The sequence below is a fragment of the Verrucosispora sp. NA02020 genome (assembly GCF_013364215.1).
In the GTDB taxonomy this organism is placed as follows: domain Bacteria; phylum Actinomycetota; class Actinomycetes; order Mycobacteriales; family Micromonosporaceae; genus Micromonospora.
The window spans coordinates 3,902,112-3,959,322 of the sequence record NZ_CP054923.1; the positions used below are offsets into that span (position 1 = coordinate 3,902,112).

54 protein-coding genes and 1 pseudogene (1 of these 55 running past the window's edge) are annotated in these 57,211 nt (G+C 72.1%); 28 read left to right on the top strand and 27 right to left on the bottom strand.

Going from position 1 to position 57,211, the window contains the following annotated elements; all coding sequences use genetic code 11:
- Positions 1 to 41 precede the first annotated feature (41 nt).
- Positions 42 to 1,229 carry a beta-1,3-glucanase family protein gene (locus HUT12_RS16830; protein WP_217706018.1) on the bottom strand — a complete coding sequence of 396 codons (1,188 nt, stop codon included), beginning with the start codon at positions 1,227 to 1,229 and terminating at the stop codon, positions 42 to 44.
- A 310-nt stretch (positions 1,230 to 1,539) separates the two neighbouring features.
- Between HUT12_RS16830 and HUT12_RS16835 the strand changes: the two genes are divergently transcribed.
- Positions 1,540 to 2,568: a DMT family transporter gene (locus tag HUT12_RS16835; protein ID WP_254876855.1), complete on the top strand. Its 1,029-nt coding sequence runs from the start codon at positions 1,540 to 1,542 to the stop codon at positions 2,566 to 2,568.
- Here HUT12_RS16835 and HUT12_RS16840 read toward each other — a convergent pair.
- The 3 genes from HUT12_RS16840 to HUT12_RS16850 form a co-directional block, all read right to left on the bottom strand.
- On the bottom strand, positions 2,477 to 3,523 hold the full coding sequence (locus HUT12_RS16840) for a zinc-dependent alcohol dehydrogenase family protein (RefSeq protein WP_176093988.1): 1,047 nt from the start codon (positions 3,521 to 3,523) through the stop codon (positions 2,477 to 2,479). The two genes, HUT12_RS16835 and HUT12_RS16840, sit on opposite strands and share 92 nt — an antisense overlap.
- A gap of 101 nt (positions 3,524 to 3,624) precedes the next feature.
- Positions 3,625 to 5,259 carry a bifunctional 3-(3-hydroxy-phenyl)propionate/3-hydroxycinnamic acid hydroxylase gene (locus HUT12_RS16845; protein ID WP_176093989.1) on the bottom strand — a complete coding sequence of 545 codons (1,635 nt, stop codon included), beginning with the start codon at positions 5,257 to 5,259 and terminating at the stop codon, positions 3,625 to 3,627.
- A 319-nt stretch (positions 5,260 to 5,578) separates the two neighbouring features.
- On the bottom strand, positions 5,579 to 8,731 hold the full coding sequence (locus tag HUT12_RS16850; protein WP_254876856.1) for a BTAD domain-containing putative transcriptional regulator: 3,153 nt from the start codon (positions 8,729 to 8,731) through the stop codon (positions 5,579 to 5,581).
- A gap of 142 nt (positions 8,732 to 8,873) precedes the next feature.
- Between HUT12_RS16850 and HUT12_RS16855 the strand changes: the two genes are divergently transcribed.
- Entirely contained in the window at positions 8,874 to 9,350 is a 477-nt protein-coding gene (locus HUT12_RS16855) for an SRPBCC family protein (RefSeq protein ID WP_176093991.1), read from the top strand.
- Between the two features lie 34 nt (positions 9,351 to 9,384).
- Here the strand turns inward: HUT12_RS16855 and HUT12_RS16860 are convergent, their stop codons facing one another.
- The 7 genes and pseudogenes from HUT12_RS16860 to HUT12_RS16890 all read right to left on the bottom strand — a co-directional run.
- Positions 9,385 to 10,254, bottom strand: coding sequence for an STM4011 family radical SAM protein (locus tag HUT12_RS16860; RefSeq protein ID WP_131052896.1), 870 nt, complete (start codon positions 10,252 to 10,254; stop codon positions 9,385 to 9,387).
- On the bottom strand, positions 10,251 to 11,576 hold the full coding sequence (locus HUT12_RS16865) for an STM4012 family radical SAM protein (RefSeq protein WP_254876857.1): 1,326 nt from the start codon (positions 11,574 to 11,576) through the stop codon (positions 10,251 to 10,253). Before HUT12_RS16865 ends, HUT12_RS16860 begins: the two co-directional genes overlap by 4 nt.
- Positions 11,573 to 12,376, bottom strand: coding sequence for an STM4013/SEN3800 family hydrolase (locus tag HUT12_RS16870; RefSeq protein ID WP_176093993.1), 804 nt, complete (start codon positions 12,374 to 12,376; stop codon positions 11,573 to 11,575). Before HUT12_RS16870 ends, HUT12_RS16865 begins: the two co-directional genes overlap by 4 nt.
- Entirely contained in the window at positions 12,364 to 13,458 is a 1,095-nt protein-coding gene (locus HUT12_RS16875; protein ID WP_176093994.1) for an STM4014 family protein, read from the bottom strand. The genes HUT12_RS16870 and HUT12_RS16875 overlap by 13 nt, the downstream gene beginning before the upstream one ends.
- 1 nt (position 13,459) lies before the next feature.
- Positions 13,460 to 14,407 carry an STM4015 family protein gene (locus tag HUT12_RS16880; protein ID WP_176093995.1) on the bottom strand — a complete coding sequence of 316 codons (948 nt, stop codon included), beginning with the start codon at positions 14,405 to 14,407 and terminating at the stop codon, positions 13,460 to 13,462.
- A gap of 6 nt (positions 14,408 to 14,413) precedes the next feature.
- The gene (locus tag HUT12_RS16885) at positions 14,414 to 15,352 is read right to left on the bottom strand and encodes an STM4015 family protein (protein ID WP_217706019.1); all 939 of its coding nucleotides are present in this window, start codon (positions 15,350 to 15,352) and stop codon (positions 14,414 to 14,416) included.
- Between the two features lie 440 nt (positions 15,353 to 15,792).
- Positions 15,793 to 17,184 (bottom strand): annotated as a pseudogene (locus HUT12_RS16890) (LVIVD repeat-containing protein); the annotation flags it as partial.
- A 234-nt stretch (positions 17,185 to 17,418) separates the two neighbouring features.
- Here HUT12_RS16890 and HUT12_RS16895 point away from each other — a divergent pair.
- Positions 17,419 to 18,138, top strand: coding sequence for a DUF305 domain-containing protein (locus HUT12_RS16895; RefSeq protein ID WP_176093997.1), 720 nt, complete (start codon positions 17,419 to 17,421; stop codon positions 18,136 to 18,138).
- 87 nt (positions 18,139 to 18,225) lie between these two features.
- Positions 18,226 to 18,744: a DinB family protein gene (locus HUT12_RS16900; RefSeq protein WP_131052888.1), complete on the top strand. Its 519-nt coding sequence runs from the start codon at positions 18,226 to 18,228 to the stop codon at positions 18,742 to 18,744.
- Between the two features lie 165 nt (positions 18,745 to 18,909).
- On the opposite strand, the gene HUT12_RS16905 is transcribed toward HUT12_RS16900, so the two are convergent.
- From HUT12_RS16905 to HUT12_RS16915, 3 genes are all read right to left on the bottom strand, one after another.
- A complete protein-coding gene (locus HUT12_RS16905; protein ID WP_131052887.1) occupies positions 18,910 to 19,635 on the bottom strand; it encodes a DUF2306 domain-containing protein in 726 nt (241 codons plus the stop codon).
- Between the two features lie 124 nt (positions 19,636 to 19,759).
- Entirely contained in the window at positions 19,760 to 20,470 is a 711-nt protein-coding gene (locus tag HUT12_RS16910; protein WP_255446607.1) for a response regulator transcription factor, read from the bottom strand.
- A complete protein-coding gene (locus HUT12_RS16915) occupies positions 20,467 to 21,603 on the bottom strand; it encodes a sensor histidine kinase (protein ID WP_176093998.1) in 1,137 nt (378 codons plus the stop codon). Before HUT12_RS16915 ends, HUT12_RS16910 begins: the two co-directional genes overlap by 4 nt.
- 91 nt (positions 21,604 to 21,694) lie before the next feature.
- Between HUT12_RS16915 and HUT12_RS16920 the strand changes: the two genes are divergently transcribed.
- The 4 genes from HUT12_RS16920 to HUT12_RS16935 all read left to right on the top strand — a co-directional run bounded on the left by HUT12_RS16920 (position 21,695) and on the right by HUT12_RS16935 (position 25,142).
- Positions 21,695 to 22,165 carry a molybdenum cofactor biosysynthesis protein gene (locus HUT12_RS16920; protein WP_176093999.1) on the top strand — a complete coding sequence of 157 codons (471 nt, stop codon included), beginning with the start codon at positions 21,695 to 21,697 and terminating at the stop codon, positions 22,163 to 22,165.
- A 158-nt stretch (positions 22,166 to 22,323) separates the two neighbouring features.
- Entirely contained in the window at positions 22,324 to 23,421 is a 1,098-nt protein-coding gene (locus tag HUT12_RS16925; protein WP_176094000.1) for a calcium:proton antiporter, read from the top strand.
- Between the two features lie 210 nt (positions 23,422 to 23,631).
- Positions 23,632 to 24,369: a neutral zinc metallopeptidase gene (locus tag HUT12_RS16930; protein WP_176094001.1), complete on the top strand. Its 738-nt coding sequence runs from the start codon at positions 23,632 to 23,634 to the stop codon at positions 24,367 to 24,369.
- 110 nt (positions 24,370 to 24,479) lie between these two features.
- Positions 24,480 to 25,142, top strand: coding sequence for an HAD family phosphatase (locus tag HUT12_RS16935; RefSeq protein ID WP_176095827.1), 663 nt, complete (start codon positions 24,480 to 24,482; stop codon positions 25,140 to 25,142).
- A 66-nt stretch (positions 25,143 to 25,208) separates the two neighbouring features.
- Here HUT12_RS16935 and HUT12_RS16940 read toward each other — a convergent pair whose 3' ends face one another.
- The 5 genes from HUT12_RS16940 to HUT12_RS16960 form a co-directional block, all read right to left on the bottom strand.
- On the bottom strand, positions 25,209 to 27,764 hold the full coding sequence (locus HUT12_RS16940) for an ABC transporter permease (protein WP_176094002.1): 2,556 nt from the start codon (positions 27,762 to 27,764) through the stop codon (positions 25,209 to 25,211).
- Positions 27,764 to 28,531 (bottom strand): ABC transporter ATP-binding protein, encoded by a 768-nt coding sequence (locus HUT12_RS16945; protein ID WP_131054533.1) that lies wholly within the window; start codon positions 28,529 to 28,531, stop codon positions 27,764 to 27,766. Before HUT12_RS16945 ends, HUT12_RS16940 begins: the two co-directional genes overlap by 1 nt.
- Positions 28,532 to 28,813: 282 nt before the next feature.
- Positions 28,814 to 29,500, bottom strand: coding sequence for a response regulator transcription factor (locus HUT12_RS16950; RefSeq protein WP_131054532.1), 687 nt, complete (start codon positions 29,498 to 29,500; stop codon positions 28,814 to 28,816).
- A gap of 20 nt (positions 29,501 to 29,520) precedes the next feature.
- Positions 29,521 to 30,720, bottom strand: a complete 1,200-nt coding sequence (locus HUT12_RS16955; RefSeq protein ID WP_176094003.1) for a sensor histidine kinase — start codon at positions 30,718 to 30,720, stop codon at positions 29,521 to 29,523.
- Positions 30,721 to 30,799: 79 nt separating this feature from the next.
- Entirely contained in the window at positions 30,800 to 31,714 is a 915-nt protein-coding gene (locus HUT12_RS16960) for a PD-(D/E)XK nuclease family protein (protein WP_131054530.1), read from the bottom strand.
- A gap of 124 nt (positions 31,715 to 31,838) precedes the next feature.
- Between HUT12_RS16960 and HUT12_RS16965 the strand changes: the two genes are divergently transcribed.
- The 3 genes from HUT12_RS16965 (at position 31,839) to HUT12_RS16975 (ending at position 34,626) form a co-directional block, all read left to right on the top strand.
- Complete coding sequence (locus HUT12_RS16965; protein ID WP_176095828.1) at positions 31,839 to 32,948, top strand: site-2 protease family protein; 1,110 nt, start codon at positions 31,839 to 31,841, stop codon at positions 32,946 to 32,948.
- Positions 32,949 to 33,016: 68 nt separating this feature from the next.
- A complete protein-coding gene (locus HUT12_RS16970; protein ID WP_176095829.1) occupies positions 33,017 to 33,955 on the top strand; it encodes a tRNA (adenine-N1)-methyltransferase in 939 nt (312 codons plus the stop codon).
- A 98-nt stretch (positions 33,956 to 34,053) separates the two neighbouring features.
- On the top strand, positions 34,054 to 34,626 hold the full coding sequence (locus HUT12_RS16975) for a hypothetical protein (protein WP_117227855.1): 573 nt from the start codon (positions 34,054 to 34,056) through the stop codon (positions 34,624 to 34,626).
- Positions 34,627 to 34,748: 122 nt separating this feature from the next.
- Here the strand turns inward: HUT12_RS16975 and HUT12_RS16980 are convergent, their stop codons facing one another.
- Positions 34,749 to 35,042, bottom strand: a complete 294-nt coding sequence (locus HUT12_RS16980; protein WP_131053287.1) for a ferredoxin — start codon at positions 35,040 to 35,042, stop codon at positions 34,749 to 34,751.
- Positions 35,043 to 35,220: 178 nt separating this feature from the next.
- Here HUT12_RS16980 and arc point away from each other — a divergent pair, with 178 nt between their 5' ends.
- The 7 genes from arc to prcA all read left to right on the top strand — a co-directional run bounded on the left by arc (position 35,221) and on the right by prcA (position 42,978).
- Complete coding sequence (arc, locus tag HUT12_RS16985) at positions 35,221 to 37,002, top strand: proteasome ATPase (protein WP_131053282.1); 1,782 nt, start codon at positions 35,221 to 35,223, stop codon at positions 37,000 to 37,002.
- 154 nt (positions 37,003 to 37,156) lie between these two features.
- Positions 37,157 to 39,124, top strand: a complete 1,968-nt coding sequence (locus HUT12_RS16990; RefSeq protein ID WP_176094004.1) for a hypothetical protein — start codon at positions 37,157 to 37,159, stop codon at positions 39,122 to 39,124.
- Between the two features lie 110 nt (positions 39,125 to 39,234).
- Positions 39,235 to 40,752 carry a depupylase/deamidase Dop gene (dop, locus tag HUT12_RS16995; RefSeq protein ID WP_131053280.1) on the top strand — a complete coding sequence of 506 codons (1,518 nt, stop codon included), beginning with the start codon at positions 39,235 to 39,237 and terminating at the stop codon, positions 40,750 to 40,752.
- Positions 40,753 to 40,830: 78 nt separating this feature from the next.
- Positions 40,831 to 41,046 (top strand): ubiquitin-like protein Pup, encoded by a 216-nt coding sequence (locus HUT12_RS17000; RefSeq protein WP_131053279.1) that lies wholly within the window; start codon positions 40,831 to 40,833, stop codon positions 41,044 to 41,046.
- Between the two features lie 96 nt (positions 41,047 to 41,142).
- Complete coding sequence (locus tag HUT12_RS17005) at positions 41,143 to 41,325, top strand: endonuclease domain-containing protein (RefSeq protein WP_236145739.1); 183 nt, start codon at positions 41,143 to 41,145, stop codon at positions 41,323 to 41,325.
- Complete coding sequence (gene prcB, locus HUT12_RS17010; RefSeq protein WP_131053278.1) at positions 41,244 to 42,083, top strand: proteasome subunit beta; 840 nt, start codon at positions 41,244 to 41,246, stop codon at positions 42,081 to 42,083. The genes HUT12_RS17005 and prcB overlap by 82 nt, the downstream gene beginning before the upstream one ends.
- 64 nt (positions 42,084 to 42,147) lie before the next feature.
- Positions 42,148 to 42,978 carry a proteasome subunit alpha gene (gene prcA / locus HUT12_RS17015; protein ID WP_176094005.1) on the top strand — a complete coding sequence of 277 codons (831 nt, stop codon included), beginning with the start codon at positions 42,148 to 42,150 and terminating at the stop codon, positions 42,976 to 42,978.
- Between the two features lie 103 nt (positions 42,979 to 43,081).
- Here prcA and HUT12_RS17020 read toward each other — a convergent pair whose 3' ends face one another.
- From HUT12_RS17020 to rfbB, 6 genes are read right to left on the bottom strand one after another with little or no spacing between them, the layout of a single operon-like run.
- Positions 43,082 to 44,110 carry a glycosyltransferase family 2 protein gene (locus tag HUT12_RS17020; protein WP_176094006.1) on the bottom strand — a complete coding sequence of 343 codons (1,029 nt, stop codon included), beginning with the start codon at positions 44,108 to 44,110 and terminating at the stop codon, positions 43,082 to 43,084.
- Positions 44,107 to 45,408, bottom strand: coding sequence for a lipopolysaccharide biosynthesis protein (locus HUT12_RS17025; RefSeq protein ID WP_176094007.1), 1,302 nt, complete (start codon positions 45,406 to 45,408; stop codon positions 44,107 to 44,109). The genes HUT12_RS17020 and HUT12_RS17025 overlap by 4 nt, the downstream gene beginning before the upstream one ends.
- Positions 45,405 to 46,106 (bottom strand): glycosyltransferase family 2 protein, encoded by a 702-nt coding sequence (locus HUT12_RS17030; protein WP_176094008.1) that lies wholly within the window; start codon positions 46,104 to 46,106, stop codon positions 45,405 to 45,407. Before HUT12_RS17030 ends, HUT12_RS17025 begins: the two co-directional genes overlap by 4 nt.
- Entirely contained in the window at positions 46,099 to 46,470 is a 372-nt protein-coding gene (locus HUT12_RS17035) for a DUF2304 domain-containing protein (RefSeq protein ID WP_131052319.1), read from the bottom strand. Before HUT12_RS17035 ends, HUT12_RS17030 begins: the two co-directional genes overlap by 8 nt.
- Positions 46,467 to 47,345, bottom strand: coding sequence for a dTDP-4-dehydrorhamnose reductase (gene rfbD / locus HUT12_RS17040; protein ID WP_176094009.1), 879 nt, complete (start codon positions 47,343 to 47,345; stop codon positions 46,467 to 46,469). The genes HUT12_RS17035 and rfbD overlap by 4 nt, the downstream gene beginning before the upstream one ends.
- The gene (gene rfbB, locus HUT12_RS17045) at positions 47,342 to 48,343 is read right to left on the bottom strand and encodes a dTDP-glucose 4,6-dehydratase (protein ID WP_176094010.1); all 1,002 of its coding nucleotides are present in this window, start codon (positions 48,341 to 48,343) and stop codon (positions 47,342 to 47,344) included. Before rfbB ends, rfbD begins: the two co-directional genes overlap by 4 nt.
- An 84-nt stretch (positions 48,344 to 48,427) precedes the next feature.
- On the opposite strand from rfbB, the gene rfbA reads away from it, so the two are divergent.
- The 4 genes from rfbA to HUT12_RS17065 all read left to right on the top strand — a co-directional run bounded on the left by rfbA (position 48,428) and on the right by HUT12_RS17065 (position 51,624).
- A complete protein-coding gene (gene rfbA, locus HUT12_RS17050; protein ID WP_176094011.1) occupies positions 48,428 to 49,339 on the top strand; it encodes a glucose-1-phosphate thymidylyltransferase RfbA in 912 nt (303 codons plus the stop codon).
- Positions 49,336 to 49,953 carry a dTDP-4-dehydrorhamnose 3,5-epimerase family protein gene (locus HUT12_RS17055; RefSeq protein WP_176094012.1) on the top strand — a complete coding sequence of 206 codons (618 nt, stop codon included), beginning with the start codon at positions 49,336 to 49,338 and terminating at the stop codon, positions 49,951 to 49,953. The genes rfbA and HUT12_RS17055 overlap by 4 nt, the downstream gene beginning before the upstream one ends.
- 69 nt (positions 49,954 to 50,022) lie before the next feature.
- Complete coding sequence (gene pafA, locus HUT12_RS17060) at positions 50,023 to 51,381, top strand: Pup--protein ligase (protein WP_131052323.1); 1,359 nt, start codon at positions 50,023 to 50,025, stop codon at positions 51,379 to 51,381.
- A gap of 57 nt (positions 51,382 to 51,438) precedes the next feature.
- A complete protein-coding gene (locus HUT12_RS17065) occupies positions 51,439 to 51,624 on the top strand; it encodes a hypothetical protein (RefSeq protein ID WP_131052324.1) in 186 nt (61 codons plus the stop codon).
- Positions 51,625 to 51,724: 100 nt separating this feature from the next.
- Here HUT12_RS17065 and HUT12_RS17070 read toward each other — a convergent pair whose 3' ends face one another.
- Positions 51,725 to 52,837, bottom strand: coding sequence for a DUF3866 family protein (locus HUT12_RS17070; protein ID WP_131052325.1), 1,113 nt, complete (start codon positions 52,835 to 52,837; stop codon positions 51,725 to 51,727).
- A gap of 159 nt (positions 52,838 to 52,996) precedes the next feature.
- On the opposite strand from HUT12_RS17070, the gene HUT12_RS17075 reads away from it, so the two are divergent.
- The 6 genes from HUT12_RS17075 to HUT12_RS17100 all read left to right on the top strand — a co-directional run.
- Positions 52,997 to 53,986, top strand: a complete 990-nt coding sequence (locus HUT12_RS17075) for a YafY family protein (RefSeq protein ID WP_176094013.1) — start codon at positions 52,997 to 52,999, stop codon at positions 53,984 to 53,986.
- Between the two features lie 99 nt (positions 53,987 to 54,085).
- Entirely contained in the window at positions 54,086 to 55,090 is a 1,005-nt protein-coding gene (locus tag HUT12_RS17080) for a YafY family protein (RefSeq protein ID WP_176094014.1), read from the top strand.
- A 9-nt stretch (positions 55,091 to 55,099) separates the two neighbouring features.
- A complete protein-coding gene (locus HUT12_RS17085) occupies positions 55,100 to 55,348 on the top strand; it encodes a hypothetical protein (protein ID WP_131052328.1) in 249 nt (82 codons plus the stop codon).
- A gap of 179 nt (positions 55,349 to 55,527) precedes the next feature.
- The gene (tatA, locus tag HUT12_RS17090; RefSeq protein WP_176094015.1) at positions 55,528 to 55,824 is read left to right on the top strand and encodes a Sec-independent protein translocase subunit TatA; all 297 of its coding nucleotides are present in this window, start codon (positions 55,528 to 55,530) and stop codon (positions 55,822 to 55,824) included.
- An 18-nt stretch (positions 55,825 to 55,842) separates the two neighbouring features.
- Entirely contained in the window at positions 55,843 to 56,793 is a 951-nt protein-coding gene (gene tatC, locus HUT12_RS17095) for a twin-arginine translocase subunit TatC (RefSeq protein ID WP_176094016.1), read from the top strand.
- Positions 56,794 to 56,890: 97 nt separating this feature from the next.
- On the top strand, positions 56,891 to 57,211 hold the 5' portion of the coding sequence (locus HUT12_RS17100; RefSeq protein ID WP_176094017.1) for a diacylglycerol kinase. The gene runs 624 nt beyond the window's last position; only the first 321 of its 945 coding nucleotides appear in the window; the start codon lies at positions 56,891 to 56,893; the stop codon falls past the right edge of the window.

A 57,211-nucleotide genomic window follows, 5' to 3' on the forward strand; every position in this document is an offset into this window, starting at 1 on the left:
TCCAGCGACAACAAATCCACCCACGTGAGGGTCGGTCGGGATCAGAACGGGCTGAGGACCAGGCCGGCGGCGCGCGGGTCGCCGTCGTGCACGAGCGACTCGAAGGCGCCGACGTCGTCGAAGGCGAAGGCGTACGCCTTACCGTCGCGCATGTTGGCGTGGATGATCCGGGCGTACTGGTTGGTCGGGTTGCTGCGGTAGAACTCGGCGGCGTTGGTGCTGGGCTGGGTGTGGATGGTGCCGAGGGTGCCCCGGTTCAGCGCGGCGCATAGCGTCCGGGAGATCGGCCCGACCACCTGGTCGTTGGGGGCGGGCAGGTCGCCGTCACAGCCCCACACACTCGCCGACGAGGGGCGGTTGAACGAGGCGACGACCTGTCCGGCGCTGTTGGTGAAGGTCATCACCCGGCCCGAGGTACGCCCGAAGTAACGGACGTCGGGCCGGTCGCCGAAGGGCACCACGGTCAGCGTGCGGCTGGTGTACGCGTTCCACGCCGACGCGATGTAGGAGTCCAGGTAGGTGCTGCTGAACAGGCCCGCCCCGGCAGCCTTGCCCGGTGCCAGGACCCGCAGCACGGTGCCGTCGGAGCGGGTGTACACGGTGTTCGCCCAGCCGGACTGGGACCGTACGCCGTTGATGATCGCGGTGCGGCCGTTGGCGACGACGTCGCCGGTCCGTTTGGTGACGCCGTTGGCGCCGGTCACGGTGACCGCGTGCGGCACCGCGAACATGTCCACCTGGGAGCTGTTGAGCCAGAGCCCGGCGTCGTTGTAGGTGAACTCGCTCCAGTCGAACAGGATGTCGCGGTTGGCGTCGCCGGCCGCCCACGGGGCGGGCTGCACCAGGCCGGTCGGGGTGAGGAAGAACTTGAGCTTCTCGCCGAAGGAGAAGTAGACCCGGCCGGAGAAGCCGCGCGGGAAGCGGACGGTGGTGTTGGCGCCGTTGGTCGGACCGGGGATCGAGGCGTCGGGCGCGGGCGACGGTGGGATCTGTCCGCCGGACCAGGGGATGAACGTGCCGGCCTGGTTGACGTAGCCGAGTCGGCCGGAGGAGAGCTGCACGCCGATGACGTACACGTGGACGGCTCCGGACCGGCCGGTGTTGTTGGTGACGGTGACGGGCAGCAACGCCGGGCCGACGGCCTGGGCGGGTGCGGTGGCGACGAGCGCGGTCGGGACAGCGGTGATCAGGGCGGCGGCGACCGCCAGCAGTCTTCTTCGGACAACCACGGGTACTCCTCCGTTCGGTGGTGACACGGTGTGAGAGAGCGCTCTCTCAGACTCTGACTGTTAACTACGTTTGTCAATAGATGTGCGGCGATGCCGCGCGGTCGGAGGCGGATCCCTCACCGCCGGTAGCGGCCCGTGTGCGGACCGGGCGGTACGCTGCGCCGGTGACCTTCTCCGTCGTGTCGCCACCACCCACCCGGTAACGGCGTTCTCGCCGACCCGGCTCTGACGATTCGAGCCCGGGGGCGACCGTGCTGCCCGGGCGGTGACGACAACGGAGAATCCTGTGCACACCACCATGCCCCCGTCCGTGGGACGGGGAGTCTCGTACATCCTCATCGCGGCGGTCGCCTGGGGGACCGGCGGAGCGGTCGCCGCGATCCTCTACGACATCAGCGGAATGGGGCCCGTCGCGGTCTCCTTCTGGCGGTTCGCGGGCGGCGTCCTGCTGCTCGCCGCCGGGCATCTGGTGCTCCGCCGGCGGCATCCGGGCCGACCGGTCGGCACGCCCGCGCGGGCCGCCGGTCGCCGACCGGGCGATCGCTGGCGCACGCTGGTGACCACCGGCATCGGTCTGGCCGTCTACCAGACCGCCTACTTCGCCGCCGTCGGGTACGCCGGACTGGCGGTCGCCACCGTGGTGACCCTCGGCTCCGGGCCGGTGCTGATCGCCGTCGGATCCCGGCTGACGATGGGGGAGCGGTTGGGGCGAACTGGTGCCCTCACCGTGGCCTCCGCGCTGATCGGACTGCTGCTCCTCGTCGGCGGCGGCGGCGCGGGTACGGCATCCGCCCCGCTGCGCGGTCTGGCCTACGCGTTGCTCTCCGCCACCGGGTACGCCATGGTCACCCTGCTGCACCGCAAGCGTGGCCGGGACGGCATCGGGGCAGCCGCCGGCACGACCGCGTTGGGCGGCTTCACGGTGGGGATGCTCTGCCTGCTGCCCCTGGCGTTGATCGAGGGGATCCTGCCCACGGCGGGCGACGTCGGCCGGGTGCTGGGTCTGCTCGCCTACCTCGGTGCGGTGCCCACCGCGCTGGCGTACGCGCTGTTCTTCGCCGGCCTGGTCTCGATCCGGGCGACCACCGCGTCGGTGATCGCCCTGGTCGAGCCGGTCACCGCCGCGGTCATCGCGGTGCTGTTCCTCGACGAACGGCTCACCCCGGCGGCCACCGTCGGATCGGCGGTGCTGCTCGGTGCCGTCGTCGCGCTGACCCTGGGCGAACGGCGGGCGGCGTCGGCCGGTGTCAGGGTCGGATCAGGCACATCCCGCCACCGGTCGGACCGTCCATGGTGGCCAGTGCGTGCGGTACGTCGGCGAGACCGATCGTGCGGGTGACCAACGCGGCCGGACGCAGCACCCCGGCGGTCACGAGCCGGAGCAACTCCGGATAGGCGTGCGCCGGCATGCCGTGACTGCCACGCAGCTCCAACTCGTACGCGATCACGAGGTCCATCGGCACGACCGGGTGTCCCTGGGCGGCGGGCAGCAGCCCCACCTGCACGTGCCGCCCCCGGCGACGCAGGCTCCGGACCGAGGCGGTGCAGGTGGCGTGGCTGCCGAGCGCGTCCAGGGACAGGTGCGCGCCGCCGCCGGTCGCCTCCCGGACCGCCTCGGCCACCGCGTCCGGCCCGTCCAGGGTGCGCCCGTCCAGACAGACCGCCGCACCGAGGCGCCGGGCGAGGTCGAGCGCACCGGGGGCGACGTCGACCGCCACCACCCGGGCCCCGCACGCCAGCGCGATCATCACCGCCGACAGCCCCACCCCGCCGCAGCCGTGCACGGCCACCCACTCGCCGGCCGCGACCCGTCCCTGCCCGACCACGGCCCGGAACGCGGTGGCGAAGCGGCAGCCGAGCGCGGCGGCGGCCGGGAAGTCCAGCTCGTCGGGGAGCCGGACCAGGTTGACGTCGGCGTCGCGCACGGTCACGTACTCGGCGAACGAGCCCCAGTGCGTGAAACCGGGCTGGCTCTGCCGCTCGCAGACCTGCTGGTCGCCCGCCTGGCACGACGGGCACCGCCCGCAGGCGCAGACGAAGGGCGCGGTCACCCGGTCACCCGGTCGCCAGCCCCGCACGCCGTCGCCGACGGCGGTGACGACACCGGCGAACTCGTGCCCGGGTACGTGCGGCACGACGACGTCCGGATCGTGTCCCTGCCAGCCGTGCCAGTCGCTGCGGCACAACCCGGTCGCCTCGACCCGCACGACCGCGCCACCGGCCGGTGGCGTCGGGTCCGGCACGTCGCGGACCTGCGGCGGGGCACCGAACTCGTCGAAGATCACGGCACGCATGGCCGCATCCTGGCACGTCACCGGCCCGTCCCGGAACACCGACCGGCAGGAGCGAGCGGGGGACGGATCCGCGCCGCCCGCGTCCGGTGCCGCCGTGCGGTCTAGCCGGTGGGCTGGCGGGAGGCGGTCGCACCCAGGTCGACCGCGAGCGTGCGGGTCACCTCGTCCAGGCCGTCGCTCCCGGCGACGGCGAAGACGAACCGGTCCGGCCGCAGCACCACGACGTCCGCCCGGTGCCGCCGCAGCCAGGCGTCGACCGTTCCGTCCAGATCGACGACGTGGACCCGGGCGTCGTCGCCCGCCGGCAGGCGCGCCGGATCGGTGCCGGCCGGATGCGTCACGACGGACCGCGCCGGCCCCGGCAGGCGGGGCGGTTCCGCCGGCAGGGTACGCCCGACCAGCGCGAAGCCGTCGCCGAGCAGATCGTCGAGCAGGCGGGGCGTCGGATCGCCGCCGACAGCCACCCGGGGCTGCGGGAACATCGTCCCGACGGCACCGTCGCGCCGGCCGCCGGCGAACAGCCCACGCGCGTACGCGGGCAGCGGCTTGAACTCGAAGTGCCGCACGAAACGGCGTACCCGGGGCACGGTCTGCACGGCCCGCAGCACGCTGTCGCGTACCCACGCGGCCCGGCGACTACTGGCCAGGAACACCCGACCCAGGCGGACGCTCGTCTCCGCCATCGCCGCCGTGTGCGGCCGACGTTCCGTCTCGTACGTGTCGAGCAGCGCCGGGTCGGCCTCGCCGGCCAGCACCAGCGCCAGTTTCCAGGTCAGGTTCGCCGCGTCCCGCAGTCCGCTGCACAGCCCCTGCCCGAGGAACGGCGGCATCTGGTGCGCGGCGTCGCCCAGCAGGAACACCCGTCCCTCCCGCCACCGGGTGGCGATGAGATGGTGGAACGTGTACACCACGGCGCGGGTGACGGTGAAGCGGTCCGGGTCCACGTACGGCGACACCAGCTCGGCGATCTTCGCCGGTTGCCGCATGTCGTCCTCGGTCTCGCCCGGCTGGAGCATGAACTCCGCCCGGTAACTGCCCCGCGACCCGGGTGAGACGAACGCCGGACGCCGCCAGTCGCAGACGAAGGTGGTGTGCGGCGCCCGGATCCCGTCCGACGCCACGTCCCCGGAGACCGCCAGCCACGGCTCGGCGTAACTCGCGCCGGCGAGCGGGATCCGCACCGCCGTGCGGGTGGTGCTCCGGGCACCGTCGCAGCCGAGCACGAACCGGGCCCGCACCGGGTACGACCGGTCGGCGACCACGTCCCGCAACACCAGGTCGGCCCCGCCCTCGTCCTGCCGCAGGTCGACCAGTTCCGTGCCGAGACGCAGCGTCACGTGGTCGAACCGCTCCAGCCCGGTACGCAGAGCCTGCTCCAGCAACGGCTGGTCGAAGAAGTTCAGCGGCGCGTGCCCGAACCCGAAGTCCACCTCGTCGAAGGCGATGGTGGCGAACCGCCGGCCGGCGGCGTTGACGTAGTCGGCGCGTACCGGTTGGTGCAGGTCGCCGACGATCCGGTCGAGCAGACCGGCCTGCTGATAGATGCGCAGCGCCTCGTCGTCGCAGGAGAACGCGCGCGGCTGGCCGTGCGGTGCGGTGCTCCGCTCGACGACGAGCGTGCGGACGCCCCGCATCCCGAGCAGGTTCGCGGCCAGCGCACCGACCGGACCACACCCGACGATGACGACATCGACCTCCTGGACCTCGCCGGGCGACGACGACTGGGCCGGGTTCATCTCGTTCCTCCACACCTGGCCGCCCGGAACGTTCGGGCGGGGACCGTTGTATGGGTCCAGCAGAGCGGGGGCGCGTGGAGGTTCTGTGGATTTCCGGTGGGGTTTTCGGCAGGTTCTGGTGCCGCGTGGGTGGGGTTTCCGGCAGGCCCGACCCGCTCCGGGCGGTCAGGCTTGATCCCTGCGCGGGTCGGGCCTGCCGGAAACCCGACCTGGTTTGCCTGACTGGGTCGGGTTGGCCTGGTGGGGATCTGGCGTGGTGGTCTGGGTGGGGCGGGTTGGCCTGGTGGGGATCTGGCGTGGTCGGAGTGGGTGGGGTGGGTCAGGGGTGGGGGAAGCGGGAGCGGAGGAGGGTGCTGCCCTGGGTGGTGGCCAGGTGGGCGCCGGTGGTGAGTGCGGTGGGGTCGCGGCGGGCGATGCCACGGATGCGGAGCAGCTCCGGCGCGAGGACCGACTCGCCCAGGCGGTCCGCCACCGACAGGCCCTCGTCGGCCAGCTCCGCCGCCGTCGACGCGTCACCCGCCGCCAGGTACGCCTCGGCCATCGCGCTGTACGTGACGGTGCGGGTGGCCCGCAGTCCGGGCCGGTAGATGCCCTCCGCAGCGGCCCGCATCGCCGGCAGCCGGTCGTGTTCGCCGCCCCGCGCCGCCGCCCACTCCAGGAAGAAGCCGCCTGTGGTCACGAAGTGCGGCATCCCGTTGGCGGCACCGATCTCGCGGCACCGGTGCGCCGCCGCGCGGACCGTCGCCACGTCCCGTTCCTGCATGCCCATCCAGGCCGCGAAGAGTGCCGCGTTCGCCCGCCCGTACGGGTCGGCGAGCCGCTCGGCCAACCGCTCCGCCTCGGCGATGTCCCGCCGGGCGTCCTCGGCCGCCCCGCGCAACGAGCGGACCAGAGCCCGGAAGTTGTACGCGGCCAACACCGGCAGCCGGCCGACCTGGCGGCCCAGCAGATCCGGGTCGACCGAGCACAGCCGATCGACGGCGGCGGTGAGTCGCCGGTCGGCCTCGACCAGCGCGCCGGTGAAGTAGCCGACCACCCCGCGCAGGTACTCGCCGGCAGCGGCGATCAGCCCCGTGCCGTCGTCGGCCCGGACCAGCCGCTCGGCCAGCTCGACGCAGCCGGGGTAGTCGGCCTGGTTGGCGGCCAGCTCGCCCAGCGCCCACAACGCCGGGCGCACGTCGGTCTCCGGATCGACCAGAGCCAGCAACTCCCGGGCGCGGGCACAGACCTCGTCGACGGCGTCGGCACCGACGCCGACCGTCATCTGCAACAGGGCGGCCCGGTGCAACTGGACGGCGAGTTCGGTGGCCGCCGCCGACGGCGAGGTGCCCGCGAGCGGCGACAGGCGCCGGGCCGCCCGGTCCAGGTGCCCCAGCGCGTCCTCGTACGCGAACCGCCGCGTCGCGTCGTCGGCCGCCGCCAGCGACCAGCGCAGATGGTCCTCGCCGTGCCCGAGTCCGATCGCCTGCCCGAAGTGGTGGGCCAGCTCGGCCGGGGCCACACCGCCGACCCGCTGGTACGCCAGGGCCAGCCGGGCGTGCAGGGCGGCACGTCGTGGCGGCGGCACCTGCGCGTACGCCACCTCGGCGAAGAGCGGATGCCTGAACCGCACCGCGCCCGGCCCCGCCTCGGCGACCAGCGCCGCCGCGTACGCCGCCGTCAGCCCCTCGGCGATCCGCGTCGCCGACACCTCCAGGACCGTCGCCATCGTCTGCGTGTCCAGGTCGTGCCCGGCCACGCCGAGCAGCTCCAGGCAGTCGCGGGCCGCGTCGGGCAGGTCACCGAGACGTAGTCGGACGGTGTCCCGGACACTCGGCGGCAGGTCCGCGTCGGTCGGGTCGGTGCCGGCGCGCAGCAGCTCGGTGATGAAGAACGGGTTGCCTCCGGTCCGGGTGGCCAGGCGCGCCGCCACCTGCCGGTGCGGGGGCGTGCCGGTGCGTCGGCGGACCAGGGTGGCCACGTCGGTGTCGGTCAGCCCGGCCAGCCGCAGGTGACGGAAGTCCGCGCCACGAGCCAGGTCGGCCACCGTCGCCACCAGCGCCGGGTGGTGCTCGTAGGGGCGCATCGTCGCCAGCACGAGGACCCGGGTGTCGGCCACGGTCGTGGCGAGGAACCGCAACAACAGCAGCGAGTCCGGGTCGGCGGCGTGCAGGTCGTCCAGCACCACCAGCAGTCCGGCCGCTGCGGCGACCGTCTGGACCAGGTCCGCCACCGCCTCGTACGCGCGAAACCGCGCAGTCGGGTCGGGTGCCGCGTCGCCGGTCGACCCCTGCGCCGGTCCGGCCGCGAAGCCGTCCAGTCGGCGCGCCGACCCGGTCGCGCCCGCCTGCGGCATCGCGGCGAGTGTCCGCACCACCTGGTTCCACAGCCAGAACGGCGGTGCCTGCCCGACGTCGGGGCAGCGACCCCACACCACCGGTACGCCCCGCGCCCCGGCGTGCGCGTCGAGCGCGGCGGCGAGCGTGGTCTTGCCGATTCCCGGCTCACCCACCACGACGGCGACCCGGCCACCACCGCCGGTCGCGTCCGTCAGCGCCGCCAGCAGCCCGGTCAGCTCGACGTCCCGGCCGACCAGGGAGTCCGTCAGCGTCGCCGGAGCCGGGCCGCCCCCGCCGGTCACCGGGTGAGCCGGTCCGGGCCGGTCGGCCGGAGCGGACATGGTCGGGTCGGTCCCCACGGTCACTGGGCGGTCCTGCGCGACATTGGTGACCGGCGTGGCCGTCGGCGGCGGCACGGACTGGGTCAGGATCCGGCCGTGCAGCCCGCGTAGCTCCGCGCCAGGGTCGATCCCGTACTCGCCGGCCAGCACCCGGCGGCCCTCGTCGAAGGCGGCCAGCGCCTCGGTCTGCCGTCCGGACCGGTAGAGCGCGAGCATCAACTGGGCGCGGGCGGTCTCGCGGACCGGGTTCGCGGCCACGAAGTGTCGCAACTCGGCGAGTACGGCGCCATGGCGTCCCGCCGCCACCGCGGCGGTGAACCGTCCCTCCTCGGCACCGAGGCGTGCCTCGGTCAGGCGGGCGGCCTCGGGACGCACCGCCGTCAGCTCGGCCGCACCGGTCAACGGCTCACCCCGCCAGAGTGCCAGTGCCTCGGTGTAGCCCCGTTCGGCCGAGACGGCGTCGCCCGCCGCGAGCGCCTGCCCCGCGTACGCCGCCAGACGGTGGAACCGGACCGCGTCGATCTCCTCCGGCTCGACGCGCAGCTCGTACCCTCTGGGGTGGCTGCGCAGGATGCGGGCCGGCTCGCGGTGGCTGCGCTGGGGCTCGACCGCACGGCGTAGCCCGGCCACATAGGTCCGGAGCGTCATCTCGCCGCTGGCCGGCGGTCGGCCGTCCCAGAGCGCGTCGACCAGCCAGTCGGCGGCGACGAACCGGTTCGGGCGCAGCAGGAAGAGCGCGAGCAGCGCCCGCTGCTTCGGCCCTCCGAGCGGCACGGTGTGCCCGTCCCGGACGGCCTCCAGCGGTCCCAACATGCGGAACTGCACCTGACCACCACACTGTCCGGTCCCCACCCTGGCCGGGTCGAGTATGCCAGTCGTCCGCACCTCGACCGGTCCGTGCTTCCCGACCGGATCCTGCGCCACGGCAGCCGGTGAGGACGTGGCAGGATGAGGCGTGCCCGGTGATCGGACAGCGTCGATTGCGTTCGAGACGGTCGGCGTCGTCGCGTCGTCGCCGGACGAGGTCTACCGCCACCTGACCGACCCGCACAGCTATGTCGGCCTGTCGCCGCTGATCGTGGCGGTCACGGACGTGCGCACCGGCCAGGACGCCGACGGCCGCCCGGTCACCGACTACGTCGCCGTCGAACGGTTCCGGATGGTCGGTCCGCTGCGCTGGGACAACCCCATCCGGGTACGGATGGTGGCGACCCGTCCCGGACGCCAGATCATCAGCGACGTGCGGAGCCCGGGGTGGGTCCGCCTGCGCGCGGTGGTCGACCTGACGCCCGAGGCCGGCGGTACGCGGATCCGGGAGTCGGTCACCGCCGACGCCCCACTGCCGCTACGGCGTTTCGTGGCGGGGCAGGCACGTCGGGTCGCGGCGTACCGGGCGGCCGAGCTGGCCCGCCGCATGGCGTCCCGGCCCTGACCGCAGGTCCACCGCCGACCCGGGTCGCTCCTGGTCAGAGCGCCCCGACCCGCCTTCCCGGCCAGCCTGCCGGAATGCGTTCCAGCACCCCGCCCGCGAAGACGTCCCGCAACCCCAACGGCTTGAGGTGGACGTAGCCGATGTGGCAGTCGCAGATCGCGTTGCTGCACGGCCGGGGCGTCAACGCGGCCCGCCAGGATCCGTCGTACAGGTTGCCGATCGGCGTGTCGATGAAGTGGCAGCGGCGGACCGTGCCGTCGCCGAGCACGGAGACGGCGGTCTCCCCGGCGTGGCAGGGCCGGTCCAGGGACACGTGCGGGCGCACGCTGTAGCCGAAGTGCGGGTCCACCTCCGTCCACGTCGCCTCCTCGGCGGCGTCGTAGCGCCGCCCCTCGGCGGCGTTGACCCAGAGGTAGACCTCGTCGGGCAGCAGGGCCCGCAGCGCCCGCGCCTCGGCCAGGTGCTCGGGTAGGCCGACCACCCCGACCGAGTACCGGACACCCAGCTCGGCCAGGCGGGCACACCGTCTCAGGAACCGCTCCCGGGTGACCTGCCCGGGATGGTACGTGGTCCAGAGCGCGGCGGCGCGCGGATCGGCGTCGGCGAGCCAGTCCACCCGGGCCGCCAGGTTGGTCTGGATGACCACCCGCTCCACGTGCGGCAGATGGGACAGCGACACCATCGCGTCCCGGTACCAGCGTCGGGTCAGCCCCTCGCCCCAGGGCGTGAACAGCACCGACAGCCGTACGTCGGTGGTCGCGGTCACCCAGTCGGTGAACCGCGCCAACGCCTCCCGATCGGCGCGGAGCAGCTCCGGCGGGTCCCGACGCTTGGCGAAGGGGCAGTACGGACAGTCGTAGTTGCAGCTCGCCAGCGGGCCACGGTAGAGGATCGCCAGGTTCATCGCGGCACGTACCCGGCCATCGCGTGCTGCACCTCGGCGGAGGTCAACCAGGGGCCGACGGCGTCCGACCGGGCCAGGCCCGAGGGGGTGAGCCAGAGCCCGCCGTCGGTGGCCCAGCCCCGCTCGACCAGCCGGTCGAGCTGCGGGAAGTCCTCGCCCGGCAGGCGACCGAACCGGGCCAGGTAGGCGTCCGGGTCGACCCCGTCGACCCGCAGCAGCGACTTCAGCAGCCACCGACGGCGCTGCTCGGTGCCGTCGAGGTGGTACCCGAACTCGGCGTACCGGAAGTCGTCGGCCGGTCGGGCCAGGTAGTCGTCGAGCACCGCACGCACCTGCGAGACGCTCACCGCGTAGTCGAAGGAGTAGTGCAACGCGGTGGTGTACGAGCGGGCACCGCAGCCCAGGCCGACCATCCCGTCGTCCTGGCAGCAGTAGTCGGGGCCGTCCGGAGCCGGCACGTCGGCCCGACGGAACTGGCGCATTGACTCCTGCCGGTAGCCGGCCGCGCCGAGCGTCTCCACGGCCTGCCGGTAGAGCGCGAGGCGCTGCGCGTCCCAGTCCGCGCGGGCGTGCGTGCGTCGGCCCAGCCCGGTGAGCGGCCGGACGTAGAGCGGGTAGAGGTACAACTCCTCGGGACGCCACGCCAGCGCCGCGTCGAGGCTCTCCCGCCAGGTGTCGGCCGTCTGCCCGTCGATGCCGTAGATCAGGTCGATGTTGAGCACCGGGACGCGGGCGTCGCGGATCGCCGCCAGCGCCGCCTCCACCTCCTCGCGCCGCTGCGGTCGACCGGCGGCACGGGCCTCGACGTCGAGGAAGCTCTGCACCCCGATGCTGACCCGGGTGGTGCCGAACGCGGCCAGCACCGCGAGCCGGTCCGGCGTCGCGGTGGCCGGCGAGGTCTCCACCGACAGCGGTACGCCGGGCAGCCGCGCCCCGAGGATCGTGGTGGCGATGCCGAACAGCTCGGTCAGCTCGTCGGCGGTCAGATAGGTGGGGGTCCCGCCGCCGAAGGCCGCACGGGCGTACCCGGTCGAGCCGCCGAGCGCCTCGGCGGTCTGCTCGGCCTGCCGACGAAGCTGCCGCAGGTAGGCGGTGACCTGCTCGGCGGGCGCGTTGGCCCGGGTGAACAGGTTGCAGAACCCGCAGCGCATCTCGCAGAACGGCACGTGCAGATAGAGGAAGAGGGCGTCGCGTGCCTGTTCCCGCCACACGTCGGTCAACGACGGACGGGGGCGCAACGCGCGGTACGAGGTCTTGTGCGGGTAGGCGTAGAGGTACTGCTGGTACGGCGAACCGTCCAGGCCCACGTCGGTGCTGGTCACCATTCTCCAGGGTGCAGGGTGAAGTGCGCGTACGGGACGGTCCACACCACGTCGTGGCCGAACCGGTGGCCGGTGTGCCCGTCCTCGCCGTACGCGGTGCCGTGGTCGGAGCAGATGATCGTGAAAACCGGCCGCCCTCGGCCGCTGACCAGGCCGAACAGCCGCTCCATCCGGCCGTCCACGTACTCCAGGGCGGCGGCGTGGCTGGACAGGTCGTCGTCCTGCGCGCCGGGCAGGTGGTGCCGGTTCGGCTGGTGCAGGGCGGCCACGTTGAGGAAGGTGAACAGCGGCCGGGTCGGCGGCACGTCGGCCACCACCGCCGCCAGCCGGTCGAGTTGGGCGTCCACGCAGGTGGGCGACGTGACGCCGAACTCCGGCTCCCAGTGCGCCTCGCGGAACAACCCCGGCAGGACCGCCCCGAGCGGGCTCCGCAGGTTGAAGAAGCCGACGCCGCCCAGGCAGAGTGTGTGGTAGCCGACGTCGGCGAGGGCGGTCGGCAGGTCCGGGGCGTCGAACACCCACGTGTCGGCACCGGAGGTCTCGCTGCCCGGGAAGGCCGCCGCGTACAGCCGTTCGTGTCGACCCGGGGGCACCGGCGTGGGCAGGAACCCGGCGAAGAAGGCGTGGTGCGCGGCGTAGGTGAAGCTGGCCGGGGAGTGCCGGCGTTCCCACCGGCCGCCCGGCAGCGCCCGCGTCAGGTGCGGTGTCCGGCCCGCCGCCGCCAGCTCGGACGCCACGTCGTAGCGCAGCGTGTCGAGGGTGACCAGCAGCAGGTCGTGGCTTCCGATCAGGCTCCGCACCCGACCACCTCCGGCGGGACCGTGCGTGTCTGCCCGGGACGCCATCCGCCCTCGGTCAGGGCGTGCACCTGGGCGGCGTAGCTGTCCCGCCCGTCGACCAGCACCCCGGGCAGCAGGTCACCGAAGGCGTTGACCTCGGCCACCGCGTGCCGCCGCCATCCCAGCAGGAACATCAGGTCCACGCCGACGTGCAGCGAGTCGGGGAAGCAGGCGGCGACCCGCTCGCACGTCTCCATCGCCGCCGACCACTGCCGGGCACCGGCCGCCCGCCGCACCTCGTCGAGATCACCGCGTGCGTTGCCGAGATGCAGGTTGGTCAGCGGCCCCCGCGCCGACCGCACCACCACCTGGTGTGGTCGACCGGCGATCACCAGCACCCGCAGGTCGACCACCCGGTCACCGATCCCGGTCTTGGGCAGCCACCGCTCCACGTGCAGACCCTCCGGCGCGAGCCGGTCGACGATGGCGGCGACCTCCGCCTCGTCGGTGTAGCGGCGCAGCCGCAACGAGTTGAACAGCGCCTCGGGCGTGTGCTCGATCGTGGTCACCGCCTGCACCCGACCGGTGCCGACCGCCAACGCGATGACCCCGGCGGCCGAGGAGCCGTGCGCCGGCTTGACGAACACCCGACCCCAACCGGCCTGCGCCATCGCCGACCGCAGCTCGGCGTAGCCGCCGACCTGCGGCAGCGCGTCCGGCACCGGCACACCGGCCGCCGCCAGGCGCGCGTGGCAGCGCCGCTTGTCACAGAGCACGGCGACGTCCTCCGGCGGGTTGAGCAGGGTCGCGCCACCGGCGGCCACCCGGGCCATGCCGTCCACCAGACCGGCGTACGCGTCGGCGAGGCCGACCAGTTCGCCGTGCCGGGCGACGGTGGCCGACCGGCGCAGCAACCGGTCGACCCGGGCGTCCTCCCCGGGCGAGTCCACCCGCACGAGCGTGCCGGCCGGTGGCGGTGCCGCCCCGGTCAGCACGTCGCACCAGGGCAGCACCTCGGGGCGGGGCAGGCCGGCGGCCAGCACCGCGTCGCTGAACATCGACACCCGACGGTTGCCGGGATTACCGACCACGGTCAACCGCATGTCACTCCGCCACCGCGACGTAGCGGTAGCTCTCGCCGTCGTCCTCCTCCGCCTCCTGCACGTCGGAGATGTCCACCCGGACGTCCGGCAGAGCGGCTATCACGGAACCGGCGACCTCCTCGGAGAGGTAGTGGTGGTGCAGGTCCAGCACCGTCAGGTGGGTCAGGGGCTGACCGGCGAGCAGCGCCGCCGCCCCCTCGTCGCTCAGCGTGCCGTTGGACAGGTCCAGCACCTCCAGGCGGCGCACCACGGGCGCGGTCGCCAGGGCCTTCGCGACGTCGTCGGTGATCATCGCGTTGCACAGACCCAGCCGGCGCAGCGCCGGAAAGAGCTCGCCGGCCAGAAGCGGGGCGAGGTCCCCCATCTCGGTGGTGCCGCCGTAGTCGTCGGTGCCGAGCCACAGTTCGAGGTCGGCCAGCTCGGGCAGGTCGGAGTCGAGCACGGCGCCGACGAACTCGCGGGACAGCCCGCCGCTCTGCACCACCAACTCGCGCAGGTTGGCGTGCTGGACGGGGGAGAAGTCGAACTCCTCGCCGCCGCGTACCCAGAGCACCTCCAACTCCGGGTACGCGGTCAGCAGCGGACTGACGTCACCGACCTTCATCCAGGAGACCTCGCACTCCTCGAAGGTCATGTCCCCGAGGAACAGGGCCCGCAGGGCTGGCAGTCGATCGGCTGCCGCGCAGATCTGTGCGATCGGCGCGGGGTTGAAGGCCGCGTACCCCCAGGCGCCGATGACCAGCGACTCCACCGTCTCGCCGAGCTGCGCGACGAACCGCTCGAAGGTGGCGGCGAACTCCTCGGAGAGCGCGTCTTCCTGGTCGTCGTCGAACTCCGGACGGGTGACGCGCCACGAGACCGGGCCGGTCACGGTCGGCAGCGGCCCCTCCAGCGGAAACTCGACCACCGGACGGTCGGCGAACTCAGCGAGGTGCGAAGAGAACGTCATGCCCGATCACTCCCCGACCGCGGTGAAGCGGTAGGTCCGGCCGCTGTACACGTCCGGGGTCCGCCCCTCGGACACGTCCACGCGCACGCCGGGCAGGGCCGCCACGGCACGTTGCTGTGCCTGCTCGGACAGATAGTGGTGGTGCAGGTCGAGCTCGGCCAGGTGGGTCAGCGACTGCCCGGCCAGGAGCGCCGCGAGCCCGTCGTCGGTGAGGTTGCCCATCGACAGGTCGAGCACCGAGAGCCGGGGCACCACCGGTGCGGTGGCGACCGCCCCGGCGACCACGTCGGCGATGTCGGCGTTGCGCAGGCCGAGCCGTCGCAGTGCCGGCAGTCCGGCGCCGGCGAGCAGCGGGGCGAGGTCGTCGACGGTCGCGTCCCCGCCGTAGTCCGATCGACCCAGCCACATCTCCAGCAGCTCCAGATTCGGCAGGTCGCACTCACCGACCGCCCGCACCACCGTGCCGGGCAGGCCACCGGACTCGAACCGCAGCTCCCGCAGGCCGACGTGGCGAATGGCGTCGAGCCGCAGGCCCTCGCCGCCGCGCACCCACAGCGTCTCCAGCTGCGGGTAGGCCGTGAGCAGTGCGGTGATGTCGTCATGGGTCAGCCAGGAGAGCTCGCACTGCTCGGAGACCAGGTCGGCGAGGAAGATCGCCCGGAGCCCGGTCCACTGCGACGCCGCGTTCACCAGGAGGTCGACCGGAAGCGGCCGTTCGTACGCCATGCCCCACTCGCCGATCACGACGGCGCGGACCGAATCGGCCGGAACCTCCTTGAGCATCGCCTCGACCAGCGCGACGAACTCCTCGGGCTCCGGCTCGTCGTCGAGATCCCCCACCTCGAGCCGCCAGGCCACCGCCGACGGATCGGCCGGCACCTCCATCCCCGGCGTGAACGGGATCACCGGAAGACCGGCGAACGACGACGCGTGCGTTCTGAACACTCTGAGACCTCCGACCTGACCGCGATAGCGGCGAGACCGTAACAGGCCGCTCCGACAGCCACGTCCCGGCAGGTCACCCGACGTCCCCGGGGTGGGACGGGCTCCGGCCCGGCGGGGACCGCCGGGCCGGAGGTGGTGCTGTCTACGGGGTGTGCGGATCAGCTCGTCCGCACCGACCCGTTGACCTTGGTGTCACGGATGGTCGCGCCGACGGCGTTCACCGAACCGTTGACCCGGCTCTCCACGATCGAGACCACCGAGGCGTTGTGCGCGTGGATCGCGCCGTTCAGGTTCGAGTTGAACACGATCAGACCGGCACCCGGGTTGACCTTGATGGCGCCGTTCTGGGTGACCCCGTCCATGCAGGTGATGCCGGAGGAGATGGTCATGCTGCCGTTGTGCCGACCGCGCAGGACGGTGGTGCACTCCGGGTAGCTGGGCTGGGTCTGCACGTTCAGCTCGTCGAAGGCCACGACCGCGCGGGCGTTGTTCGTCAGCGGGTCGTCCAGCTTGAGGACGTCGAGTCCCTTCTGGATGTCGTTGGAGTAGATGTAACCGTTGTGGTAATACGTCGACCAGGATCCGCCGAGGATCCGGCGGGTGTCCGACAGCGGGCCCCGCTCCCAGAAGGCGATCTCGACCGGGTTGGCCGAGTCGGTGAAGTCGATGACCGAGATGCCGCCCTGGTACCACGCCTGGACCATGATGTCGCGGCCCATCGCCGGGATCAGCGAGCCGTTGTGCGCCACGCAGTTCTCGAGGGCGCTGTTCTCCCTCGGGATCTTGAAGTAGCTCTTGAAGACCAGTCGACGGTCGGCGCCGGAGCCGACGATGTCGTACAGCGCGTTCGCACCCTGGTTGGCCCGGTAGGCCGGGGTGCAGATGGCGCCGCTGCCGCCGCCGAGCTCGTCGGTGAAGACGACCTTGGTGCCGGCGTTGTTGAACGTGGCCGAGTGCCAGAACGCGAAGTTGGTGTCGCGCACCTGGCTCAGGACCACCGGGTTCACCGGGTCGGAGATGTCCATCAGGACGCCGTCACCCATGCAGGCGCCGGCGGCCAGGTCCAGGTCCGGGTAGGCGGTGATGTCGTGGCAGCCGCTGGTGTTGGTGTTGCCGCCGTCCGGGAAGAGGACCGGGGTGGCGACCACGGAGGCGCTGGTGGGGTTCGCCAGCGGCACGTCGATGATGGAGATCTTGTCGTGCGGCGGCTTGCAGTAGAACGCGTTGTTCGACGGGCTGTACGACTGGACGTACACGTAGACGCTCGTGTCGTCCTTGCTCGGCACCAGCGTCAGGGTGTGCGAACCGCAGTCGGTGCGGACCGACTTGATGTAGCGCGGGTTCGCCTTGTCGCTGATGTCGAAGATCCGGACGCCTTCCCAGGCGCTCTCCTGGGCCACCGAACCGGCGCTGCTGCTGCACGAGTCGTCGCTGCGGGGCGAGTCGACCGCAAGGAACAGCAGGTTCCCGTAGACCGACGGGTCACCCTGCGCTCCGACGCAGACGACCTGGCTGACCACCTGCGGTGAGGCCGGGTTGCTGACGTCGAAGATGCTGAACCCGTTGTAGTTGCCGGCGATGACGTGGTTGTCCTGGAACGCCAGGTCCGAGTTGTACGCGGCCTCGCTGGCGAACCCGCCGAACTTCGGGACGTTGGCGATCTGGGTGAGGTTGGGGCTGCTGACGATCTCGTCGACGGCCGGGATGGTGTTCGCGGCGGTCTCGGCGGCGCTGCTCGACGGCGCCACCGCGACACCCGCGACGAGAAGGGCACCTGTGGCGGCCAGGCTGATCGCCAGCCTCCGGTTCCCTCGTGGGGTCGGTTTGAACATGTAGGAACACCCTTCGTCAAGGATGAGCAGGGTTAGCGGAGGTTAACCCTGTGGTGGTGCTCGATCGTCGGCCATGTGGTCACGGTTTAGCAACACGACCGCCGATGTCTCGACGCAAACTGGCGCAGGTGGGGCTAAACGATCGTTCTGTCGATCGTGGGCCTCCCGTCGCAGCTCAGGCCCGCGCTACCATCCCGGCCAACGGTGAACGGCGGGAGTCGAGTTGTGCTAGGTGTGCGGATTCGTGGGCTGCTGCGACAGTCCCGCAAGCTTGTGCTGATCGAGTTGGCCGTACTCGCGGTGCTGGCCGTCGGGATCGCGGTGGCGGTGTCGTGGCCGGACAGTGGGCCCGCGCCGACGGCGCAGACGAACGAGCCCGCGCCGCTCGACCTGCCCGGCATCCCGGACGCCACCGCTCCGGTGCTGATGCCGGGCGGACCCGGTGAACCGGCGAAGACCCTGGCGGCGAACGAGATGTCACCGATGGCCCGGCCGCCGCACAACAACGCCGACACCCGCTTCGTCACGATGATGATCCCGCACCACGAGCAGGCCCTGGTGATGGCCAAACTGGTCGGTGACCGGGCCGAGAACCCGAACTTGAAGATCATCGCGGACCGGATCCTGGCCGCTCAAGACCCGGAGATCAAGACCCTGGAGAGCTGGTTGACCGACCGTGGCCTGGACCGCAACTCGGGCGACGGGCACCGGCACGAGATGGCCGGCATGCAGACGGCGGATGCGCTGAACCGCCTGACCGCGGCCCGGGGCGCCGACTTCGACCGGATGTTCGTGGCGATGATGACCGACCATCACCAGGGCGCCATCGCGATGGCGAACGAGGTCCTCACACTCGGCACCGACATCATCATCAACGAGTTCGCCAGCGGCGTCGTCGTCGAACAGGGCGTCGAGATCAACCGGATGCGCGAGGTGTTGACCGGCAGCCGGTAGCCGGGTCGTGGTCCCGCCCGTGCGACGTCCCGGGAGTTGTCGGTGGTCACCGATAGCGTCGGGTGGACGCCGACGAAGGGACCAGCCATGACCGAGAGCAGCCTGTCACCCGAGCGCGCGGATCTGCTGCAGGCGCTGCGTCAGCAACGCTTCTTCCTGCGCAGCGCCGCGCGGGAGTTGACCGACGAACAGGCGACGACGTGCAGCACGGTCAGCGCGCTCTGCGTCGGCGGTCTGATCAAGCACGTCGCGGAGGTCGAACGAGGCTGGGCCGACTTCATCGTCGACGGTCCGGCCGAGACACCGGACCACGACGACCCCGCCGCCCAGGAGCGCCACGCGCAGTCGTTCCGGCTGCTGCCGGGCGAGACCCTGGCCGGGGTGCTCAGCACGTACGACGAGGTCGCGGCCCGCACCGACGAGCTGATCCGGAGCCTGCCCGACCTGGATGCGAGCCAGCCGCTGCCCGAGGCGCCCTGGTTCGAGCCGGGTGCCCGCTGGTCGGCCCGACGGGTGCTGCTGCACGTCATCGCCGAGACGTCGCAGCACGCCGGGCACGCCGACATCATCCGGGAGGCGATCGACGGCGTGAAGTCCATGGCCTGACCCGGCGGCTCGACCTCAGCAGCGGTCTCCGCCCGCCACCCGTTCGCGCCCGGCCCGTCCAGGTCCGGCCCGTCGGCGTTTGGCCTGTCCGCGTTTGGCCTGTCCGCGTTTGGCCTGTCCGTGTCTCGCCCGTCCGCGTCTCGCCCGTCCGGCGGGCCGGTCCGCTCACGTTCGGCCCGTCTCCGCTCGGCCCCGGCGCGTCTCGCCCGTTCGCGTCCGGCCCTGGCGCGAGACGGTCGGCGCGGGTAACAGCGGTCCCGCCGCTCCGGCGCGGATGATCCGTTCGGCCACCGCCAGGTTGATCAACCAGCCGGCGGCGTGCAGCAACGCCCGGGTCAGCTCGCCCGGTGGTTCGGCGGCCACGAGCCACGGCAGGTGGGTCAGGAACTGGGTGCCGGCCCCCTGACCGATGGCGTACCCACGGATCATCCACGCCCGGTGCCGGCTGACGTCGCGCCGCAGGATCGCGCGGAGACCGAGGACGACGCACCCGGCCATCGCCCCGCCGAACAGGAGCCGCAGGCCGATGAGGAACGCACCGTCGATGGGCAGGAGGGGATAGAACGCGGCCATCCACATGCCGGAGAGCGCGGCGAGGAGACCGGCCGGCACCAGCAGCCGACCCGCGACGCGGTGCCATCCCGGTCTCCGACGTCGGAAGCCGGGCATGAACTGGAAGGCGCCCAGCAGGCAGTACAGGCTCGCCGTGACGATGTGCACCAGCACCGGCGCGGGGTCGGCGACGAAGCGGGCGTTGGCCGGCGTCACGGTCGGATGGCTCGACAGCTCGACGGTCCGGACGACCCCGGCGACCACCGGGACGAGGGCGAGCAGGATCAGGCCGGTGGGTATCGCCCACTCGTGTCTGCGGAGGAAGCGGTTCGTGGACATGACCCGATGCTCGGCGCGCGACGGTGTGCACTCATCGGTGCATGGGCTCGGGCCCCGTCGGTCCTCGGAGGGAGCCCCGGCTCGTCCTAACGGCGGTCGTGTGTCGGCGGGAGGAGCCAGGGAGCTACCGGCCGCGTACCCGGTGCGTCTCGTACGCCCAGATGGCGATCTCGACCCGGTTCCGGGCGCCGAGCTTGGCCATCAGGCTCGCCACGTGCGTCTTCACCGTGCTGAGACTGACGTGGAACTCGCCCGCGATCTCGCTGTTGGTCCGTCCCCGGGCCACCGCCGTGAGGATCTGCTCCTCCCGTTCGGTGAGCCGGTCCACCGGTTGTCGGGGTGGCGCGGCCGGTCCGGCGTCGGCGAAGGCGCGCAACAGGCGGGTGGTGACGCTGGGCGCGATGAGCGCGTCACCGTCGGCCGCGGCGCGCACCGCCTGGGCCAGCAGCGCCGTGCCGGCGTCCTTGAGCAGGAAGCCCCGGGCTCCGGCGCGCAGCGCGGCGTAGACGTACTCGTCGAGGTCGAAGGTGGTGATGACGACGACGGCGAGTGGATCTGCGACTCGGGGCCCGGCGAGCCGGCGGGTCGCCTCGATGCCGTCCACACCGGGCATCCGGATGTCGAACAGGCACACGTCGGGACGCATCCGCCGGGCCATCTCGACGGCGTGGTGACCGTCGGCGGCCGTGCCGACGACCTCGATGCCCGGCTGGGCGTCGAGGATCATCGTGAGTCCACTCCGGATGATCTCCTGATCGTCGGCGACGACCACCCTGATCCGCCGGTGGCCGTCGGCGGCGGACGGGTCCGGTCCTCCGGCCGCCGGCCGGGTCACGCGGGTACCCCGGCCCGAGGCAGGACCGCGTCGACGATCCACCCCTGCTCGGGACCGGGTCCGGCGGCACAACTGCCACCGAGCAGCGCCGCGCGTTCGACCATCCCGGCGAGCCCGTACCCGGATCCGGACGGTGGTCCGGCGGGGCTCTCGCCGTCGTCGCTGACACGCAGTCGTACCGAGGCGTCGTCCACCTCGACGCGTACCCGGATGCGGGTCGCGTGCCGTGCGTGCCGGCGGGCGTTGGTGACCGACTCCTGGACGAGCCGGTAGACCGTGCGGTCCACGGACGGGGTGATGCCGTCGGCGTCTCCGACTATCTGCACCTCCACCGCCGGGCCGTCCGGTGCCTCCGCTGCGAACCGGGCCAGGTCGGCGATGCGTGGCGCGGGCGACAGCGCGGCCGGTTCGTCGGTCCGCAGCACCCGGACGAGGCCGCGCATCTCGGCCAGTGCCCGCGACGCCTCGGCCTCGATGAGGTGCAACGCCTCGATCGCCGCCTGCGGACGGGTGGCCGCCACGGCGAGCCCGGCCTGGGCCCGGATCGCCATCGCCGACACGTGGTGCGCGACGGTGTCGTGCAGGTCGCGGGCGAGTCGTTCCCGTTCGAGCAGCGTGACCTGGTCCAGCTCGCGCTGCCGGGCCCGCGCCCGGTACCGTACGCTGCTGCCCAGCGTGGCGGCCGCGAACAGCACGACGAAGGCGGCGACCGTGTCCGCGGGACCGGCCTGACCGGCGGCAACCCACAGACCCAGCTTGCCGAGAACGATCACGCCGCCGATCACGGCCGCCCGTCCGGAACCCCATCGGAACAGCGCGTACACCAGCAGCAGGACGAAGACCAGGACATCCTGCTGAAGAGCCTGCCGGTCGGTCAGCAGGGGAATCACCGCGCAGGTGCCGAAGGCGAGCGCGACCATCGGTAGCGGTCGGGTCCGGCGCCACAGCACCGTGGCCGTCAGCGCCACCGCCACGGCCACCGACAGCGGTCGCCAGGCCAGCTCGGGCCGGACGAGCCCCTCGACGAGCGCCACCGGCACGAGGACCGCGAGCAGCAGCCAGTCCCGCCACACGCGCCTCGGCGCGTCGGGCGGGGCGGGCTCCTCCCACACCGAACGCAACAGACCCGACACGACTCCATCGTAGGAACGGGGCGGACCCGTCGGATCGGCCCAAAGTACGAGCGGCCGGAGCGGTCACGTCGCTCGCCCGTACAGTCGTGCCATGCCGGAGATCGTCGAGCTGCTGGCCTCGCCCACGCACCGCTACGTGGGGCGGCCCTCGGACGGGCCGGCGCCCGCGCCCGGCGGCGAGTTGGTCGACGAGATCCGGATCCGCGCGGAGCTGGGCATCGTAGGCGACCGGTACTTCGGCAAGCCGGCGCACCGTGGGGCGAGCGTGACGGTCATCGCGGTCGAGTCGCTGCCGCCCGGCGCGGGGCTGGCGCAGGTCCGGCGCAACGTGCTGATCCGTGATGTCGACGTGGACGGCCTGGTCGGCTCGGTGCTGGTGCTGGACTCGGGGCAGGGGCCGGTGCGGCTGCGGGTCAACCGGCCGGCGCACCCGTGCGCCTGGATGGACGTGACGATCGGGCCCGGCGCGTGGCGCGGACTGCGCGGCAAGGGCGGTGTGCGCTGCACGCCGCTGACCGACGGGGTGCTGCGGGTCGGCCCCGTCGACGCGCGGGTCGAGTGAGGGCTGCGTGCAGGCGCGGCGGCCTGTGTGAAAGGAAGGGCCCCCTGCTAACGCCTCCGGTATAGGAAGGGTCCCCTCCTTACATCCGGGCGGGCGCGGTCGGGGGAGTCTTCGCCGCTTCGCCGCTCATGATCATTATTGCTGGCAGGATCCAGATCATGCTCGCGTTGCGTCGCGCCATGACCACCTGGACCGTCTCGGTGCCCGTCGCCGCGCTGCTGGTGCTGGGGCTGACCTGGGACCGCAGGCTCACCGGCGTGATGGTCATCGTGGTGGCGCTCTTCCTGGCCGGCGCGGTGCTGGCGGCCGTGCACCACGCCGAGGTGGTCGCGCACAAGGTCGGTGAGCCGTACGGGTCGCTGGTGCTGGCGGTGGCGGTCACCGTCATCGAGGTGGCGCTGATCGTGACGCTGATGATCAGTGGCGGGGAGAAGACCGAGTCGCTGGCCCGGGACACCGTCTTCGCCGCCGTGATGATCACCTGCAACGGCATCCTCGGCCTGTCGCTGCTCATCGGCGCGTTGCGCCGTCGGCTGGCCGTGTTCAACCCGGAGGGGACCGGTGGTGCGCTGGCCACCGTGGCCACCCTCGCCACGCTGTGCCTGGTGGTGCCGACGTTCACCATCGGTCGTCCCGGCCCACAGTTCAGCCCCGCCCAGCTCACCTTCGCGGCGGTCGTGTCGCTCGCGCTCTACGCGCTGTTCGTGATGGTGCAGACCGGTCGGCACCGGGACTACTTCCTGCCCGTCGGCAGCGAGGGGGAGGTGCTGCCGGAGGAGGCGCACGCCGATCCGCCGTCGACCCGGCAGGCCATGGTGAGCCTGGGGCTGCTGCTGGTCGCCCTGGTGGCCGTGGTCGGCGACGCCAAGTCGGTCTCGCCGGCGATCGAGGCCGGCGTGGCCGCGGTGAACCTGCCCCCGGCGTTCGTCGGCGTCATCATCGCGTTGCTGGTGCTGCTGCCGGAGACGCTCGCCGCCGCCCGCGCGGCCCGCAGGGACCGCGTACAGATCAGCCTGAACCTCGCGCTCGGCTCGGCGATGGCCAGCATCGGGCTGACCATCCCGGCGATCGCGATCGCCTCGATCTGGCTGGAGGGGCCGCTGCTGCTCGGCCTAGGCGGGACCCAGGTGACGCTGCTTGCGCTGACCGTGGTCACCGGCGTGCTGACCGTGGTGCCGGGACGGGCCACCCTGCTCCAGGGCGGGGTACACCTGGTGCTCCTGGCCGCCTTCGTCTTCCTCGCCGCGAGCCCCTGAGGCCACGCCGCCAACCCTGAGGCCACGCCGGCCGGCCCCTGCGGCCACGCGGCCACGCCGGCCGGTCCCGGGGTCTCGCCGCGCCCGGCACCGAAGCATCTGGACGGTGTGCCGGTGAACCGGACCGGCCGGTACGGCGTACCAGACGGTGACGGGCGTGACGGTCCTACCGTCGGGGTACTGGTCCGGCGTCGAGGCGGGAGGCACAGGGTGCGGGTAGGTGCGGGGCAGCGTAGCCGGGGGAGGCTCGCCGGTCTGGCGGTGGCGCTGGTGGCGGCCACCGCGTGCATGGTGGAGCCGGTGGGCGCGCCGACCGGGCCCGCCGAGCCACCGGCCCCGGCGTCGCCGAGCACCGAGGTGACGCGCGCCGACGGCACCGACACCGTCGAGGAGTTCGAGCGGGACATGGCCGACGCCACGCGCCTGGCGGAACGGTACTGGGCCGAGTACTTCCGCGCCTCCGGCCGCTCGTTCCAGCCGATCCGGCGCATCATCCCGTACGAGCGGGACGGCGAGATCTCCTGCGGCGGGCAGGAGGTGCCCCGCAACAACGCGGTCTACTGCACCGTCAGCGACTACATCGCCTACGACGTCAACTGGTCGTTCCGGGCGTTCCGGCAGATCGGCGACGCGTTCGTGTTCTACCTGCTCGGGCACGAGTACGCGCACGGCGTCCAGACCCGCCTCGGCATCCGCTACACCTTCACCATCCAGCAGGAGTTGCAGGCCGACTGCATGGCCGGGGCGTACCTCGGCGACTCGGTACGCGCCGGCACGCTGACTCTCGACGAGGGGGACCTCGACGAGTTCACCGAGGGCCTGCTGGCCGTCGGCGACGATCCCGGCCAGCCGTGGTTCGCCGAGGGGTCGCACGGCACCCCGGAGCAGCGCTCCGAGATGTTCTTCCGGGGGTACGAACGCTCCCTGGCCGCCTGCGACATCGGTTGACGAAGGTCACCGTGCCGGGCGGCGCGCGGCAGACGGCTCCGGCGGGCTGGAAGGATCGACCGGGTACCCGACCCGAGGAGGATCCGGTGAGTAGCGCCCGACCGGCCGCAGTGCTCTTCGACATGGACGGCACGCTGGTCGACAGCGAGCGGTTGTGGGACGTCGCCCTGCAGGAGCTCGCGGAGAGCTACGGAGGCACCCTCTCCGCCGACGCCCGTCGCGCGATCGTCGGCACCGGGATGGCCGACTCGATGCGTATCCTGCACGACGACCTGCGCCAGCCGCACCGGGATCCGCAGGCGAGCGCCGAGTGGATCAACACCCGCATCCTGGAGCTGTTCCGCACCGGCCTGCAGTGGCGCCCCGGCGCGCTGGCGCTGCTCGGGGCCGTCCGGGAGGCCCGGATCCCGACCGCGCTGGTCACCTCCAGTGGCCGGGCCCTGGTCGAGATCGCCCTGGACACCCTCGGCCGGGACAGCTTCGACGTGGTGGTCTGCGGTGACGAGGTCGACTCCACCAAGCCGCATCCGGAGCCGTACCTGACGGCGGCGCGGCTGCTCGGCGTACCGATCGACGAGTGTGTGGCGATCGAGGACTCGGCGACCGGAGTGGCCAGCGCGGTCGCCGCCGGGGCGGCGGTGCTGGCCGTGCCGGCGGAGGTGCCCCTGAGCCCTCGCGACGGCGTACACCAACTGGAGAGCCTGGTCGCTGCGGACCTGGACCTGCTCGCCGCGCTGCTGAGGCGGGTGCCGCAAGGGCCGTCGCGGGCCTGACGCCCCGGACCACGGACGAACGACCGGGCCCCGGCACCATGTGGTGCCGGGGCCCGGTCGTCGTGCTCAGTCGTGGGCGATCGCACCCAGGACGTTGATCCGGGCGGCCCGGATCGCCGGCAGCACGGCGGCGATCACGCCGATGATCGCGGCCAGGCCGAGGAAGAGTCCCATCTGGCCCCAGGGCAGCACCAGCTTGTTGATCCCCTCGCTGCGCAGCGCCTCGACCACCGCGGCACCGAGACCGGCGCCGACCACCACCCCGAGCAGCGCGCCGAAGACCGAGATCACCACTGCCTCGACGGTGATCATGCCCATGGTCTGCGAACGCCGCAGGCCGATGGCACGCAGCAGGCCCAGCTCTCGGGTCCGCTCCAGCACCGACAGGGCCAGGGTGTTGATGATGCCGAGTACGGCGATCACGATGGCCAGCGCCAGCAGGATCTGGATCATCGTGAGCAACGTGTCGAGCTGACCGGCCTGCTGCTCCACGAAGGCGTTCAGGTCGACCACCGACACCTCGGGGCTGTCCGCCAGCAGCGTCTCGATGCGCGGCTGGACGTCGGCGACCGACGTGCCCGGTTCGAGCTGGATGAAGCCCTGGCTCGGCTGCGGCACGGTGAAGTTGCGGGCGACCTCCGTCGGCAGCACCATCTGCACGCCGGTGAACAGGGGAGTGTCCTCGAAGATGCCCGTCACGGTGTACGTGGCCGGCTCGCCCCGGGCAAGCTGCACCGTCGTCGTCGACCCGACCGACAGGTTGCGCGCCTTCGCGGTCTCCTCGCTGACCAGCATCTGCCCCGCGTCGATCCGGTCGATGTCACCGGCGGCGGCGGTGAGGCTGTAGACCTGGCGCAGCGCGGCCGGCTCGGTCACCGCGCCGACGAAGGTGCGCTCGTCACCGACCAGGGCCAGGTCGCCGTAGAGACCGTCGGCGACGCGTACGCCGGGGATCGTCTTGGCCTCTTCCAGCACCGCCGGGTCGAAGGTGGGCGGACGGGGACCGCTCTGCACCCCGGCGATCACCAGCTCGGCCTTGATGCTGTCCCGGGCCAGACCGCTGATGCTGCTCTTGGCCGAGTCCAGGATCACCGTGATGCCGGTGACCAGGGCGATGCCGACCATCAGCGCGGCGGCCGTGATCGCGGTGCGGCGCGGGTTGCGACCCGAGTTGAGCCGGCCCAGCTTGCCCGGCACCCAGCCGGCGAAGACCGAGCCGAGTGCCGATACCACCGGCTTGCTGATCAGCGGCGTCAGCAGGGCCACTCCGATGAACGTGAACAGCACGCCGCCGAGGATGGTGGCCAGGGTGTTGCCGCCCGCGTGACCACCCAGCCCGAGGAAGAGCAGGACGGCACCGATCGCGGTCACCAGCGCCCCGGCAACGGTGATCTTGGTAAGCGGACGGTCCGGGGTGGCCACGTCCTGCATCGCCGCGATCGGCGGGATCCGGGCGGCCCGCAGCGCCGGCAACAACGCCGCCAGCACCGTGATCACCAGACCGACCGAGAAGGCGCCGATCACCGCCGACGCGGGCATGCTCAACCCGGTCAGCTCCAGGCCGCCGGAGATGGAGCTGAACACGTACGCCAGCAACGCGCCGACACCGAAGCCGGCCGCCAGGCCGAGCACCGAGGCGATCAGGCCCACGGCGATCGCCTCCAGCACCACCGAGCCGATGATCTGCTTACCGCTGGCGCCCACGGCCCGCAGCAACGCCAACTCGCGGGTGCGCTGCGCCACGATGATCGAGAACGTGTTCAGGATGAGGAACGTACCGACCAGCAGCGCCACCGCGGCGAAGCCGAGCAGGATCCGGTTGAAGAAGGTCAGTCCCTCCTTCAGCCCGGCGGCGGCGTCGGCGGAGAGCTGCTCCCCGGTCTTGACCACGTAGTCGTCGCCGAGCGCCGCGGCCACGCTGTCGCGCAGCGCGTCGTCGGAGACGCCCGACGAGGCGGTGACCGTGATGTTGTTGAACACGTCCGGCTCGCCGAGCATCAGTCGCTGGGCCGTCGGGGTGGTGAACATGACCTCGTTGACGCCGCCGAGGGAGTCCCGGTCACCGCTGTAACCGAAGATGCCGACGATGGTGAAGTCCTGTCGGGGGCTGAGCGTGAGCACGCCCACCCGGTCGCCGACGGCGACCTTGCCCGCGTTCGCCAACGACTTGTTGATCACGATCTCGTCGTCGGCCCGGGGCTCGCGTCCCTCGCGCAACTGCACCAGATCGCTCTCGCCGACCCAGTTGCCACCGAGCTGCGGTGGCCCGAACGAGGCGACGACCTTGCCGTCGCCGCCGATCATCCGCGCGCCGTCGGAGACCACCACACCGGTGGCGTCGGCCACGCCCGGCACCGCCCGCACGGTCTCCACCGTGTCGGCCGGGAAGGGCGCCTGGACCTGTTCGCCCTCCATCTCGTTGACCGCGAGCTTCGGCTTCGCCGACACGCTGACGTCGACCTCCTCGTACGCCTCGGCGAAGAGTTGGTCGAAGGTGCGGCCGAGCGTGTCGGTGAGCACGAAGGCACCGGAGACGAACATGACGCCGAGCACCACGGCCAGGCCGGACAGGACCAGCCGGACCTTCCGCGCAAGGAGGCTCTTCAGAGTCGCCCGGAACATCAGCCGGCCACCTCGGCGGGCGTGTCCAGCTTCTTCATCGTGTCCAGCACCGTGTCGGCCGTGGGCTCGATCAGCTCGGAGACGATCTGGCCGTCGGCGAGGAACACCACCCGGTCGGCGTACGCGGCGGCGGTCGGGTCGTGGGTCACCATGACGATGGTCTGGCCGTGCTCACGCACCGAGTTCCGGAGGAAGTTGAGCACCTCCGCCCCGGCCCGCGAGTCGAGGTTGCCGGTCGGCTCGTCCGCGAAGATCACCTCGGGGCGGGCCACCAGCGCCCGGGCGCACGCCACCCGCTGCTGCTGACCGCCGGAGAGCTGTGCCGGCCGGTGGTCCAGCCGGTCCCGCAGACCGACCGTGTCGATCACGACGTCATACCACGCCGTGTCCGGCTTGCGGCCGGCGATCGACAACGGCAGCAGGATGTTCTCCTTGGCGGTCAACGTGGGCAGCAGGTTGAACTGCTGGAAGATGAAGCCGATCTTGTCTCGGCGCAGCTTCGTCAGGCCCGCGTCACCGAGACCGGTGACCGTCGTGTCGCCGACGTGCACCGTGCCCCTGGTCACCGTGTCCAGCCCCGCGAGGCAGTGCATCAGCGTCGACTTGCCGGACCCGGACGGGCCCATGATGGCCGTGAACCGGCCACGCTCGAAATCGGCGCTGACCCCCCGTAGCGCGACGACCTGGGCCTCGCCGCTGCCGTACACCTTCCACACATCGCTCGCCCGCGCTGCGGCCGGTGCCGACTGGCCTGTCGTAGCGGTCACGTCTCGTACCTCTCCGTCGGTGTCGAATCGCGCCGCCCCCGCTGGTCCGGCACGAGTCCATCTTCTGTGCTGCCCGACGCGGTTCCGTCCGACTCCGGGCGGAGACGAGGCGGATTTCCGGGTGCGGGTACCCCCTAAGCGCCGTCAGGGTTGCCCCCGATCCCGCGCCGGTCGGCCTCCCCCTCACGACCGGACGGGATCATCGTGCACCGTGCCGTCACGTGAGGGTCAACCGGTTTCCGTCACCGGCGGTCACTGTAGGTGACCAATGCAACGCGGACGTTACGCCCCGGGCCGGACCAGGCCCGACTCGTACGCCAGCACCACCGCCTGCACCCGGTCGCGCAGCCCGAGCTTGGTCAACACGTGCCCGACGTGGGTCTTGACGGTGGTCTCGCTCACCGACAGCGCGCGGGCGATCTCGGCGTTGGACAGCCCCCGGGCGACCTGCACCAGCACCTCCCGCTCCCGTTCGGTCAGCGTGCTGAGGCCCTTCGGGGGCGACGCCGCCGGATCGGGCAGGGACTCGGCGAAGCGGTCCAGCAGCCGACGCAGGATGCGCGGGGCCACCACCGCGTCGCCCGCGGCGACCGTGCGGATCGCGGTGACCAGGTCCTCGGCCGGTACGTCCTTGGCCAGGAAGCCGCTCGCCCCCGCCCGCAGCGAGCCCACCACGTACTCGTCGAGGTCGAAGGTGGTCAGGATCAGCACCCGGACCGGCAGCCGCGCGTCGACGATGGCCCGGGTCGCGGTCACCCCGTCCATCCGGGGCATCCGGATGTCCATCAGCACCACGTCGGGCAGCAGCCGGCGGGACAGATCCACCGCCTCGGCGCCGTCACCGGCCTCGGCCACGATGTCCAGGTCGGTCTCCGCGCCGAGCACCATCCGGAAGCCGGTACGCAGCAGCGGCTGGTCGTCGGCGAGCAGGATCCGGATCGGTCGGCGCGACGGCGTCGCTTCGGTCATGTCGTCCTCCACGTCAGCCGTCACCCGGACGCCCCGGCGTCCAGCAGGGTCTCCACCGGGATCCTCGCGTGCACCCGGTAGCCGCCGCCGGGCCGCGCGCCGGTGCGCAGGACACCACCGTAGAGGGCGACCCGCTCCCGCATCCCGACCAGTCCGTGCCCGACCCGGTCGGTGTCCGGGGACGGTCCCCGACCGGTGTCGGTGACCTCGACCTCCACCGCGTCGTCGGCGAAGCTGACCCGGACCTGCGCGGTGGCCGTGCCGGCGTGCTTGAGCGCGTTCGTCAGCGCCTCCTGCACGATCCGGTACACGGTCAGCGCCTCGCCCTCGGCCAGCGCGGCGGGTGCTCCCCGCACCGTCAGCGTCACCGGCAGCCCGGCCTCGCGCACCTGCTCGGCCAGCGCCTCGATGCCGGCGATGCCCGGTTGCGGGGCCAGGTCGGCCGCCGGCTCCGCCTCGGTACGCAGCACGTCGAGGAGCCGGCGCAGCTCCCGCAGGGTGGCCCGGCTGGTCTCCTCGATGGTGCCGATCGCCTCCTCGGCGGCGTTCGGGTCCCGCCGCAGCACCCGCCGGACCCCGGTCGCCAGCACCCCCATCACGCTGACATGGTGGGCCACCACGTCGTGCAGTTCCCGGGCGATGCGTCGTCGCTCGTCGGCGACCGCCTGTTCGGCCAGGGCGCGCTGGGTGGCCTCGGCGATCCGGGCCCGCTCCCGCAACGCCTGGGTGCTGGCCCGCCGGGCGTGCACCGCCCGGCCCACCGAGAACGACACGACGCCGATCAGGAGGTTGTTCGCCACCAGGTAGGCGGGATTGACCTGCGGCATGGTCTCGAAGGGCGTGACCGTGGTGACCAGCGCGACCGGCACCCAGAGCACCACCGCCGCCACCACCGCCGGACGCAGCGGCCGGTACGCGGCCATCGTGTAGGTGAGCACCACGAAGGCGAAGCCCTGTGTCGCGGGGGAGATCTCCAGCGTCAGCGGTAGGGCCAGGATCGCCAGCGAGGCCACCACCGCCGGCCACGGTGCCGTCCGGCGCACCACCACCGGTGCGGCGCACACCAGGCTCCACCCCAGCGCGGCGAAGAGCGGCCGGGGCCAGAAGTCCCGTGGCGTCAGCAGGGTGAGCACGACCTCCGCGACCACCAGCCCGACAGCCAGCAGCCCGTCACCGGCCAGCGGGTGCCGCCGCAGCCACTCCCTCGGATCCGTACCCACGCTCCGACGCTATCCGCCCGTTCGGGCGAAAGATCGTCTCCTGCGGTGACCTGCTCTCCTCCCTGGGGAGGAGAGGTCCCTAGTCGTCGGCGCCCGGAGGGGCCGGACGGGACCGGGCGTCGCGCAGCGGATCCGCCGTCGCCACCTGCTCGGGGAAGGGCGGCGGGGTGCCGCCGAAGGTGGGACACCGGGCCTGGTGGCTGCACCAGTCGCAGAGCCGGCTCGGCCGGGGCCGGAAGTCCTGGTTGACGGTGGCCTGCTCGATCGCCCGCCACAACGCGACCACGGTGCGCTCGAAGCGCACCAGCTCCTCGGCGTCGGGGGCGTAGTCGCACACCTCGGCGTCCTTGAGGTAGAGCAGCCGCAGCACCTTGGGCACCACACCCCGGGTCCGCCAGAGCACCAGGGCGTAGAACTTGAGCTGGAACAGGGCGCGCGCCTCGAACGCCTCGCGCGGAGCGCCGCCGGTCTTGTAGTCGACCACCCGCAGCGCGCCGTCCGGTGCCACGTCGAGCCGGTCCAGATAGCCCCGGATCAACAGCTCGTCGTCGACCACCGCCGAGATCAGACTCTCCCGCTCGGCCGGCTCCAGGCGGCGCGGGTCCTCCACGGTGAAGTAGCCCTCCAGCAGCGCCGCCGCCGAGGTCAGGAACTGCGTCACGGCGGCCGGGTCGTCGCCCTCGAAGATCCCGGACAGCTCCGGCTGCTCGGTGACCAGCCGGTCCCACTGTGGTGCCACGAGGTCACCGGCCGCCTCCGGGGTGCGCCCGGCCGACGGCAGGTCGAAGAGGCGCTCCAGCACCGCGTGCACCAGTGTGCCCCGGGCCTGCTCCAGAGTGGTCCGCTCGGGCAGGCGGTCGATGCTGCGGAACCGGTAGAGCAGTGGGCAGGTCTTGAAGTCGGCCGCCCGCGACGGTGAGAGTGAGGCGCGCACCGTCGCCGGCAACTGCGTCGGAGTCGGGGCCTGTTGGGTGATCACCGGATCCGCCGTCATGTCCCGAAGGTTAGGGCACGAGTGTGACAGGACCACCGGCACCGCACCGGGAGGTGATCTCCCGCCGCGTAGCATCGGGCCGGTGGAACAGAGGAGTCGACCGCGCGCCGGCCGGCGTCCGGGCATGCGGGTGGGCCGGGTCTTCGGGGTGCCGCTCTACCTGAACGCCTCGATCCTGCTGCTCGCCGTGCTGATCATCGTGCTCTACGGCGAACTGGCCGGCCAGCGCCTGCAACTCTCCCCGATCGGCGGTTACCTGGTCGGCGCCGGGTTCGTCGTGTCGCTGCTCGGCTCGGTGCTCCTGCACGAACTCGGGCACGCCCTGACCGCCCGGCGGTTCGGCATCGGCGTGCGCGGGATCACCCTGGAACTGCTCGGCGGGTACACCGAGATGGACCGGGAGGCCCCGTCCCCCCGGGTGGACCTCTACGTCTCGCTGGCCGGCCCGGCGGTCTCCGCGGTGCTCGGCGTGATCGCCGTCGCCGCCATGCTGGTCCTGCCCGACCGCACCGTGGCCGACCAGTTGGCGTTCCAACTGGCGGCGAGCAACATCATCGTCGCGGTCTTCAACATCCTGCCCGGCCTGCCGCTGGACGGCGGGCGGGCGCTGCGGGCGGTGATCTGGGCGGTCACCCGCGACAAGCACGCCGCCACCGAGGTGGCCGGCTGGGCCGGCCGGATCCTCGCCGTGGGCACCGCGCTGCTGGTGGCGGTGCTCTACGCGATGGACGTGCTGAGTCTGCTCGCCCTGCCGTTGACGGCGCTGGTCGCGCTCACCCTCTGGCACGGCGCCGGGCAGTCGATCCGGATGTCCCGGATCGGACGCCGGCTGCCCCTGGTCGACCTGGCCCGGCTGGCCCGGCCGACCTTCGGCGTACCCACCGGCACCCCGCTCGCCGAGGCGCAGCGGCGCGCCGCCGAAGCGGTGCGGGAGGCGACCGTGGCGCTGCTGGTCACCGACTCGGCGGGCCGGTCGGTGGCGGTGGTGGACCCGGCCGCCGCGGCGGCCGTGCCGGAGGCCCGCCGCCCCTGGATCGCCGTCGACGCGGTGGCGCGTTCCCTCGGCGATCTGCCCACCCTGCCGGCCGACACCGACGGGGAACAGGTGCTGGAGCGGGTGCAGGCCCACCCGGCCGCGCAGTACCTCGTGACGGCAGGCGAAGATGTCGTCGGCATTCTGCACATCGCGGATCTGGCGCGACTGCTCGAACCTCACCGGAAGATGAACACGTGACCGTGACCCACTCCGCCGGCCCGGCCACCCCGGGCACCGAACCGCCCGCCGTTTCCGCGGAGCCGCCCGTGCACCGTGGGCCGTTCCGTCCCGGTGACCGGGTGCAGCTGACCGACCCGAAGGGCCGGATGCACACCGTCACCCTGGAGCCGGGCAAGGAGTTCCACACCCACCGGGGCATCCTCGCGCACGACGCGCTGATCGGTCTGCCCGACGGCAGCGTGGTCAGCACCTCCGGCGGGGGCACGGCCTTCCTGGCGCTGCGTCCGCTGCTCTCGGACTACGTGCTGTCGATGCCGCGCGGCGCCCAGGTGATCTACCCCAAGGACTCGGCGCAGATCGTCGCCATGGGCGACATCTTCCCGGGCGCGAAGGTCCTGGAGGCCGGCGCCGGCTCCGGCGCGTTGAGCTGCTCGCTGCTGCGGGCCGTGGGCACCTCCGGTGAGCTGCACTCGTACGAGGTGCGGGACGACTTCGCCCAGATCGCGCGGCGCAACGTCGAGGCGTTCTTCAACGGGCCGCACCCCGCGTGGCACCTGCACGTCGGCGACGTGGCGGGATGCCCGGAGACCGGCTTCGACCGGATCATCCTGGACATGCTGACCCCGTGGGAGAACCTCGACATGATCGAGCGGGCGCTGCTGCCCGGCGGTGTGTTCATCGGGTACGTGGCCACCACCCCGCAGCTGTCCGAACTGGTCGAGGCGCTGCGCGAGCGGGGTGGCTGGACCGAGCCGCGCGCCTGGGAGTCACTGGTGCGGGACTGGCACGCCGAGGGGCTGGCGGTCCGGCCGGACCACCGGATGATCGCCCACACGGCGTTCCTCGTCTCCGCGCGTAAGCTCGCCCCCGGAGTCACGGCCCCGCCCCGGCGGCGCAAGCCCAGCAAGGGCAGTGAGGCGTACGCGCAACGGCGCCAGGCACTGCGCGCGGCGGAGGAGGCGGCCCGGCTGGCGCCGACCGACGGTGCCGAACCCGACACGACGCAGGAGACGGACAGGCCGTGACGGCGGATTGGGGCGGCGCGGAGTGAACGGGCTGATCCTCGACGCGGGTCGACGGGGGCCGATGCTGCCGGCCCGGGCCGGCGGGGTGGGGTGACGGCATGAGCCGTCCCGGTTTCGGCGGTGGCGACCTGCCGGCGGTCTTCCCGGACTGGTCCCCCTACACCGACCTCGAGTCGGCGGCCCGCGCCTACCTGCGGGACCCCGACGTCGCCCTGGAGGCGCTCGGCGGCGTGCTGCGCGGCGCCTCGGTGCTCGGCTTCACGCTGGAACGCTTCGTCAACGAGGTCAACGGGGTGTGGCAGGAGGTCGTCGTCTGCGACGGCAGCCGGCTGGTGCTCTGGCACGGCGAGGACGTGCCGCCGGGGGAGGGCCCGCCCGGCTCGATGACCTCGTCGCTGCGGGTCGTCCCGGTCTCCTCGGTCACCGAGGTGGGATGCCGGCGCCGGCTGTTCCGTCACGACAACGGCGAGATCCGGGTCGACAGCATCGACGTCTATCTGCTGCTGACCTCGCTGGACGAGTCACCGCCCAGCGAGGAGGCCGCCGGTGGGCCCCGACACGACGCGCTGCGGTTCGGCAAGACGCTCGACGACGGCGGTGCCGGGCAGATCGCCCGACTGGAGGAGTTCGCCCGGCTGGTCGCCTCGGTGGTCGGCCGCCCGTTGCTGTAGCGGCGGACCGATCGGCGGTTTCCGTGACAGTCGGATGACCGACCGTAATCGCCGTGCTCGGGCGGCCACCGTCGACCCGCGTACCCCCGGGCGGTCGATCGGGCCCGGCGTACGCGGGCCGGTCAGTCCTCGGCCTCCGGGCCGGCCACCTCGACGCCGTCGCTGCCGCGTACGACGTGGATGCACTCGCCCGGGCACTCCTTCGCCGAGTCGATCACCTCGAGGCGCAGGTGCTCCGGCACGTCCACCCGGGCGCCCGGGGCCTGCTGGAGCTCGCCGTCGGGGCCCTTGACGTAGGCCAGACCGTCGACGTCGAACTCGAAGACGTCCGGCGCGTACTGCACGCACAGCCCGTCACCCGTACACAGGTCCTGGTCCACCCAGACCTGCAGTTGGTCGGTCGCGACCTCGACCATCGGTGCACCCCCCATGTTCTCCCGTCCCACGCCACGACGGTACCCGAATGCCCGTACCCGCCCAGCCACCCACCCTTGGCGATCAAGCTTCGGTGACGAGCGCGTTGCGGAGGACCGAATCGGGCTCATAGCGGCTAGTGTTAGGGCAGAACGTTCGAGCCCCCCGGGGAGGTGGGACGTGGCACGCAGCGACGACGCGGACTCGCGCGCCGCACGGTGGGAGAAGGAGGCCCACGATCTCTCCACGCAGGTCGCGTTCCTGCAAGAGGAACTCGCTCTCGTGCGGCGCAAGTTGACCGAAAGCCCCCGACACGTCCGGCAGCTCGAAGAGCGGCTGGCGGCCACCCAGGCGCAGTTGGCGCGGCTGACCGAGAACAACGAACGGCTCGTGGGCACCTTGAAAGAGGCTCGCGCGCAGATCGTGACGCTCAAAGAGGAGATCGACCGTCTCGCCCAGCCCCCCAGTGGCTACGGCGTCTTCCTGGCCCGACACGAGGACGGCACGGTCGACGTCTTCACCGGCGGGCGCAAGCTCCGCGTGGCCGTCTCACCCTCGCTCGACGTGGGTGAGCTGCGGCGCGGCCAGGAGGTCCTGCTCAACGACGCACTCAACATCGTCGACGCGTTCGGGTTCGAGCGGGTCGGCGAGGTGGTCATGCTCAAGGAGGTGCTGGCGGGCCCCGACGGCGTACCGGGTGACCGGGCGTTGGTGGTCTCGCACTCCGACGAGGAGCGGATCGTGCACCTGGCCGAGACCCTGATCGGCAGCGCGATCCGGGCCGGCGACTCGCTCATGATCGAACCCCGCTCGGCGTACGCGTACGAGCGGATCCCCAAGAGCGAGGTCGAGGAACTGGTCCTGGAGGAGGTGCCGGACGTCGACTACACCGACATCGGCGGCCTGCACTCCCAGATCGAGCAGATCAGGGACGCGGTGGAACTCCCGTTCCTGCACGCCGACCTGTTCCGCGAGCACCAGCTCCGGCCGCCGAAGGGCATCCTGCTCTACGGTCCGCCCGGCTGTGGCAAGACGCTCATCGCGAAGGCGGTCGCCAACTCGCTGGCGAAGAAGATCGCCGAGCGGCGGGGTGAGGAGAAGCACACCAGTTTCTTCCTCAACATCAAGGGTCCTGAGCTGCTCAACAAGTACGTCGGCGAGACCGAGCGGCACATCCGGCTGATCTTCCAGCGGGCGCGGGAGAAGGCCGGCGAGGGCACTCCGGTGATCGTCTTCTTCGACGAGATGGACTCGATCTTCCGGACCCGAGGCTCGGGTGTCTCCTCCGACGTGGAGAACACCATCGTCCCGCAGCTCCTCAGCGAGATCGACGGTGTCGAGGGCCTGGAGAACGTCATCGTCATCGGTGCCTCCAACCGGGAGGACATGATCGACCCGGCGATCCTGCGGCCGGGTCGGCTCGACGTGAAGATCAAGATCGAGCGTCCAGACGCCGAGGCGGCCAAGGACATCTTCTCCAAGTACATCCTCTCCGGCCTGCCGCTCTCCGCGGACGACCTGGCCGAGCACGGTCAGGACGCCAAGGCCACCGTCGCGGCGATGATCGACGCGGTGGTCCTGCGGATGTACTCGGAGACCGAGGAGAACCGCTTCCTCGAGGTCACCTACGCCAACGGCGACAAGGAAGTCCTGTACTTCAAGGACTTCAACTCCGGTGCCATGATCCAGAACATCGTGGATCGCGGCAAGAAGATGGCCATCAAGGAGTTCCTCACCTCCGGTCGCAAGGGACTCCGCCTGCAGCACCTGCTCGACGCCTGCGTCGACGAGTTCCGCGAGAACGAGGACCTGCCCAACACCACCAACCCCGACGACTGGGCCCGCATCTCCGGCAAGAAGGGCGAACGGATCGTCTACATCCGTACGCTCGTCTCCGGCGGCAAGGGCGCCGAAGCCGGCCGTTCCATCGAGACCGCGAGCAACACCGGCCAGTACCTCTGACCGGTCGCGCCACCGGGGCCCGTGACGCGACGCGTCACGGGCCCCGCCGCGTATCCGGGGATGGCGGTGGACACACCGGCCCGAGGTGTGCCGGCCGGGATGTGTCGCTAGACTGTTGATCTTTCCCTTCCATCCCTATTGGTGAAGGATGCGCGTGTCCATCGACCAGAGCGCGCTCGCCCCACCGGTCGCCCCGACCGCGAGCTCCGCGTCGCCGTACCGGCGGCGGTTCCTCCTCGCCCTCGTCGCCCTCGCCACGGCCTGGCTCCTGCCGCTCGCCGTGGCCGCTGTCGACGCCTCCTGGCTCCTGCCCCCGGTGGTGCTGCTCACCACCGCGAGCCTGCTGCGCGGCGGGCGTACCCTGCTCGACCGGCTGCTGCTCGCCACCGTCCTGCTGGTCTGCCTCACCACCGTCGCGGGCCTGTTCTTCACCACCTGGCCCTGGGGGATGGCGCCGGTGCCGTTGGCCGGCACCGCCCTGACCGTCCTCGTGCTGGCCGCGCTGGCCAGCGGCCGACGCCCCACCCTGCCGCGTCCCGCCTGGGCCGACCTGTTCCCGGTCGTCGGCACCGCCGCGATCGTCTGGTACCTCGCCCAGCCACTGCTGCGCGCCGGAGACCTCGTCGGCCGGCTCACCGTCTTCACCCGGGGCGAGGACTACCTGCGTCACCTCACCCTGGTCGACGTTATCGGCCGGCACGGCGGGTACGCCTTCACCGACGCGGACGCGATCCGCGACCACCTGGTCAGCCTGCTGGTCTACTACCCGCAGGGGTGGCACCTGATCGTCGCCCTGCTCAACGGCCATCTCGTGCCGCCCGGCAGCACCGCCGACGCCGCCGCGCTGGCGGAGCCCTTCCTGTGGTGGAACGTCGCCGGATTCGGCCTGCTGGTGCTCACCATGCTCTGGGCCGCCCAGCGGCTGCCCGGTCCACTGCACCCGCTGACCCGGGGACTGCTCACCGTCGTCGTCGGCGCCCTCGTCCTCGGCAGCCAACTACCCCGGATGCTGTGGTCCGGCTACCCCACCGAGACGCTCGGGCTGACCCTCGCCGTCGTGCTGGCCGTCCTCGTCGCCCGGCCGCTCACCGCCTCCCGCGAGCACCTGCTGCTGCTCGGCGCCCTGGTCGTCGGCATCGGGTACGTCTACTACCTGTTCCTGCCTCCGGCCGTGCTGCTCGTGGTCGGTTCGCTGCTCGTACGTCGCCGCGAGGTGCTCCGGGTCCGCCACACCGCCCGGGTGGTGGGTCTGGCCACCTTCGTGCTGGCCCCGATACCGATCCTGCTCGGCGTGCTCCGGGCCAACCAGACCGAGTCGCTCACCGCCACCGTCGGGCCGGACCTCACCGAGACCTGGCTGGCCTTCGGCATCCTCGGGGCCATCGTCGTGCCGGCCCTGCTCGGTCTCGCCCTGCATGTCGAACGCACCGACCCCACCTGGCGGCGCTGGCTGTTCGTGCTGCTGGCCAGCACCCTCTTCACGGCGGGGATCGGGCTGGTCAGCCTCGTTCTCGGCGGCGAGATCGGCTACTACTTCAACAAGGCCGCCCACCTCACGACCGCCTTCCTCATCGTCGGCACGGCCGCCGCGATCCGTCTGCTGCCCGTGCCGCGTCGGGGGCGTCCGGCACGTACCGCCGTCGCCGGGGTCACCGCCGTCGCGGTCGCCGCCACCGTCGTGTTGTTCGGCGGTGTCACCGGCTGGCAGCGGAGCCTGCTCGTGGTCGAGCCGCAGACGTGGGCGCAGCGCTGGGTGCACATGGAGGTCACTGCGCCGGCACGGGCGGCGGTGGTCTGCGACGAGGTGGTCCGCCGCTATCCGGCCGTCGACGGAGTGACCACGCTCGTGCTCGACCGTGGCACGTACGACTCCTATCTGGAGAACATCTGCGTCTCGACGCTGCAGGGCACCACTGCGCAGACCGAGGACGCCACCTACAGCCTGCTCTTCATCGAGCCGGGTCGGACCTGGCAGATGCTGCACGCGACGCCGGGCGAGATCCGGCTGGTCGCCACCGACACCGGTGCCGAGTCCCGGGCCAGGAGACTGCTGCGTTCGCTGCCCGAGATACGCGAGCGGGTCACCATCGAGTCCATGATCGTCGAGCGGCCCGGGGACTGACCGGTGCGACCCGCGACGTTCCGAGCACCCCGGCAGGCCCCCGCCTGCCCGAGCGGCGACTACGCTCGACGTGACGGGGGACCGGTCGGGCAAGCGAAGCGGGTAGGTCGATGAGCGTAAGACGGATCATGGGCACCGAGGTCGAGTACGGCATCTCCGTGCCCGGTCAGGCCGGGGCCAACCCGATGGTCACCTCCTCCCAGGTGGTGAACGCGTACGGCGCCCGCCCGGAACTCAACCGGGGCGGTCGGGCCCGGTGGGACTACGAGGAGGAGTCGCCGCTGCGGGACGCCCGCGGCTTCACCTACTCCGGAGCCGCGTACGACCCGGCCGAGGCGCTCGCCGACGACGACCTCGGGCTGGCGAACGTCATACTCACCAACGGGGCCCGGCTCTACGTCGACCACGCCCACCCGGAGTACTCCACCCCCGAGGTGACCAACCCCCGGGACCTGGTGCGCTGGGACAAGGCGGGGGAGCGGGTGATGGCGGAGGCGGCCCGCCGCGCGGCCACCATCCCGGGCAGCGCGCCGATCCACCTCTACAAGAACAACACCGACAACAAGGGTGCCAGCTACGGCGCGCACGAGAACTACCTCATGCGCCGGCAGACCGCCTTCGCCGACATCGTGGCGTACCTGACCCCGTTCTTCGTGACCCGGCAGATCGTCTGCGGCGCCGGTCGCGTCGGCATCGGCCAGGACGGCGGGCAGAGCGGCTTCCAGATCTCGCAGCGGGCCGACTTCTTCGAGGTCGAGGTGGGGCTGGAGACCACGCTCAAGCGTCCGATCATCAACACCCGGGACGAGCCGCACGCCGACGCCGACAAGTACCGCCGCCTGCACGTCATCATCGGCGACGCCAACCTGTCGGAGATCTCCACCTACCTCAAGGTGGGCACCGCCGCGCTGATCCTCACCATGATCGAGGAGAAGGCGCTCGGTCCGGACCTCGGCATCGCCGACCCGGTCGGTGAACTCCGCGCGGTCAGTCACGACCCGTCGCTGACCCACCGGATGCGCATGCGCGACGGCCGACGGCTGACCGCGTTGGACGTCCAGTGGGCGTACCTGGAGCGGGTACGCGCCTTCGTGGAGGACCGGTACGGCAGCGACGTCGACGAGCAGACCACCGACGTGCTGGACCGGTGGGAGAACGTGCTGGACCGGCTCGGCCGCGACGTCATGCTCTGCGCCGACGAGCTGGACTGGGTGGCGAAGCTGCGGTTGCTGGAGGGCTACCGGGACCGGGAGAAGCTCGGGTGGGGTTCGCACAAGCTCCAACTGGTCGACCTGCAGTACTCCGACGTCCGCCCGGAGAAGGGGCTCTACCACCGCCTGGTCTCCCGGGGGGCGATGAAGACGCTGCTGCCCGATGCCGAGACGCAGGCCGCGATGACCGAGCCGCCGGAGGACACCCGTGCCTACTTCCGGGGCCGCTGCCTGGCGCAGTACGCCTCCGAGGTGGTCGCCGCCAGTTGGGACTCGGTGATATTCGACGTCGGGCGGGAGTCGCTGGTCCGGGTGCCGATGATGGAGCCGGAGCGCGGCACCAGGCGGCACGTCGGCGCACTCTTCGACCGCTGCGCCAGCGCGAAGGATCTGCTGGAGACCCTGACCGGAGGCTGAGTACCTACCGGCGCGCGACGGGCGTTTCGTCGCTCCCGCGAGGTAAGTTCATCGCAGGCGATCGTGGAGGAGGCAACAGTGGCCACTCGTGACAGCGGCGGTCAGTCGCAGACGGGCAAGTCCCGTCAGGGTGAAGAGGTCGAGGACGTCACCACCGAGGCGAACCCGGAGGTCGCCGAGCGACACGCCGAGATCACCGAGGACGTCGACGACCTGCTCGACGAGATCGACTCCGTCCTGGAGGAGAACGCCGAGGAATTCGTCCGAGGTTACGTGCAGAAGGGCGGAGAATAGGGCTTATGCCCTTTTCTCCGGCTGTGCCGCGACGGCGGCGCGGTCCGTGGTGAACCCGATCCGGAACTTGTGGACCACGATCATCGCACCGGGTGGGTGCGCGGGATAATCTGCTTCAACTGCAACGGTGGTCCTGGCCAGTTCCGTGACAGTCCTACGAGGCTGGCCAGGGCCATCACGTACCTGAGAGGAACCACGTGGCAGCGGGCTTTGATCCATCCGGGCGTCTACCAGATGTGTTCACCAACGCGGGGACGTCCTCCTTCACCACGTTCCTGAGCAAGGTGGCACCCGAGTTGCTGCCCGGCCGCCGGCCGCTGCCGCCGGGCATGGCCGCCGACCTGGCCCCGCACGCCACCACGATCGTCGCCATCGTCGCCGACGGCGGTGTGGTGATGGCCGGCGACCGGCGGGCCACCATGGGCAACCTGATCGCGCAGCGCGACATCGAGAAGGTGCACCCCGCCGACGCGTACTCGCTGGTGGGGATCGCCGGGACCGCCGGCATCGGCATCGAGCTGATGCGGCTGTTCCAGGTCGAGCTGGAGCACTACGAGAAGATCGAGGGCGCGATGCTCTCGCTCGACGGCAAGGCCAACCGGCTCGCCGCGATGATCCGGGGCAACCTCGGTGCGGCGATGCAGGGGCTGGCCGTGATCCCGCTGTTCGCCGGCTTCGACCTCGCGGCGAAGGACCCGGCGCGGGCCGGGCGGATCTTCAGCTTCGACGTGACCGGTGGCCCCTACGAGGAGACCGGCTACGACGCGATCGGCTCGGGTTCGCTGTTCGCCCGGTCGGCGTTGAAGAAGCGGTTCCGGCCCGGGATCTCCGTCGACGACGCGGTCCGGCTGGCGGTGGAGGCGCTCTACGACGCCGCCGACGACGACACCGCGACCGGTGGCCCCGACCTGACCCGGCGGATCTTCCCGGTGGTGATGACCGCGACGGCGGAGGGGACGTACCGGCTGACCGACGCGGAGACGGCGGCGCTCGGCGAGAGTGTGGTCGCCGGTCGGATGGAGAATCCGGGCGGCTGAGCCGGTCCCCGCCCCCACCTGAACGCAGTTCCCCCAGCACAGCGCCCGAAGGAGAGCCGCCGCCGTGGCCATGCAGTTCTACGCCTCGCCCGAACAGATCATGCGCGACCGTTCCGAGCTGGCCCGCAAGGGCATCGCCCGGGGACGCAGCGCGGTGGTCCTGAGCTACGCCGGTGGGGTGCTCTTCGTCGCGGAGAACCTCTCCAGCACCCTGCACAAGGTCGGCGAGATCTACGACCGGATCGGCTTCGCGGCTGTCGGTCGCTACAACGAGTTCGAGAACCTGCGCCGGGCCGGGGTGCGGATGGCCGACCTCAACGGGTTGAGCTACGACCGGCGTGACGTCACCGGCCTGGCACTGGCCAACACGTTCGCGCAGATCCTGGGCACGATCTTCACCGAGCAGTCAAAGCCGTTCGAGGTGGAGATCTGCGTCGCCGAGGTGGGTGCCACCCCGGAGGACGACTCGCTCTACCGCCTCACCTACGACGGTTCGGTGACCGACGAGCCGGGCCGGATGGCGATGGGCGGGCAGTCCGACGCCATCTCCGGGGTGCTCAAGTCGAACCACCGGCCGGACATGTCGCTCGGCGAGGCGGTCAAGGTGGCGGTGCAGGCGCTGGGCAGCGTCGGTGGCGAGGGCGGTGCCGCCCGGACGATCGCCGCCGACCAGCTGGAGGTGGCGGTCCTGGACCGCAACCGGGTGGGGCGTACCTTCCGGCGGATCACCGGTGCGGCGCTGACCGGGCTGCTCGACGGCGGCGTGGAGGGCGAGGCGGCGGAGGGCGACCGGGCGGAGACCCCGACCACGCCGACCGAGGAGGCGCACAAGCCGACCACCTCGGCCGGCTCGGCGGACCTGGAGGACAAGCCGGGCGACAAGCCCGACGCCTGACGCCCCGTACCCGAATCAGGAGTTCCCGGCGCCCGACAGTTCCGACTGTCGGGCGCCGTGCCGTTTCCGGAGTCCCCGACCGCGACCGTCGTCGGGCGGGGGCTCAGCGACGCGCGAGCAACGGCCGCACCAGCGCCCACCAGGCGGCGGCGAGGGCGTTGAAGACACCCATCCCGGGGGGAGCGGCCACGTTCGAGGGGGCCACCCGGGCGGTCATCAGGTCGGCGATCGCCCCGTCCCCGACGGTGCGTTCCGACTGCAACCGGCGTCGGCGGGCGCGTACCCAGTCGCGGTGGCGCCACAGCCAGCCCCAGCCGCGCGTCTTCTGCCGGGACCAGCCACCGGCGAGCGCGGCGGCCAGCATGGCGACCTCGGTGAGCAGCAGCATCGGCGCCAGTAGCGCCAGGGTGCGGCCCTGGTAGGCGGTGAGCAGGGTCAACAGCCGGTTGCGTTCGACCAGGTAGAGCTTGAGGTCGTTGCGGGAGAACTCGTAGTGGTGCCGCACCACGGCGTCCGGCACGTACTCCAACCGCAGGCCGCGCTGCCACAGTCGCAGGCTGAGTTCGGTGTCCTCGTGGTAGGCGAAGTACTCGGTGGGGAAGCCGCCCAGCTCGCTCCAGCGGGACCGGCCGATCACGAAACAGCAGCCGCTCAGCGACGGCACGACCGTGCGCCGGGCGTGCGCGCTCGCGGGTTCGCCGTTGCCGCCTGCCCAGGACAGGCCGGTGAAGTGCAGCGGATTGCCGGAGGTGTTGATCAGATCGGGGTCGTGGGCGAGCCGGATGGAGGCCATCGCCGCGCCGACACCCGGTTCGGCGGCCACCGCGACCACCTTTCCCAGCGCGTCGGGGGCGACGACGGCGTCGGAGTTGACGAAGGCGAGCCAGTCGCCGGTGGCCTCGGCCGCGCCGACGTTGCACCCGCCGGAGTAGCCGGTGTTCTCGTCCGGCCGGACCACCCGGACTCCGGCCAGACCCTTGACCACGTCGATGCCGTCGCCGGTGCAGCCGTTGTCCACCACGACCAGGTCGATGTCGACGCCGGTGCTGGCCAGCACGGCCTCGGCGGCCTCGACCAGCCAGGGCTCGGGGCCGTAGGCGAGCATCACCGCGGTCACGCGGGGTGGGCTCATCGGACGCCTCCGGGGGTGCTCGCGGACACCGGGACCGCGACGGGCGGGGTGAGGGTGGCGGTGCCCCGACGCAGCCGGGTGAGCATCACCGCGACGACGACCAGGGAACCCACCGCGTAACCGAGCTCGACGCGCAACGCGACGCTCAGCGGGGCGAGGGTGGCGACGGCCAGCGCGGCGACCCCGGCGACCCACGCGACGGCCTGCGCCTGGTGCTGGTCGCGGGCGAGCAGCGCCTGGCCGAGGACCATCGCCCACAGGTAGGCCAGGGTGGCCAGGCCGAGCCAGGCGAAGTCGCCGTGCCCGAGGACGTCCGGGGCGTCGAAGAGCACCTGGACCAGCCACGGGCCGAGCAGCGCGGTCAGGACGCCGCCGAGCACGCCCAGCGCGGTGACGACGCCCAGGGCCCGCCGCAGCAGCGTGCCGAAGGCCGCCTGGTCGCCGGTGGCGGCGGCGGTGGAGAGGCCGGGCAGCAGCGCGGCCTGCATCGAGCCGAACACGAACAACGGGATGCGGACCAGCACCAGCGCGGAGAGCAGCGCGCCGGCCGTCGCCACGTCGGCCGGGGCGAGCAGCCGTACGTTGATCACGCCGACGTTCACCACGACCTGTGCGAGCAGGCTGGAGACGGTGAGCAGTGCCAGCCCGCGCAGCAGGGCCGGCCAGGGCAGGGCCGCGCCGCCGCCGGCCGCCCGGAGCACCGGTGCCACGGTCGACGCCACGCCCACCAGCGGCGCCACGACCAGCACCAGCGCGTACGCCATCGGCGAGTCGACCCCGGCCAGGCCGAGGAGGGCCACCAGCCCGATGCGCAGTCCGCCGTCGATCCCGAGCTGGGTGCCGTACCAGCCGAACTGCCGCAGCCCGGAGAGCACGCCCCGGGTGGTGTGCGCCACGGCTAGCGCGGCGAGCGCGCCGCAGAGCGCCCACACCAGCCCGGTGTCACCGGCGAAGAGGCGGTCGCCGAGCACGTCGGCGGCGGCGACGCAGGCCAGCACCAGCAGACCCAGCGTGACGGCGGCGACGGCGGCACCGCGCGCCAGGACCGGGCCGGGCGGCAACCCCCGGGTACGGCGGGCCGCGACCAGCCGGGCCACCTCCTGCTCGACCGGCAGGAACACGCCGAGGCCGACGGTGAACACGAAGGACCAGAGCACCGAGAGCGACGAGTAGTCCCCGGCGGTGAGGTTGTGCCCGGCCACCGCGAGGTGCACGTACGAGGCCAGGCCGACGATGGCCAGACCCGCGCCGACCGGGACGGTGCCGGGCGGTACGAGACGGAGCAGGCGACCGATCACCGGCGGATGAGGGCCAGCGTGAGCACGGCCAGGGCCCGCCCGAGATAGATCATCGCCTTCGCGGGGGAGTGGCTCGGGGTGCCGGCCATCCGCCGCCGCATCGCCACCGGCACCTGCTGGATGCGGTAGCCCCGACGGGCGGTGTGCACCAGCGTCTCGACGGTGTCGCCGAGGTACTCGGCGGGGTACCACTGGGCGAACATCTCGATCATCCGTCGGTTGGCGGCACGGAAGCCCGAGGTGGTGTCGGTCAGGGTGGTGCCGGACAGGGCAGAGAGCACCATCGACAGCATCCCCATCGCCCAGCGCCGGGGTCCCCGCACGGTGTACTCGCCCTCACCGGCGAACCGGGCACCGATCACCAGGTCGTGGTCGTCGAGCAGGTCGACCAGCTTCGGTACGTACCGGGGGTCGTGCTGGCCGTCGGCGTCGATCTGGACCGCCACGTCGTAGTCGTGGTCGTAGGCGTACCGGTAGCCGAGGCGCATGGCGCCGCCGACACCGAGGTTGTACGGCAGCCGGGCGACCCGGGCACCGGCGGCGGCGGCGACTGCCGAGGTGCGGTCGGTGGAGCCGTCGTCCACCACGAGGACGTCGACGCCGGGCAGCTCGCCCCGGACCTCGCGGACCACGTCGGCGATGGACCCGGCCTCGTTGAGCGCCGGGATGATGACCAGGAGCCGCTTGCCGTTAACCATCGCGGGACACCAGCTCTTCTCGTGCGGCCCGGTCGGCCTCGAACTCGGCGCGGATCAGCGCGATCTCCTCGGCCAGCGTGCGGGTCTCCTCCTCCAGCGCGCTGACCTCCCAGCTCAGGTGGATGCAGACGAGCAGCAGGAAGACGATGCCGAGGAAGAGCACGAGGCTGACGCCGGAGGCGACACCGAGCAGGTCGGCGACGCCGTCGAGCAGCCGGGGGAACAGCGACAGGGGGATGACCACGAACAGCAGCCCGAGCCAGAGCATGCCGTACTTCTCACGTAGCTGTCGGCGGCGCAGCAACTCGACGATCGTGGCCAGCAGGACCAGACCGGTCAAGCCGGTGACCAGGGTGAGCTTCATGCGACCTTCCACGGGGAGGGTGGAGCGGCGGGAGCGAGAGCGTCGCTCAGTGTGGCGTGCCAGTCCGGTAGGGGTGACAGCCCGGCGGCGGCCCATCGGTCGTGCCCTAGCACACTGTACGCCGGTCGGGCGGCGGGACGCGGAAAGCGGTCGCTGGTGATCGGCCGGATCCGGTCCGGATCGAGCCCGTGCAGGGCGAACGCCGCGCGGGCCAGGCCGTACCAGGTGGTCTCCCCGGCGCAGGTGCCGTGGTAGACGCCGGGGGCCGCCCGACCGGCCAGCGCCGCCCCGGCCAGGGCCACCAGCTGCCGCGCCAGCGCGTACGACCAGGTGGGCTGGCCCCGCTGGTCGTCCACGACGTCGAGGAACTCGCGCTGGTCCGCGAGGCCGAGCATGGTGCTGACGAAGTTGCGGCCGTGGGTGCCGTACAACCAGGCGGTGCGGACCACGTAGCCGGTGTCGGGCAGGTGCCGGGTCACGGCCAGTTCCCCGGCGAGCTTGCTCCGGCCGTACGCGTTGATCGGCGCGGTGGGGGTGTCCTCCGGGTACGGGGTGTCGGCGTCGCCGGGGAAGACGTAGTCGGTGGAGAGCTGGATCAGGCGGGCGTCGTGCGCGGCGCAGGCCGTGGCGAGGTGGGCCACCGCCTCACCGTTGACGCGGGTGGCCGCCGCCTCGTCCGACTCGGCGCCGTCGACGTCGGTCCACGCGGCGGTGTTGATCACCACGTCGTGTCCGGCCACCGCGGCGTGCACCGCGGCGGCGTCGGTGATGTCGAGCTCGGCCCGGGTGGCGGGGGTCACCGTGTGCGTGGTGGCGAGCACCTCCACCAGGTCCCGCCCGAGCATCCCGCCGGCGCCCGTCACCAGCGCCCTCACGCGGACTGCGCCCGGGTCAGCGGTTCCCACCAGGAGCGGTTGTCCCGGTACCACCGGACGGTGTCGGCGAGGCCGGTCTCCAGCGGGATGCTGGGGGCGTACCCCAGCTCCGTGTTGATCTTTGAGATGTCCAGCGAGTAGCGGCGGTCGTGGCCCTTGCGGTCGGGCACCGCCACCACCCGGTCCCAGTCGGCGCCGCACGCGTCGAGCAGCAGCGCGGTCAGCTCCTTGTTGGTCAGCTCGGTGCCGCCGCCGATGTGGTAGACCTCGCCGGCGCGGCCCTTCTGCTGCACCAGCGCGATGCCCCGGCAGTGGTCGTGCACGTGCAGCCAGTCCCGCACGTTGCCGCCGTCGCCGTAGAGCGGCACGGTCCGCCCGTCGAGCAGGTTGGTCACGAACAGCGGGATGACCTTCTCCGGGAACTGGTACGGCCCGTAGTTGTTGGAGCAGCGGGTGACCACCACGTCCAGGCCGTGCGTGCGGTGGTACGCCAGCGCCAGCAGGTCGGAGCCGGCCTTCGACGCCGAGTACGGCGAGTTGGGCGCCAGCGGCCAGTCCTCGGTCCACGAGCCGTCCGCGATCGAGCCGTACACCTCGTCGGTGGAGACGTGCACGAACCGGCCGGTGCCGTGCCGCAGCGCGGCGTCGAGCAGCGTCTGGGTGCCCAGCACGTTGGTGGTGACGAACGGCGCGGCCCCGGCGATCGAGCGGTCGACGTGCGACTCGGCGGCGAAGTGCACGATCACGTCGTGCCCCGGGACGACCTCGTCCACCACCTCGGCGTGGCGGATGTCACCCTGCACGAAGCGCAGTCGCGGGTCGTCGCGGACCGGGTCGAGGTTGGCCCGGTTGCCGGAGTACGTCAGGGCGTCCAGCACGGTGATGCCCGTGGGCTCCACCGGAGACTCCCCCTGCGCGCTGCCGCCGGGTGCCCCCAGCAGCATTCGGACGTATTCCGAACCGATGAAGCCGGCGCCGCCGGTGACCAGGATCCTCACGGATCCGGAAGTCTACGCGAATCCCCCGCAAAGCAGCGGTTGCGCCGCGTGGCCTGCGCCGGTTGCTCCCGGTACGCTCCCCGGGTGCGTGGAATCCTGCTCGCCGGCGGCACCGGTAGCCGACTGTGGCCGATCACTCGGGCGGTGTCGAAGCAGCTGATGCCGGTCTTCGACAAACCGATGATCTACTATCCGCTCTCCACCCTGGTGATGGCCGGGGTGCGGGAGATCCTGGTGATCACCACCCCCGAGGAGCAGGGTCAGTTCCAGCGCCTGCTCGGCGACGGCAGCCAGTTCGGGCTGCGCCTGGAGTACGTCGCGCAACCCCGCCCGGACGGCATCGCCCAGGCGTTCGTGCTCGGCGCGGACTTCATCGGTGACGAGGCGGTCGCGCTGATCCTGGGCGACAACATCTTCCACGGCGTCGGCCTGGGCGGCCAGCTCGCCGCCGCGGGCGACCCCGTCGGCGGGCGGATCTTCGCCTACCCCGTGGCCAACCCGCAGGCGTACGGCGTCGTGCACTTCGACGACGACGGCCGGGTGCTGTCGATCGAGGAGAAGCCGGCCCGGCCCAAGTCCCGGTACGCCGTACCCGGGCTGTACTTCTACGACAACCGGGTGGTGGAGATCGCCCGTGGCCTGACCCCGAGCGCCCGGGGCGAGCTGGAGATCACCGCCGTGAACGAGGCGTACCGGCGGGCCGGGGAGCTGTCGGTGACCGTGCTGGACCGGGGCACCGCCTGGCTGGACACCGGCACCTTCACCTCGCTGATGCAGGCCGCCGAGTTCGTCCGGGTCATCGAGGAACGACAGGGCATGAAGATCGGCTGTGTCGAGGAGGTGGCCTGGCGGGCCGGCCTGATCGACGACGCGCGGCTGCGGACGCTGGCCGAGCCGCTGACCAAGAGCGGCTACGGCGACTACCTGCTCGACCTGCTCGCCCGGGAGCGCGGCGACCTGGTCGACCGGACCGTACCGGTGCAGGTGACCCCGTGAAGATCCGTCCGCTGAGCATCGAGGGCGCCTGGGAGGTCGTCCCGCAGCAGCACGGCGACGCGCGCGGGCTGTTCCTGGAGTGGTACCGCTTCGACCGGCTCGCCGAGGCGGTCGGGCACCCGCTGCGGCTGGCGCAGGGCAACCTTTCCGTGTCGGCCCGCGACGTGGTGCGGGGCATCCACTTCGCCGACGTGCCCCCCGGGCAGGCCAAGTACGTCACCTGCGTACGCGGCGCGGTGCTCGACGTGGTGGTGGACCTGCGGGTCGGTTCGCCGACCTTCGGCCGCTGGGAGGGCGTACGCCTGGACGACGTGGACCGGCGCGCGGTCTACCTGGCCGAAGGGCTCGGCCACGGCTTCTGCGCGTTGACCGACGACGCGACGCTCAGCTACGTCTGCTCGACCACCTACAACCCCTCCGGTGAGCACGCGGTGCACCCGCTCGACGAGGAGCTGGGCATCGAGTGGCCGACCGGGTCTCCGCAGCTCTCCGACCGCGACGCCGTCGCGCCGAGCCTCTCCGAGGCGCGCCGCCGGGGGCTGCTGCCGGACTACGACACGTGCCGGGCGTACACGGCGGGACTGGCCGGGGCGGGGCTTCCCGGGGCGTCCTGACCGGGCCTCATCGACGCGTACGGGCCGCGACAGTGACGAAGTCGGCCTCGGTACGGCTAATGTCTCATCATGGAGCGGCGAATCTTCGGTCTGGAGACCGAGTACGGCGTCACCTGCACCTACCGTGGGCAGCGGCGGCTGTCCCCTGACGAGGTAGCCAGATACCTGTTCCGCCGAGTGGTGTCCTGGGGCCGGTCGAGCAACGTCTTCCTCCGCAACGGCGCACGTCTCTATCTCGACGTCGGCTCACACCCGGAGTACGCCACCCCGGAGTGCGACTCGGTGGTCGACCTGGTCGCCCACGACCGGGCCGGTGAGCGGATCCTGGAGGGTCTGCTCATCGACGCGGAGAAGCGGCTGCACGACGAGGGCATCGCCGGTGAGATCTACCTGTTCAAGAACAACACCGACTCGGCCGGCAACTCCTACGGGTGCCACGAGAACTACCTGGTGTCCCGGCACGGGGAGTTCGGCCGGCTCGCCGACGTCCTGATCCCGTTCCTGGTCACCCGGCAGTTGATCTGTGGCGCCGGCAAGGTGCTGCAGACCCCTCGCGGTGCCGTCTACTGCCTGTCCCAGCGGGCCGAACACATCTGGGAGGGCGTCTCCTCGGCGACCACCCGCAGCCGCCCGATCATCAACACCCGGGACGAGCCGCACGCCGACGCCGAGCGGTACCGCCGCCTGCACGTCATCGTCGGCGACTCCAACATGAACGAGGTCACCACGCTGCTCAAGGTCGGCACCGCCGACATCGTGCTGCGGATGATCGAGGCCGGGGTGGTGATGCGCGACCTCACCCTGGAGAACCCGATCCGGGCCATCCGCGAGGTGTCGCACGACATCACCGGTCGCCGCAAGGTGCGGCTGGCCTCCGGCAAGGAGATCAGCGCGCTGGAGATCCAGCAGGAGTACCTCTCCAAGGCGATCGAGTTCGTCGAGCGGCGCGGCGGCGACCAGACCGCCAAGCGGGTCGTCGAGCTGTGGGGGCGGGTCCTCAGCGCGGTGGAGAGCGGTGACCTGGAGCCGGTCTCCCGCGAGATCGACTGGGTCACCAAGCTCCGGCTGATCGAGCGCTACCAGCGCAAGCACGACCTGCCGCTGTCGCACCCCCGGGTGGCGCAGATGGACCTCGCCTACCACGACCTGCGCCGGGGACGTGGGCTCTACGCCCTGCTGGAGCGGCGTGGCGACGTGGACCGGGTGGCCACCGACCCGGAGATCTTCGAGGCGAAGGAGACGCCGCCGCAGACCACCCGGGCCCGACTGCGCGGCGAGTTCATCCGGCACGCCCAGGAGAAGCGGCGGGACTTCACCGTCGACTGGGTGCACCTCAAGCTCAACGACCAGGCGCAGCGCACCGTGCTGTGCAAGGACCCGTTCCGGGCGTACGACGAGCGGGTGGAGCGGTTGATCGCCAGCATGTGACCTGGTCTACCCGGGTCCGTCCGCACGCCGGACGGGCCCGGGTAGGCTGGTCGGGCCATGCTTCCTCCCGAACCCCCCACCCCAGGCACCGAGCGGCAGAGCTGGATCGAACGCCGCCGCGAGAAGGTGCGCGCCGAGGTCGAGCGCAACCGCCGAGGCGAGTACACCGTGCCGACCTGGGTGCTGGCGCTGGCCCTGGCCGCAATGGTCGGCGGCTGGATAGCCCTGATCATCTTCGCCTGAGGCGTAAGGAAGGGCACCTTATTAACGCCTGCGGTAGAGCAGGGGACCCCTACTAACACGATTCCTCAGGGTGCGCCGGACGGTGGTGGCGTCACGTGACTCAGAACGCAGCGGGCGGCGGGGATGTCGTCGACGTGAGGCGGGCCGCGTACCGGCCGGCTGCCGCAGCGGCCAGGAAGTAGGCGTGGTCGGCGTCCAGGCCGCGTCCCATCGTCGACAGCGGCACCGGGCTGCGCCGCAGCGCCGCGTCCAGGCCCGCGTCGTCCACCCGTACCACCGTGTGCCGGTCGGCCAGCGGTGCCAGCGCCGCGTCGACCTCGGCCGCCAGGGTCGGGTCCAGGCCGTCGGGCACCACCAGGTCCGCGCGGGCCAGCGCCACCCGCCCGTACGAGGTCAGGCTGTGGTGCGACACGCCCCGGTGCCGGGGGCGGGGGTCGGCGTCGGAGATGCGGAGCGAGCCGACCGGCCGCCCGCCCAGCGCGGCGACCGCGTTGACCGCCTCGCCCACGGCCACCCCGGAGAAACCCCAGCGGGTGCCGGTGCCCAGGTTGCCCGGACCCTGCGCCACCACGGCGACGTCGGCGTCCAGGACGTACCGGGCGGCGAGCAGCCCGCTGTGCAGGGTGGACGCCTCCAGATCGCCGCCGAACGCCTGCCCGACGCTGATCGTGCCGACCAACTCGTCGCGGAGCCCGGCCAGGGTCCGGGAGAACCAGGCGGGCAGCGCCCCACCGTCGGTGAGCAGGTACGCCACCCTCGCCTGCGGCGCCTCGGCCCGGATGCCGGCCAGGATCGCCGGCAGCGCCGAGTGCAGGTCGGCCGTCACCACCGGCAGTCCACCCAGGTCCTCGGCGGCGGCCAGCACCTCGCGGTGCGGTGATGCCTCCTCGTCCACCCCGAGCAGGATCGGCTGCAACGGGGTGTAGCGCGCCTTGACCAGGTGGCCCGCGTCGCGGGAGTCGAGGGCCTGCGGCGGGTCCGGCGGCAGCCGGTCGGGCACCGCCACCACCATGGCGTACCCGCCGGTACCCAGGCCCATCAGCAGCGCGCCGGCGTTGAGCAGCACCCGGTCGCCGGGCTCGGGCTCACCCACCAGTTCCGGGTACGCGAGCGCCCGCATCGACGTGCCGTCGGTCAGCTCGACGTCGAGCTCGACTGCTCCGGTCCACCGCCGCCGCAGCGCCGCCACCACGCCTGCCCGCCATCGCACCATGCCCGCACGCTAGCTCCACCCCGCCGTCCACTCACGCCCGGGTACAGATGTAAGGAAGGGACCCTTCCTATACACGAGGCGTTAGTAGGGGGCCCTTCCTTACATCCGGGGGCGGCGCGGGTGCGTGCCGGGAGCGGTACGGCTGCTAGCGTCTACGCCGTGTCGCGAAGTCGCACCGAACGCCTGGTCAACCTGGTGATCTGCCTACTGTCCACGCGGCGGTTCCTGACCGCTGCGCAGATCGCCGCGACCGTGCCCGGCTACGAGCACCATCCCGACGACGCCCGGGAGCACGAGGCGTTCCAGCGCAAGTTCGAGCGGGACAAGGCCGAACTGAGGGAGTTGGGCGTACCGCTGGAGACCGGGACGGCGAGCGCCTTCGATACCGAGCCGGGTTACCGGATCGCCCAGCGTGAGTACGCCCTGCCCGACATTCCCCTGAAACCGGACGAGGCCGCTGCGGTCGGCATCGCCGCGCGGCTGTGGCAGCACGCCGGCCTGGCCGCCGCCGCCTCCTCCGGGTTGGCGAAGCTGCGCGCCGCCGGGGTGGACGTGGACCCGCAGGCCACGCTCGGCCTGGAACCCATGGTGACGGTCGATCCGGCGTTCGCCCCGCTGACCGCCGCCGCGCGGGACCGGCGCGAGGTCCGCTTCGACTACCGGGTACCCGACCAGGACGCACCCACCCGCCGCCGCCTGCAACCGTGGGGAGTGGTCTGCTGGCGTGGCCGGTGGTACGTGGTCGGCCACGACCTGGACCGCGACGCCACCCGCTGCTTCCGGCTGTCCCGGGTCGCCGGTCCGGTCCGGGCGACCGGCGCGTCGGGCGCCTACCAGCCACCGGCCGACGTCGACCTGATCAGCCACGTGGCCCGCTGGTTCGGGCCGACCGAACGGCCCGGTCGGGCCACCGTGCTGGTGGCCTCGGGGCGGGCCGCCGGGCTGCGCCGCTGGGCCGTGGAGGCAACCGTCGGGCCGGAGGGCGACCGGCTGGTCCTGCCCTACGCCGACGCCGACTCCCTGGCTGGGCATCTGGTCGGCTACGGGCCCGACGTGCGCGTGCTGGACCCACCGGAGGTACGCGAGGCGGTCATCCAGCGTCTCAAGGAGATCGCCGTCCGGCACGACGAGATGGCGGTGTCGCGGTGAGTGAGCTTGCGAGCCCCGCAGTCGCGAACGGAAGGTCGGCTCGGTGAGCGCGAGGAGTGAGCTTGTGAGCCCCGCAGTCGCGAACGGAAGGCCAGCCCGGTGAGCGCGAAGACCTCCTCCCGCACCTCGGCCGACCGGCTGGCCCGGTTGCTCAACCTGGTGCCGTACCTGCTCGCCCGGCCCGGCATCGAGATCTCCGAGGCGGCCGGCGACCTGGGTGTCACCGAGCGTCAGCTCCGCGAGGACCTGGAGCTGTTGTGGGTCTGCGGGCTGCCCGGGTACGGGCCGGGTGACCTGATCGACATGGCTTTCGACGGCGACCGGGTGACGATCACCTACGACGCCGGGATCGACCGGCCGCTGCGGCTCACGCCCGACGAGGCGCTGGCCCTGGTGGTGGCGCTGCGGATGCTGGCCGAGACGCCCGGGGTGGCCAACCGGGAGGCGGTGGAACGGGCCCTCGCCAAGATCGAGGACGCGGCCGGTGACCAGGTCGCGGCGCCGGTGGAGGTGCGGCTGCCCGGCGACACCGGCCGGGTGGAGCAGCTCCGTGCCGCCGTGGAGGGCGGCCGGGCGCTGCGCATCACGTATTACACGGCGGCGCGGGACGAGACCACCGAGCGCGTCATCGACCCGCTGCGGGTGCTGATGGTCGGTGGCCGCACGTACGTCGAGGCGTGGTGCCGCCGGGCCGAGGCGGTCCGGTTGTTCCGGGCCGACCGGATCGACGCGGTCACCGAGCTGAGCGAGGCGGCCGTGGTGCCGCCGCAGGCCCGCCCGCAGGACCTCAGCGAGGGCGTGTTCCGGCCCTCGTCGGAGCTGCCGCTGATCACGCTGCGGATCGGCCGGGGGGAGCGGTGGATCACCGAGTACTACCCCTGTGAGCGGATCGAGTCCGACGGCGAGCGGTGGGAGGTCTCGCTGCGGGTCACCGACCTGGGCTGGGCCCGTCGATTCGTGCTCGGCCTCGGTCCGGACGTCACCGTCGTCGCCCCGGCCGAGTTGGCCGAGCAGGTCCGGGACGCGGCCGTGGCGGCGCTCGAGGCGTACGCGACGCCGGTGTCGCCGGGTGCGGACCCGGCGGCGCAGGCGGCCAGGCAGTAGGCTGACGCCGTGCTGAAGTGGATCGTGCTCGCGCTGGTGCTGGTGCCGTTGGTCGTCCTCGCGCTGGCGGTTCGTCCGGTGATGGCCCGGTTGCCGCATCTGCGTCGTGCGGTCCTGCGGTTGCAGCGGCGGGCCGACGAGGCCGCCGCGCTGAGCGCCGCCGCGGAGAGCCTCCAGCAGCGCGCCGAGAGCATCCAGAGCCGGTTGGAGACGACCGAACAGCGGCTGACCCTGATCCGCGCCAGCCGGGGCGACTGAGCGCCGACCTGCCCCGATCCGACCCCGCATGATCGATTCGGTGGTTGACGGGATGCTCGTACGTGGTCGAGACTTCACCCACCGGGACGCCCCTTCGCCCGGCGGGTGGCAACAGCCGATGACGCACGTACGATGGGCTGCGGTACACCCTCATCGACACAGAGCGACTGGAGTTTTCCATGGGTGCCCTCAGGCCCTGGCACATCGCCGTACTCGTGGTCGTGATGATCCTGCTCTTCGGTGCGAAGCGGCTTCCCGACGCGGCGCGCTCCCTGGGCCGCTCGCTGCGGATCATCAAGGCGGAGACCAAGAGCCTCGCCGACGACGACCGCGACCTCGCCGGCAAGGCCGACGCGCAGGCCGGCTACCAGCCGTACCCGCCGCAGCAGCCCCAGCAGGCCCCGCAGCAGCCGCCGTACCAGGGTTCCGTGCAGCAGCCGGTCGCCGACCCGGTGCAGCGCGTCCGCGAGAACTGATTCCGGAGGCCGATCACCGTGGCCTTCGGACTCCGCAAACGCGGGCCGAGCAACTTCGAGCGGGCTTCCGACGGCTCGATGACCCTGATCGAGCACTTCCGTGAGCTGCGTAGCCGGCTGTTCAAGGCGTCGCTGGCCATCCTGGTCGGCTTCGGCATCGGCATCTGGCTGGCTGGTCCGGTCCGTCATCTGTTGTCGCAGCCGTACTGCCAGCTTCCCGGCAGCACGACGCCTGACGGACGGTGCAACTTCGTCCAGCTCGGTCCGGCGGACCTGTTCCTGCTCAACCTGAAGATCGGGCTCTGGGTCGGGTTGATCATTGCCGCGCCGATCTGGCTCTACCAGCTCTGGGCGTTCATCGCTCCCGGCCTGCACCGCAACGAGCGGCGGTACGCGTACGTCTTCACCGCCCTGGCGGCGCCGCTGTTCGCGGCCGGCGCGGTGCTGGCGTACTTCGTGACCTCCAAGGGCCTGGAGTTCCTGCTCCAGGTCTCCGGCGACGACATCAACACGACGCTGGACATCACCCGCTACATATCGTTCGTCACCAACCTGATCCTGCTGTTCGGGGTGGCGTTCGAGTTCCCGCTGATCGTGCTGATGCTCAACTTCGTCGGTATCGCCAGCGCGAAGAAGCTGCTCGGCTGGTGGCGGATCGCCGTCTTCCTGTTCTTCGCCTTCGCCGCGGTGGTCACCCCGACGCCCGACCCGTTCGGCATGACCGCGCTGGCACTGTGTCTCTGCGCGCTCTACTTCGCCGCCGTCGGGGTCGCGTTCCTCAACGACAAACGGCGCGGGCGCGGCAAGGAGGTCTACGCCGGTCTCGACGACGACGAGGTCTCCCCGCTGGAGCCCGATCCGGAGCCGGTGCAGGCGGGTGCGCGGGTGGAGGCGTCCAGCCCGATCGAGGCCCCCGAGCCGGTCACCGCACCCCGGCCGATCGAGCGTCGCTTCGACGACGTGACCTGACCGGACCGATCACCACGAACGCCGCTCCCGTCGGGGGCGGCGTTCGTGCTGGGCGGGCCGGGGAATTCGGCCCGTTCACCGCTGACCCCGGGACCGGATGGCGGGTACGGTGCACGCCGTGACCGCAGACGATCACCTCCCGAATCCCGACGGGCCTGTCGCCGTACTGGCGAATCCGACCGCCGGGCGCGGCCGGCACCGGGGCCTGTTGCCGGACCTGGTGGACCGGCTCTCGACCGCCGGACGTCCGGTCCGGCTGCTGCGCGCGGGCAGCGCGATCGAGGCGGAGGCGGCCTGCCGGGCGGCGGTCGCCGAGGGCGCGTCCGCGCTGGTCGCGGTGGGCGGCGACGGCACGGTCCACCGGGCGATGCAGGCGGTGGCCGGCACCACGGTGCCGTTCGCCCCGGTACCCGCCGGC

Excerpts from the sequence above, each read along its gene's own strand:
- HUT12_RS16965 (WP_176095828.1), top strand. The coding sequence starts at position 31,839 with ATGCGGGTGGGCCGGGTCTTCGGGGTGCCGCTCTACCTGAACGCCTCG.
- HUT12_RS16875 (WP_176093994.1), bottom strand. The coding sequence starts at position 13,458 with ATGCGGTTGACCGTGGTCGGTAATCCCGGCAACCGTCGGGTGTCGATG.
- HUT12_RS16880 (WP_176093995.1), bottom strand. The coding sequence starts at position 14,407 with ATGACGTTCTCTTCGCACCTCGCTGAGTTCGCCGACCGTCCGGTGGTC.
- HUT12_RS17065 (WP_131052324.1), top strand. The coding sequence starts at position 51,439 with ATGCTTCCTCCCGAACCCCCCACCCCAGGCACCGAGCGGCAGAGCTGG.
- pafA (WP_131052323.1), top strand. The coding sequence starts at position 50,023 with ATGGAGCGGCGAATCTTCGGTCTGGAGACCGAGTACGGCGTCACCTGC.
- HUT12_RS16920 (WP_176093999.1), top strand. The coding sequence starts at position 21,695 with ATGCCGGAGATCGTCGAGCTGCTGGCCTCGCCCACGCACCGCTACGTG.
- HUT12_RS16960 (WP_131054530.1), bottom strand. The coding sequence starts at position 31,714 with ATGACGGCGGATCCGGTGATCACCCAACAGGCCCCGACTCCGACGCAG.
- HUT12_RS16845 (WP_176093989.1), bottom strand. The coding sequence starts at position 5,259 with ATGAACCCGGCCCAGTCGTCGTCGCCCGGCGAGGTCCAGGAGGTCGAT.
- HUT12_RS16975 (WP_117227855.1), top strand. The coding sequence starts at position 34,054 with ATGAGCCGTCCCGGTTTCGGCGGTGGCGACCTGCCGGCGGTCTTCCCG.
- dop (WP_131053280.1), top strand. The coding sequence starts at position 39,235 with ATGAGCGTAAGACGGATCATGGGCACCGAGGTCGAGTACGGCATCTCC.
- HUT12_RS16860 (WP_131052896.1), bottom strand. The coding sequence starts at position 10,254 with ATGAACCTGGCGATCCTCTACCGTGGCCCGCTGGCGAGCTGCAACTAC.
- HUT12_RS16905 (WP_131052887.1), bottom strand. The coding sequence starts at position 19,635 with ATGTCCACGAACCGCTTCCTCCGCAGACACGAGTGGGCGATACCCACC.
- HUT12_RS16940 (WP_176094002.1), bottom strand. The coding sequence starts at position 27,764 with ATGTTCCGGGCGACTCTGAAGAGCCTCCTTGCGCGGAAGGTCCGGCTG.
- HUT12_RS17030 (WP_176094008.1), bottom strand. The coding sequence starts at position 46,106 with ATGGTTAACGGCAAGCGGCTCCTGGTCATCATCCCGGCGCTCAACGAG.
- HUT12_RS17020 (WP_176094006.1), bottom strand. The coding sequence starts at position 44,110 with ATGAGCCCACCCCGCGTGACCGCGGTGATGCTCGCCTACGGCCCCGAG.
- HUT12_RS16840 (WP_176093988.1), bottom strand. The coding sequence starts at position 3,523 with ATGCGTGCCGTGATCTTCGACGAGTTCGGTGCCCCGCCGCAGGTCCGC.
- HUT12_RS16980 (WP_131053287.1), bottom strand. The coding sequence starts at position 35,042 with ATGGTCGAGGTCGCGACCGACCAACTGCAGGTCTGGGTGGACCAGGAC.
- tatA (WP_176094015.1), top strand. The coding sequence starts at position 55,528 with ATGGGTGCCCTCAGGCCCTGGCACATCGCCGTACTCGTGGTCGTGATG.
- HUT12_RS16925 (WP_176094000.1), top strand. The coding sequence starts at position 22,324 with ATGCTCGCGTTGCGTCGCGCCATGACCACCTGGACCGTCTCGGTGCCC.
- HUT12_RS16900 (WP_131052888.1), top strand. The coding sequence starts at position 18,226 with ATGACCGAGAGCAGCCTGTCACCCGAGCGCGCGGATCTGCTGCAGGCG.
- HUT12_RS16850 (WP_254876856.1), bottom strand. The coding sequence starts at position 8,731 with ATGTTGGGACCGCTGGAGGCCGTCCGGGACGGGCACACCGTGCCGCTC.
- HUT12_RS17070 (WP_131052325.1), bottom strand. The coding sequence starts at position 52,837 with ATGGTGCGATGGCGGGCAGGCGTGGTGGCGGCGCTGCGGCGGCGGTGG.
- HUT12_RS17035 (WP_131052319.1), bottom strand. The coding sequence starts at position 46,470 with ATGAAGCTCACCCTGGTCACCGGCTTGACCGGTCTGGTCCTGCTGGCC.
- HUT12_RS16950 (WP_131054532.1), bottom strand. The coding sequence starts at position 29,500 with ATGACCGAAGCGACGCCGTCGCGCCGACCGATCCGGATCCTGCTCGCC.